The organism is Micromonospora craterilacus (genome assembly GCF_003236315.1).
Lineage (GTDB): Bacteria > Actinomycetota > Actinomycetes > Mycobacteriales > Micromonosporaceae > Micromonospora > Micromonospora craterilacus.
This window is the reverse complement of record NZ_POTY01000004.1, coordinates 1-57,671: the sequence shown is the minus strand read 5'-3', so window position 1 is coordinate 57,671 and position 57,671 is coordinate 1. Positions and strand designations below refer to the sequence as shown.

The following is a 57,671-nucleotide window of genomic DNA, read 5'->3' as shown; positions in this document are numbered from 1 at the left end:
TTGCCGGGACCCCGCCGGACGCGATCTTGAGCACGGCCGGCGGCGAACAGGCGTCAGCCACCGTTCCTGCTTCGGCGCGGGCCATCGCACCCACCGGGTCGGGCATCCGCGACCGTTGCCCCGCCAGTGTGGGCGGAACCCGGCACTGACGAGGCAACGGTCATCGGATTACCGGACTACTTGGCGATCGTGATCGTCGCCTTCCGGTAGTTGTTGCGGGTGTCGTTCTTCGACGGGTCGTAGTTCTGCTCGATGTTGCCCGCCGTGTCGACCGAGAACCAGTGGAACGTCGTCGTCTCGGTCACGTGGAACACCTGGCCCGGCTCCCGGAACTCGGTCGCCGCGTAGCGCGGCGAGTCGAACGTGGGCCGGCTACCGTCCGTCGTGTAGTAGATGGTGGCCGGCTCGCTCGACTCGAAGCGCACGTCGACCGGCCCGGAGTACTTCCCACCGCCCGGCACCAGCTGGGACGTCGGCTTCTTGTTGTCCTTGCCCCACTCCGCCGCGATTCGGAACATCTCCATGATCCCGTTGGCGTACTCCATCGTCTCGGCGTGGCCGCTGACGAGCTCGGGGTTGCCGACCCAGGCCGGCTGGAACGAGCCACCCTGCCAGTTGCCGGTGGCCGGGTTGTAGATCGACCCGCCGACCTCCCAGCCGAAGGCGTAGATCCCGTAGGTGTGGTACATGTCCTCGCGCACGTTGCCCGCCGAGGAGTAGAGGACGTCCGAGGAGCCGCCGACGTTCTCCGGCGTGACGACGGTCTCCCGGTGCGCCTTGACCTGCGACAGGATCCGGGCGGCCGACTGCCAGTAGAACAACTCGTCCCGCAGCGGCGGACGCGGCGTGGTGATCCGCCCGTTCGCGATGTAGGCGCCGGGCTGCCAGAACAGCTGGCCGCCGTTGGAGTGCACCGACATCATGAACTTGATGTTCCGGTACTTCTCGACCAGCCAGACGATGTTCTTCGACTCAGGCTCGGACAACTTCTCCGGCCCCTGGAAGGTGTCGCTGATGCAGCTGGTCGAGCCACCCGAGTAGCCGTCGTGGCCCGACCCGACCCGGTAGTTGCGGTTCAGGTCGACGCCCCAGGAGTTGCGCCGGGCCGGATCGGCGTTGTCGTCCGCGCAGTGGTTCGTCAGGTTCCGGCGCTGCGAGGCGAAGTTGTAGAAGCTGTAGTTCGCCCCGTCGGGGTTGTTGGACAGGACGAGGAAGATGTCGGTGTTGTCGACGATCTTCTTCGTCTCCTTGTCGGACTTGTAGTTGTGCACCAGACGCTCGGCCGTCTCCAGCGTGGTCGTCGCCGGCACCCACTCGCGGGCGTGGTCCTGCGCCTGGATCAGCACACCCGGGTTCCGGCCGTCGCGGTGCTTACCGATCCGCAGGACCGGGATCGTGGCCGGGCCGCGCGGCACCTCACCGTCCGGCGCGCCCACGCGCTTCTGGTCGAGGAAGTCGGTCAGCGCCACGGGCGCCGATGCCTGGACGACGCCGGTACCCGCGTTGGTGCGGTACGGGTGTGCGCGGTCGATCAGGCCGCCGGACTGCGTCTTGAGTGCCGCCGCGACCTGCGCCGCGGTGCTCGCGAGCGCGCCGGAGGCGTTCTTCGCGAGCAGGACCCGAACGGCGGTGCCGTTGACCTCGACCGCGAGCGGGAGGTCCGCCCCCGGCCGGTTCACGAACTCGACGGTGATGTCGTTGCCACCCTCGTGGCCCCACGCCGCCGAGCTGACCACGACCGCGGCCTGCCCGGTGCCGCCGATGGTGGCCTGCGCCTTACGCTGGTAGCCGTTCGTCTCGTACGGCAGGTAGACGATCTGGGCGATGCCCGGGTACTGGCGGGCGATCTCCTCGGCGCGGCTGTAGAGCTGCTGCGGGTGCTTGTAGCCGTCGACGAAGTCCCACTTGTAGGCCGGGTTCGCGGTCAGCGGCGGCGCGGCGTCCTCAAGCCAGTTGGAGACGAAGCCGGTGGCGACGCCGCCGGTCGAGCTGGTGACCCGGATCTGGTTCGGACGGGTGTCGAGCTTGAACAGGTTCCGGTGGAACATGTACTGCCCGGAGTCGACGAACCGGCTCATCGTCCGAGTGGAGCCGAACGAGGTACCCGCGCCCAGGTCGTTCTCGAGTTGCATCGTGACGATCGGGTTCGTCTGCTGCCCCGAGGTGGTCCGAGCCTCGACGTAGAGGAATCCCTGGCCCTTGGTGGTGAACCAGTCGGCGCGGGCGATCCGTACCGTCTGCTCGTGGCTGAACGACTGGGCAGCCTGCGCGCCGAGAGCTTCGATGCCGCCGTCGGCCTCGTCGCTCCAGGCGAAACTCTCGTCGTCGCCGAGGATCTCGACGCCCATCGCTTCGAGTTCGGCGACCTGCTCGGCGGTCACCACCGCCTCGCCTTCGATGCCGTTCGGCACGCGCTTGAGGCCGTGCTCGATGTCGAAGCCGGCGGCGACGACCTCGTCCAGCATGTCAGCGCCGGTCAGCTGGATGCGTACCAGCTCCGGGTTGTCTGCGTTCGACGGCCCGGCGTCGTGCGTGGACGCCGGCGTTGCGGGTTCCGCGCCCGCGGGCGCCATGAGGACGCCGCCCACCAGGACGACGGGTAGCGCGAGAAGCGCGATGCGCAGTTGTGTGCGTCGCACACTCCCCTCCTTCTGCTTGTGGCAAGTGGTTGAGTTGATGGCCGGCCATGGTTCGGGGGTTGAGCCGGTCCATCCAGGACGGTGGTGCTGAGTTCGCGCACGGTGAGCCTGGGCACGACGACGGTCGCCGCCGTGCGGCTGTGCCATTGCACATGTTATATACCGGCAAGGCGAATACGTGAACCACCTCGGAGCGTGGAAGGCGGCCTTCCTGCTGCCCCTGCCACCTACCCGTCCACGTTCGGGATCACGGCTGCGGTCTGTGCGACGAGGAAGCGTCTGACGAAGGCGTCAACATCGGGGCGGCGCAGATCCAGCTCGCCGTGCGCTCCGTCGGCCACCGCCACATGCACCGGATGGCCGGCGGCAAGCAGAGCTGCGGCAAGTACGAGCGTCTGTGTCGGCGGCACGGCGTCGTCGCTCATCCCGTGCATGAGCAGCACCGGTGTTCCGGTGCCGACGTGCGTCGTCACCGTGCAGTCAAGCGTGGCTGCGTCGCCGGGCGCCGGGACGTGCCCCAGGAGGCGCTGCCACGGGTTTCCTTCGACGCGAGCGCGGGGCCAGTCCGGTGCGAGCGGGTCAACCGGAGGTTCGAAGGCCAGCACCGCGTCGACATCGCCGGGACGATCGACCCCGCGCAAGCCGACGTGCAGGGCGAGATGGGCACCGGCCGACGCCCCCGCCACGATGAGCGGAGATCCCGGCAACCGAGCGGCGCGGGCCTCGGCGGGCAACGTCGTTCCGTCGCGAGGCAGCGACCAACGTGCCAGGACCCATCACGTCAAGCCGTTACTCGCGTGGGCCGGAACCGCAGGGCGACCACCCCCGACCGGAACTCATGGCGATCCACGAGCTCGAGCTGGATGCGCTCGCGCAGACCGGCGAGCAACGTCGGCCCGTGTCCGGCAAGGACCGGCTGCACAACGAACACGTACTCGTCGATCAGGCCCAGATCTGCCAACGCCAGGGGGAGCGTCACGCCACCCACGAACAGGCCCTCGCCTGGCTCCTGCTTGAGCCGCTGAACCGTTTGCCCCAAGTCGCCTCGCACCAGCTCGGCATTCCAATCGACCCCGCTCAGCGTGCTCGACACGACGTACTTCTTCGCCCGGTCGATGGTCTCGGCGAACGGGATCCTCCACTCATCCATCCAGTCAGGCCACGTGCCCGTGGCCGGCCGCCGCCACGCCGACTCCATCATCTCGTAGGTCACCCGGCCGAACAGCAGGGCGTCGGCTCGCTCCATCTCAGCAGTCCAGTAGCGCATCGACTCCTCGTCAGGGGGGAGCCCCGCCTCGTGATGGCAGCAGCCATCGAGTGTGACGTTGATCGAGTATCGAAGTGGTCTCATCTCGTTGCTCTCCCTTGGTTTTCACCGGTCCGTACTCAGACTACTGTCGGCGCCATTCTCACCTTGTCCCTAACCACGCCACGTGGTCACCACCGCCGGGCGGTCGGTGGCCGTCAGCGGGCAGGTCTCGTTAGCCACCCACAGGTTGAGCGTTCGCGCGGCTTGAACGTCATCTCCTGGCTGAGAGGCGACCTCTTCGGTGTGAAATGTCGGCAAGGCGGTCGTCGGGCATGATGCGAGGTCAAACGGCCTGCTGGCGCGCTTCTCAGCCCGGTTCGGCTGGCACGGTTGCTGTTCGCCACTGCTGTACTGCTGGCGTGGACCGGTCGGACTTCCTGGCCCATCCGAGGAAGCGGCGGTGCAGCACGCCGGCCGGTGTCCAGGGCATGTCCTCGGTGGCCTGGACGAGATAGCTGCCGAGGTAGAGGGTCAACGACACCGGAGCATCGGCATACTCCGCCCGCAGCTCCCGTTTCCGCGTCGGGCAGGGCCAGGGCAGGTCGCAGCCTCCGCAGCTCCAGATCGGCATGACCGGGCCGTGGGTGGTCACCGCACACCACCGAGGAACCGATCAGTGATCGTCCGGGCCTGCCGACTGGTCGCCCACTCCACCTGCCAGCACGGGTACGGCGCCAGCCGCGACCACCACGCGTGGCAGCCGACGCACATGCCGTCGACCCCACGGACGTGAACCGCAAGGATGGCCCGCTCCTGCCCGTCGTTCACTGCTCCCCCGCCCCCTCCCACGGCCAGTGGCCACGACTGATCGGAATCCGATGCCGGGCGCGACACGGCAACTCACCTCCACACCGGCAGACCCACCGCCACCGCCGCCAACACCACGCCGGCCGATGCCGACGCGCGAGGGTCAGCGCGACCGCCAGGACGTACTCGTCGTACGAGACCCGCCTCATCGACGCATCACCGCCCCCTGAGCCATGAACTGTCGTACCGGCCAAGGTGAAAGGAGCACCGCCGCCTCCTCGTGCCGCAGCTATCGGAGGCGTGGATGCCCGATCGCAGGGGAAGCGCCGGACATCCACGCCAGCGAGGACGGCCCACAGCGCCAACCGAGGGAATCGACCTCCTCGGCAACCTCCCATAGGTACCGTTGGGTAGTCAAGGGCTGACGTAGGTGGTCTACTCGTGTTGCCAACCGAGGGGAAACACCGTGCCACCGCGTTACCGCTACGAGCAGATCGCCGACGACCTCGCCGAACGCATCGCATCCGGCGAGTTCCCACCGGGCTCCAAGCTGCCCAGCCGGCGAGAGTTGATCGAGCACTACGGGGTCACCGAGCCAGTGATCGACCGCGCCATGCAGGTGCTACGGATCAAAGGCATGACCGAGACGCTGCCCGGCGTGGGCGTATTCGTCGCTGAGTAGATCCTACGGAAGCCAAGTGCCCGCGGGCAGGACCGTGACCCCTCGTTCGAAAGTTCTGGGCGCTCCAGCCGGCTCCGTCCACGCACGTCTCTGACGCCGGGCGTTGATCCGTCGCCGGCTGGCTTCGGCTCTCACCGTTCGGCCCTGTTGCTGTCACCATTGCTGTCGACAGCCACCTTTCGCCGCGACCCGGGCACGCCGCTCCATTCGCCACCCAACAAGCCCGTAGGCCAGGAGCGGAAACGCGATCAGGAGATAACCACAGCTCGCAGCGATGAGCCACGGCAGGATCCGGTCCCACTCTGTCCGGTCGGCGGCCGGGTCACCCCAGTGTGGTTGGGGCTCCAGGAGTGCGGGAACAGGAGCACAGCACCCGACCACGGCAGCTGAGACGAGCATCAAGGTGCCGGCGATGAGGGCGAGGCGCGGCCGAGACATGGTCCGCATCGTCGCAGGATCCGGCGTACAGGTCGACCCGTCCGTCGTCCACTAGGTCAGCTGCCACTATGTGGCGGCAGACCTGCGGTTTCTCCCGGCACTATTGGTCGCAGTTGGTCATCTTTGGTCGGCGTTTGACGGCCCTGTAACCGCCCGGACGGCCCAGCCGCTTCGGTGGGCCCGGCCTCCAGGGGCACCTTGGCAGCCCGCGCGCTGTCGCCCAGGCTCCATATGGCGCGCAAGCCCTAGCCTGGAGGCAGAAGGCTCCAGAGGAGGGCTACATGGCTGCCGCCACAGCGGAAATAGTTGCATCGGTTGGCGTAATCGCTTCTCTCGGTTTCTTGGCATTCCAGACCCGCCACCTAGTCAAGCAGACGAGAATTAGTAATGGCATATCTGCTCTGAGTGCAATGTATAACGGCATCGAGCGCCTGCATGCACTTCAGACCATGCTGATCGAAAGCCCTCACCTTCGCCCATACTTCTACTCAAATGAGCAGCCACCGGACGATAGAACCGAGGAGGGAATCCAGCTCCTCTTGGTGGCGGAAATGCTCGGCGACATACTGGACTACGGGCTTATGACCGTAGATTTCATGCCGCCTGTCCAGGAGTACGAAGGATGGCGGAATTACGCGAACTTCCTCTACGACCACAGCCCAATCCTCCGCAGAATCGCCTTCGAGCACCCCGAGTGGTGGGTTAGGCTGATTCGCCACTGGCAAGAAACCGGCAGGTTTGGACAGATTGTGGATAAACAAAATGCTGGCGGGGAAGAGGAGTCGGTCATCCCTGGTTCATCTTTGGCGACCTAGCGACGGCCCGCATGGACAAGCTCATAGCTGGATCGCTTGGCGCACTCGTCAGCATGGCGGCGGTGATCCTTGGCGCATGGCTACATGGCGTGCGCGAACGACGCCAGTGGCGTAGAGATCAAATGCTGCGAGCGGCCGTCGACTTCATCACGCCGACCCGCTATCTACTCAACCATTACCGCTGGCTGGGCGAGGAGGGAATGAACCAAGATGACCGGCACGAACGGCGCGGCCGCATGCAGAATGCCCGTACCGCAGTTCATCTTCTTTACAGCCCGCCTGTCGTACAACTAATGGAAGAACTTGTAAGCCGACTACATGAGACGACACCGGCGACGGCTAGCGAAGAGTTCGACCGAACCCAAGAGATGTTTCGGGATCTGGTCAAGCGACTCAGAGTCGAACTTGGGGGTAGGCTTAGTACCCCTTGACCCCCAGGCAACCAACATGGGGCGCTGACCTGCGGCTGCACCCTGGTTGACCCGTCGGAAGGGTCCTGCGGGTCCACGCTCGTCCGTGAGCGTCCGGCCCGATCGTCACCCAGTTAGTCGCTCAGATGCCGTGCACGGCTTTGCTTCCTCACCTCTGCCGCGCAACTAACTAACCACGCCACGTGGGCCCGTCGGCCGGTGCGGGTGGGTCTCGCTGCGGAAGCTGGTCGAGTTGGCATACACCGACTGGCGCATCGAAACCTGTATCAACCGGAAGATGATCGGTCTGGACGAGCCGCAGGTACGCCGCTGGCACTCCTGGTACCGGCACACCACTCCGGTCATGGTCGCCCTATGGTCGAGCGCTCCTGCGCAGGAGGAACCACCAGACGATGAAGGCAGCGACTCCCATCGGGGGTAACAACAGCTCGGGCGACCGGCCGAAAACAAGCGTCAGGATCAATACCGACGCGTGGAATCCGATGTAGGCCAGCACGAGCGTCCCAACAACTCTGCCTATTTCCGCGAACATGACATCTCCAGACATACGATTGACGCCACCCCACCGCTACCCGGGGTGGTCGATGGCCGGTCGCTCGCTCGGCCACGCACCACAACCTGGGGCAGACACCCGCTCCGCCCGTCTGGCGTCATAGCAATACCTCCACGTCTCGGCGCGCCGAGGACGATCTTGCATGATCCGTACGCGATCTGTCTGCCATCGACCCGCCATCCTGGGGGGTGGGCTGTTCCTGGAACTGACGCCGAGCGACTACCGTCAGCCCGTGCTCGATCCCGCAACTGTCTTCGACAGCTCCGGCCCACTGGAGGTTCCGCTCACCGATGAGGCTCTGCGCGCGGTGGAGGCGCAGCTCGGGCACAAGCTGCCCACCGCGTACGTCGACCTGGCCCGTCGACACAACGGCGGCTCGTTCGCCCGTGACGCCCACCCGGCACCCAGCCGAACCTCCTGGGCTGAGAACCACGTTGGCGTGTGCAACCTGGCGGCGATCGGCCGAACTGCTCGTTTCAGCCTTTGCGGCGAGTTCGGCGGTGCCTTCTGGGTAGCGGAATGGGGCTACCCCGACATCGGCATCTACATCGCCGACTGCCCATCGGCGGGCCACGACATGGTCGCCCTGGACTACCGCTCGCCTGGGGAGCCGGCCGTCGTGCACGTCGACCAGGAGTGGAACTACCGGATCACCGTCCTCGCCCCCGACTTCGAGAGCTTCGTGGCCGGCCTCGTCGACGAATCCGCGTATGACATGGGCGACTGATCGCCTGTGAGGCACGGAGTGGAAGCGCCGTTGTTGGTGGCAGCAGGACGGGCACCGGCTCAGCAGACGGTCGCGCTGCCCCGCTCGGCCGGAAACGTGGTCGCTGGTCGTGTGTGACGCCGAGCAGAATGACCGGATGTCCGCCGAAGCCGCGCACGCCGCGGAGGTCCTCGCCCAGCTGTCCGACCCCGAGCGCCTGCGGGCACTGGCCGAACTCGCCGGCCGGGGCAAGGACGGCGCCACCGTCGCCGAGCTGGCGGACGCCCTCGGCGTTCCAGTGCCGAGGGCCGGGAAGGCGCTCGCCCGGCTTAAGGCGATCGGCGTGGCCACCGGTACCGGTACCGGCGTCTACCGGGCCCGGCTCGACGCCCTACGCGAGGCCGCCGCGGACCTGGACCGTCAACAGCCCGTCAGCCGCCTGCTTGTGGTGTATCCGGAGCTGCGCAACTTCTTCTCGCATGGCCGGCTGACCACGTTCCCGCCGACCCTGTCGGAGCGGTGGGAGCTGCTGTCCGAGATGCTCACCCGCTTCCTCGACCTCGACGGCCCGTGCGACGAGGACGAGATCAACCGGCGGCTGTCCGCAGTCACCGACGACGTGGCCGGCGTCCGACGGATGCTGGTCGACACCGGCTGGCTGGAGCGCGACCGGGCCGGCACCACCTACGGCACGTCGCGCAGGTTGCCCGCTCGCGGGTCGTCCGTCTGACACCGGCCCCGCCTGCTTTACCCGGTCCACCGGAGGTCGGTGAGCGGGGCGGCCGGCCACGATACGACCTTGATTGCCGCGGCAAGGCATCGCGGTAGGTGCCGTTGAGGGCAGGCTAGGGTCGGGGCGGTGCGTACCCCTTCCGGACCAGCCACCCTGACCACGGCCGAACGCGCGATCGATGCCCGGTTCCGTGCGATTCTGGCCCGGTTGCCCCAGCGGGGACCGGCCGGCTGGCTGACCGAGTTCGCGGTCTTCGGGCTCAAACAGGCCTGGGCCTGCGTGTTCGGCGGGGCGATGCTGGCGATCATCCTCGCCGCGCATCTCTGGTACCCGCCGGACGCCGCGCTCACCCGCAACGACTTCCTGACGCTCGCCGCGGTCGCCATTCAGATCGCGATGGTGGCCGGACGCCTGGAAAGCCTGCGCGAACTGCGGGTGGTGATCCTGTTCCACCTCGTCGGCACGGCGATGGAGTTGTTCAAGACCCACATCGGCTCGTGGTCCTACCCGGGCGACGGCGTGCTGCGGCTCGGTGCGGTGCCTCTCTTCACCGGCTTCATGTACGCCGCGGTCGGCTCGTACCTGGTCCGGGTCAACCGGCTGTTCGACCTGCGTTTCGCCCGCTATCCGAAGCACTGGGCGACGGCGGCCGTGGCAGTGGCGATCTATGTCAACTTCTTCACCAACCACTACGTCTGGGACGTTCGATGGCTGCTCATCGCCGTCGTCGCGCTCGTGTTCGGGCGCTGCGTCATGCAGTTCCGCATATTCCGGCTCCGCTTGCGGATGCCGCTCCTGCTGGCCTTTCTCCTCGTCGCCTTCTTCATCTGGCTGGCGGAGAACATCGCCACCTGGTCGAACGCTTGGCTCTACCCCAGCCAGTTGGACGGTTGGCACCCGGTTTCGCTGTCGAAACTCGCGTCGTGGTTCCTCCTGATGATCATCTCTGTCGTGATGGTCACCTGGATCTCACCGCCGCAGCCGCCGACGGCCGACAGTCCCCGGGATGACGGCGCACCGTCCGGCTCGGGTGACAGCCGCAACGACACCGATGGGGCCGCCGGAAGGTGTCCGACGGCCCCCGGCGCTCGAAATCAGTGAACGACGACCGGCGTCCTCGGCTGGTCACCCGGCTGATCGCCGGGCTGATCGTCCAGCAGGTGCGACCGCTCCCGCCGGCGGGGCAGCAGCGCGGCCGGGATGAGCGTCAGCAGCACCAGCGCGAACGCCACCCAGAAGGTCTTGGCGAACGCGTCGGCGGCGAAGTCGAGCCCGCGCTCGATGAGCGACGGGTCGACCGGGAACTGTTGGAGCAGCTCCGGCCGCTGCTGCGCGGCGATGGCCAGCCCGGCCTCGCTGAGCGGCTTACCACTCGGATCGGTCACGCCGGGGATCGGCTGGGACGTGTTCAGCTCCTTGGTGAGGATCACCGACATCACCGCGGCACCGACGGAGCCGCCGATCTGCTGGAGGATGTTCACCAGCGTGGAGCCGCGGGCCACCTCGTGGCCGGTCAGCGTCCTCAACGCCGAAGTCATGATCGGCATCATCGTGCCGCCCATGCCGAGGCCCATCACGAACAGCGAGCCGCAGAGCAGCACGTACGAGGTGTTCGCGTCGACCTGGGTGAAGGTGAAGAACCCGGCGACAATCAGCAGCAGCGCGAACGGCACCGTTCGGCCGACCGGCACCTTGTCGGCCAGCATGCCGGCGATCGGCATGGTGAGCATCGCGCCGATGCCCTGCGGCGCGATCAGCAGGCCGGCGGCCAGCGTCGACTCGCCGCGCACCTGCAGGAAGTAGCTCGGGAAGAGCAGGCCGGCACCCATGAAGGCGATGATGAAGACGAACATCGTCACCGCCGCGATGGTCAGCCGGCGGTTGCGGAACAGCCGCAGGTCCAGCAGCGGGTGCTGCGGCCGGAAGGAGTAGAGGACGAACGCCACCACCAGCGCGGCGCCGATCAGCATGGGCAGCCACACCCCGGAGTCGGCGAAGGTGCCGGCCTCCGGTAGCGAGGAGACGCCGTACAGGAACAGGGCGAGCCCCGGCGAGAGCATCAGCATGCCGACGAAGTCGAACGACTCCGAGGGCTCGGGGTTGTCCTTCGGCAGCGCGAGCTGCGCGTAGACGAGCGCGATGACGCCGATCGGCAGGTTGATCAGGAAGATCCAGTGCCAGCTCGCCACGTCGATCAGCCAGCCGCCGAGGATCGGGCCGCCGATCGGGCCGAGCAGCATCGGGATGCCGAGGACGGCCATCAGCCGGCCGATCCGGTGCGGCCCGGCCGCCCGCGTCATGATCGTCATGCCGAGCGGCATGAGCATGCCGCCGCCGAGGCCCTGCAACACGCGGTACGCGATCAGCTGCCCGATGGTGTCGGCGGTGGCGCACAGGGCGGACCCGATCGTGAACAGCGCCAGGGCGATCATGTAGAGGCGTTTGGTGCCGAACCGGTCGGCGGCCCACCCGCTGAGCGGGATGACCGTGGCCAGCGCGAGCGTGTACGCGGTCATCGTCCACGCGACGCGGGCGTAGGACGCGTCGAACTCGTTCTGGAAGGTCGGCAGCGCGACGCTGACAACCGTCACGTCGAGGATCGACATGATCGCGCCGAGCACGACGACGCCCGCCACCTTGAGAACCGCGGCGTCGAGCTTGTCGGATGTCGCGACAGGCTGTGGTGTCGCGACAGGTTGCTGTGTCACGAAATCTCCTGAACTGAATTTGGCCGGGTGAACGGTGAGCGGTGGTGGCGGCACCGCGCCTGCCCAGGGCAGACGTGCCGGTCGGGGGTTAGCCCGCAGCGCACATTAGCCCCCGTAACCGACACTCCGCCGCCGGATTAGCCTCCAGCAGATGGACCCGTCGCGTGTTCCTCGTCACTGGCCCGCAACCGGAGTAGCCCGGCTCACCGGACGTCCGACAGCCGGACGTCCGGGGTAGCTACTTCGCCGGGCTGACCGCGTCGACGGCTTCCCCGCGGCCCAGCAGGTCAGCCATCTCGTCACGGCGACGCAGCGCGGCACGCCATCCCACGACCTCAGCGGTGATCCGCTCGCCGTTGCCGGCGGCCGCCACCACCGTCCATGGTCGGCGGAGCAGCACCCGCCCCAGGACCGCCAGGACCAGCAGCACGACCGCGACGACGAGGTCGACGAGGATCAGCAGCAACGGGAGCAACACCCACCAGAACAGGGCTGCGGCGGCGATGACCGCGATGAAGACGACCACCAGGACGAAGACCGCGTCGCCCAGGTCGAACCCGCCTCCCCCACCGCCGCTGGAACCCGACGTTGCCGCGTCACCCACCTGCACCGCCGGGTCGACGACGTCGCCGGAACCGCCGTCCCCGTTCCGCTTCTTCCGGCGCCAGCCGCCGAAACGTCGGGCGAGCGCTCGCCAGCGCGGCTCCCACGCCACGCGTACGGTCCATCGCGTGCCGTCCGGGGCGGCCACCGACACACTCCTCACGGCGACAAGCTATCCGCCCACCACAAGGCCCGGCGTCCGGGCGAGGCCGGCACCGCGCCGGCCGCGCGGATGCGCGGCCGGCGCGTTCGGGGCCTGGTTGTCGAGGAGATCAGGAGTTCGGGTCCACCGGGATGGCCCAGACGTCGGCGATCGATGGGTCGTAGCCCTCGCCGGTGTCCAGGAACCGCACCCGCACCTTGCCGTCCGCCGTCAGGTCCGGCCGGTCCACGACGAACTGGTACGTCACCGTGCCCGCGCCGCCGGCGGTGCGCCGGTACGCCCGGGCGTGCACCACCACCCCGTCGACCAGGACGTCGTAGTCCTTCAACTGCGCCTGGTCGTAGGTCTCGACCGCGCGCAGGATGAACGGCTTGCCGGCCTCGACGGTCAGGTCGAACTCGAACCAGCCACCGGGGTAGGTGACGTTGGTGTAGCGACGGGTGAGGCCGGCCTCCGTGCTGGTGCCCGAGTGGGTCGACGCGGCGAGGTTGTGCGCTCGTTCGGAGGTCGGCTCGCCGAGGTCGATGTGGTCATGGGCGACCGCCGGAGGGTTGGGGATGCGTACCGGCAGCCCGAGGGTCCGGCTTTCGGCGGCCGTGGTCCCGCTGGCGACGGTGAGGGTGGCCGGCCCCTCGGTCACCGACAGGGGCGCGGTGACCCTGGTCTCCAGAGTCGTCTCGGCGCCGGGAGCCAGGTGGTAGTCCGCCGTGGCCGGCTCGACCCGCCAGCCGTCCGGCCCGGTGGTGGTGAGCCGGCCGGTGACCGGCGCCGCTGCCCGGTTGCGCAGCACGGTGCGTACCGTCGCGGTGGCGCCGGGCGTGACGTCGGCGGGCTGCGCGGTGGCCGAGACGATCTCCACCGCCGGGGCGACGCCCAGCGGGCCGGCGACCGGCAGGGTCGCGCTGCCCGCCTGGTAGCGGTAGCTCACCTCGCCGCTCAGGTCGGCGGTGGTCGGCGACTGGCCGGCCGGGATCCGCACCCGGTAGCCGTGGCGTACGGTCGCGCCGGGCGCGACGCTGGTGTCCTGGCCGGCGACCGGGGTCACCGTCCAGCCGTCCGGCGCGCGCAGTGTCGAGGTCAGGCCGTTCAGTTTGCTGGCGCCGGTGTTCTGGACGATGACCGTGGCCGGCACCAGGTCGCCGGGCAGCCACTCCCCGACCGGCAGGTCGAGCCGGGCCACCACGCCGATCAGGGCCGACGAGGCGGCGGACAGTCGCTGGTCGACCTGGGTGAGCGGGGTGGCGAGGCGGCCGGCGATGCTGGCCGGCACCCGGCCCACCTTGACCTGCGTGTCGAGCCAGCGGTCCAGGCCGGCAGCGGTGGCCAGGGCCCGGTGCACGTCGGCGGCGGTGGCCCGCTGGTCGCCGCCGGCGTAGGTCCGCTGCGCGGTTGCCGTCTCCCGGTCCAGTTTGCCGAGCTGGGCGCGCAGGTGGGCGACCACCGACCGGTCCAGGTCGGCGGCGAGCTCGTCCACCAGCGTGGTCGTCGCCGCGACCGCGGCGAGTGCCCCGCCCAGGTCGCCGAGCACCCGGTCGACGGCGAAGGAGTAGGCACCGGAGCCGACCTCGAGGACCGCCACGTCGCCGTCCATCTTCACGAACCGCACCCCGTCGGCCTGCGCGGCGGGACGGCCGCTCTCGGTGAGCGCGTACCGGTTGGGTGCCGGGATGCGTACGGTGGCCGTGCTGTTGCCCGGCAGGCTCAGGTCCAGCCGCAGGTCGCCGTGGTCGTCGAGGCGCCAGGCGGTGCTGATGGTGCCGCGCACCGACCGGTACGTGGCCCGGGCCGAGGTCAGGTCGCCGCCCGGCTGGGGGGCGATGGTGAGGTGGCCGTAGCCCGGGTGGGCCGGGTCGGGTTGGATGCCGGCGATGGTGCGGTACATCCAGTCGCCCACGGCACCGTACGCGTAGTGGTTGAACGAGTTCATGCCCACGTCGCCGAAGCTGCCGTCCGGTTTGATCGAGTCCCACCGCTCCCAGATGGTGGTCGCGCCCTTGCCGATCTCGTATCCCCACGACGGGTAGGTGTCGTTGAGCAGCAGCCGGTAGGCCACGTCGAGGTGCCCGGTGTCGCTGAGCGCCGGCAGCAGGTCGGGGGTGCCGAGGAAGCCGGTGGACAGGTGCCAGTCGTGTCGCCGGACGTTGGCGACCAGTTTGTCGGCGGCCTTGGTGCGTAGCTCGTCGGGGAGCAGGCCCAGGCCGATGGCCAGCACGTACGCGGTCTGGCTGTCGCCCTGGACGGTGCCGTCGGCGGTGACGTACGAGTCGACGAAGGCCCGGGCGACGTCCTTCGACAGCGCCGCGTACCGGGCGGCGTCGGCGTCCTTGCCGATGGCGGCGGCCATCTCGCCGAGCAGCCGGAGACTGTACGCGTAGTAGGCGGTGGCGATGACCGGGCCGGGGGTCGGGTCGTTGAGGTTGAGCCAGTCCAGGTACGGGCCGGCGTTGGTGCGCCGGTTGCCCGAGCTCGTGCTCTGCAGCCAGGAGGCGAAGCGCACCATCGAGTCGTAGTGCTCCCGGATGATCCGGGTGTCGCCGTAGCGCTGCCAGAGCGTGTGGGGCACGGTGATGCCGGCCTCGGCCCAGCCGGTGGCCCCGTCGCCGCAGCAGGCCCGGGGTGCCACGTCGGGGTACGCGCCGTTGGCCGACTGCGCGTCGCGCAGGTCCTGGAGCCATTTGCTGAGGAAGGTGAGGCTGTCCATGTTGAACGTCGCGGTCGCGGCGAAGACGTTGATGTCGCCGGTCCAGCCGAGCCGCTCGTCGCGGGCGGGGGTGTCGGTGGGGATGGACAGGAAGTTGCCCCGCTGACCCCAGGTGATGTTGCTGTGCAGCTTGTTGACCATGGTGTTGGAGGTCTCGAACTCGCTGGTGAGTTCGCCGTCGGTGTGCATCACCAGGCCGGTCACGGTGCCGAGGTCCGGGGTGCCGGGGAAGTTGGTCAGCTCGACGTACCGGAAGCCGTGGAAGGTGAAGGTGGGTTCGTAGACCTCCCGGCCGCCGCCGGCCAGGGTGACGTGGTCGGTGGCCTGCGCGGTGCGCAGGTTGGCGGTGTAGGCGGTGCCGTCGGGGTTGAGCACCTCGGCGTGCCGGAGTCGTACGGTGGTGCCGGCCGGGCCGTCGACGGTGAGCCGGACCTTGCCGACCATGTTCTGGCCCAGGTCGAAGATCCAGGTGCCCGGGGTGGGCTGGGTGAGCGTCTTGGCGGGCAGCTCCTGGGTGACCCGGACGGGCGGGTCGACCTGGGCGACCAGCTTGGGGGTGGCGCCGGTGTCGTCGACGCTGGCGGTGGACCAGCCGGAGTCGTCGAACCCGGGCCGGTCCCAGCCGGCCGGGAGCTTGCGGGCGTCGTAGGTCTCGCCGTGGATCAGGTCGGTCTGCCGGAACGGGCCCGGGGTGGCCCGCCAGGAGCCGTCGGTGCGTACGGTCTCGGTCCGGCCGTCGGCGTAGTCGATCACCAGTTGGGCGCTCAGGTGCGGGCGGGAACCGTAGATGTCGGTGCCGAACCAGGCGATGCTGCCGGAGTACCAGCCATCGCCGAGCATCGCGCCGAGGGCGTTGTCCCCCGGCCGGAGCTGGCCGGTCACGTCGTACGTCTGGTACTGCACGCGGGTGTGGTAGTCGGTCCAGCCGGGTGCCAGTTCGTGGTCGCCGACGCGCTGCCCGTTGAGGGACAGTTCGTAGACGCCGAGCGCCGACGCGTACACCCGGGCCCGGGCGATCTGCCCGTCGACCTGGAATCCGCGGCGCAGCAACGGGTTGGCGTCCAGTGCGGTCAGCATCGCCTCGGTGCCGCCGCTGACCCGCAGCCCGGCCGCGCTCGCGGTGCCGCCGCCGAACGGGTTCTCGCCGTCGGTGAGCGAGGCGGCGAACAGCGTCTGGTCACCGCTGCTAACCGTGAGGTCGCTGAAGACGCCGGCCTCCACTCCGCTGGTGCGCAGGCCGATCCCGCCGGCCCGATGGGTGCCGTGGCGGGTGACGTCGACCTGGGTGCCGTCGACCCAGGTGGTGACCGTGTCGCCGGCCGCGGTGATGCGCAGGGTGTGCGGGGCGGTCAGCTTGTCGGCCGGTACGACCGCGCCGAGCGGCACCTCCTTGAGCAGCGTCCAGGTGCCGTTGACCCGCACGTGCGGGCGCAGCTTGGCGGCCCCGTTGGTGATGGAGAACTGCCACATGTAGGCGTTGCCCGCGCCGCGGGCCCGGAAGAAGATCCCGGCCGCGTCCCGCTCCAGGCGGATCCGCGTCTGGACGGTGTAGTCGGTCCACGACTCGGTGGGCGAGGGCAGTCCGATCCAGTCGGCCTGCCATCCCTGCGGCCCGTTGACCCCGGTCTCCCAGGAGGCGGGCGCGCTCCACCCGGACGTCCGGCCCGCGGTGTCCCAGACCCGCACCTGCCAGTGGTAGCGGGTACGGGGGCGCAGCGCCGGCCCGCCGTACTCGACGAAGGAACTGTCCCGCGAGGTGACCCGGCCGCTGTCCCAGACGTCGGCGGCGGCCAGGCCGTCGGGGTTGGTGGCCACCCGGATCTGGTACGCCTGCTGCACCACGGCGCGTACGTCGGCCCGGATCGTCCAGCCCAACCGTGGCCGCGCCACGTCCAGCCCGATCGGGTCGGTGGCCCGCTCGGTCGTCAGCGCCTCGACCGTCAACCGGTCGGGCGACGGTTCCGCGGCGCCCGCCCGGTCGGCCGTGACCGCCGGCGACGAGAAGCCGACGACCAGCGCGGTGACCGCCGCCAGCACGGTCCGGATCCCTCGTGTTCTCCTCATCAGCCTGATCCCGCTCTCTGCTGTGATGTGCCGTATCTCGCCGCGTGACCGGGCCCGACGTGCCGTCAGCCGATGCTTCGGAACGCCGGGACACCTGACTCTCCTCATTGGCCAGACAGGTGATCCACTCTGATGAATCGTTTCAGGGAAGTTACCGCGCGAAACCACGGAGATGAAGGCGTCGTGGTGGCCGGATCCGGCCAAGATTCCAGACAGGACAGCGGACGATCACCCCCGGGTGACCGCCCGCTGTCTGTTCAAAGCCCGCCCGTCAACCGCGGCGGTCGGAGGCGACGGTCGTCCGGCCCGGCTCGACCTGGTCGACCACGAGCCGCCCGTCGGCGATCCAGTCGCGCGGCGCGCGGCCCTCGGACCGTACGTGCAGCGCACGGGCGTCCGCGACACCGAGCTGAGCCAGATCCAGCTCGATGCGACCGGTCACGTTGGCCGGCAGGTCGACGACCAGCCGGAACCCGTCGCGGCGGTCGAGCGCCACCTCGATCGGCCCGCGGATCGTCGGCACCTTCGCCCGCAACCAGTCCAGCGGACCCGGCTGCGGGGCGATCAGCACCTCACGGGCGCCGGGCGCGAGCGGCCGGACCCCGGCGACGAACCGGGGCACGATGTTGGCCGGCGCCGACCCCCAGGCGTGCGAGAACGTGGTGTTCGACTTGATCGACGGGTCCCACGCCTCCATCACGATGGTGGCGCCGAGGTCGTCCATCATGTGCAGCCACGAGAACTGCTCGCGGCTGGTCAGCAGGCCATGGGCCGCGTGCCCCAACCCCGCCCGGTAGAGCGCCTCCAGCAGGAACTGCGCGCCGTAGACGCTGACCCGCATGCCCCGGGTGGCCAGCCAGTCACCCAGGGCCCGCACGTCGCCGTCCTCGGGCACGCCGAGCGCGAGCGGGAACGCGGTCGCGTGCTGGGCCTGGTGCGCGGTGCCCACCCCGTCGCGGTACGCCCCGGCGGACCGGTCGAGCAGCTGGTCGTTGACGGCCGCCCGAAGTCGGGCGGCCAGCTCCGTGTACCGCTGCGCGTCGGCGGCCCGGCCGAGCACCCCGGCGATGCGCGACAACGCCTCGAACGCCGCGTACTGCCAGGCGTTGATGACGGTGTTGACCCGGGTGAAGACGTACCCGTCGCGGTTGGTCGTCGGCCAGTCGACCAGGTCGGCGTTGCTCTGGCTGGAGCTGCCCGGATTCTTCTCCACCAGCCCGGAGGCGTTGAGCGACTCGTCGAGCTGACGCTCCACGAACAGGTCGTAGTCGGCCGCGAGGTTGGACGGGTCGCCGGTGGCGAGATAGTCCTCCCAAGCGGTGATCACCGTCTGCAACCGGTACTCGGCCGGCCAGGTGGGGCGGCGGACCAGGTACGACGTGGAGTACCGAGCCAGCGCGAAGGACCGCTGCGTGGCGTACTCGGAGAGCTGGTTGATGATCGCGTCGCCCTCGTACGGGCCCCGCTCCCGGGTGGGTGTGTCCTGGTAGACGTCCTGCCGGGTCGCCTCGATCGAGTAGCGGCACATCTGCCAGACCCGGTCCAGGTCGGGATCGGAGCTCTCGAACGCCGCGTCGTCGTCGGACCACGGCAGCTTGAGCACGGCCGCCTCGACGGCGTCGGTCAGGTCCAGCGCCGGGTCGGCGACCAGTTCGACCCACCGGAACGCCCGGTAACCCCAGTGTTCGAGCTGCTGCCGGCCGTCCCGCAGGGTCCACACCTCGCGGTAGGTCTGCCCGGCCCGCAGGTTGTAGCGGGCGCCGGTGGCGGTGCGCTCCTCCCCCAGCCGGATCTCCACCGTCTGGCCGGACGTGCCGAGCACCGACAGCCGGATGCCGCCGACCACCGCCTGGCCGAGGTCGAGCAGCCACCGGCCCGGTTCGAGCCGCTCGACCGCGGCGGGTCGCCGGTAGGTGTAGGCCATGTTCGACACCCAGGCCGGTTCCAGCCGGCGGCTGAGCGGCGCGGCGGCGGGTGCCTCCCAACCCCGGTCGTCGAAGCCGCGCGCGGTCCAGCCGACGGGCTCCTGCCGGGCGTCGAGATACTCCTGCGGCGCCTGGTAGAAGCCGCCGCCGGTGAAGCCCGCCGCCGGCCGCCACCGGCCCGCCCGCCGGGTGCGCCAGCCGTCGCCGGTCGCGACCACCTGGCGGGTCCCGTCGGCGAAGACGACGGCCAGTTCGGCGAGGAAGGCGCGCTCGCGTGGCGAGTAGCACAGCGCGGCGATCGCGTTGCGTCCCGGTACGAGCTGGGCGGTCACGTCGTGGGTCTGGTAGCGGGCTTCACCGGCCATCGCCCGGACCGGGCCGACGCCCGCGACGGTGTCGTTGACCCACAGCTTGTACACGTACTGCCGGGTCGGCTCGGGTGACTGCCCCGTCGCGTAGACGTACGCGGCGGCGATCGGCTTGTCGGGCAGCACGAACTCGGTACGCAGCAGCGCCCAGTCGTTGCTCTCGCCGAGCGTCGCCAGCAGCGACTGGCTGCGGTCGAGGACGAGGTCACCACCAGCGACCGTGCCGCCGACGAACACGCCGGGCCCCGCGGTGAAGTCCTCGTTCACCACCACCTTGCCGGTGGTGTCGGTGAAGGACACCGAGTGGAAGCGTTGCGACTCGGTGCTGCCGTTACGGAACCCGATGCCACCCGAGGCGTACGTGCTGTCCACGGTGGTGTCGACCAGCACGTCGCCGAGGTAGGTCCGGATGGTGGAGCCGGCGAGCTCGACCCGGAACCGGTGCGGCGTGCCCGTCGCCACCGGCAGCCCGATCGACCGCTCACTCAGCACGGTGTACGTGCCGTTGCGCTGGACGTGGGTCTTCAGCACGCCCGGCGAACCGGCGCGTAGCTGCCACAGGTAGTTGTTGCTGGCGTTCTGCGCCCGGAACCACAGGCTGGCGGCGACGGCGGTGATGGTGACCGACACGTCGAGGACCCCGTCCCGCAGCGCCACCTCGCCGTCGGGCGCCCAGATCGGCTCGGCGGTCCAGGTGTCGCCGGCCGCGGTGACCACGGCCTGCGGCTCGGACCAGGCCGAGACGAGACCCGGGGTGGCCCAGGTGCGGACCCGCCAGTGGTAGAGCGAGCCGGGCAGCAGTGGCGGACCGGCGTACTCGACGGCCGTCGAGTCGGCGCTACCCACCCGACCGCTGTCCCAGACGACTCCGCCGCTGGTGAGCAGTTCGTCGCGGGTGTGCGCGACCTGCACCTGGTAGGCGACCTGCCGGGCGGCCGGACGCAGCGCCGGCACGATCCAGCTCAGCCGCGGCCGGTCGGGCGTCACGCCGAGCGGCGCGTCCAGCAGGTTGGTCAGCAGTCCGGTGGGCACGGGGCGGGACGCCGGCGCCGCGCCGGCCGGGGCGGCACCGGCCGGCAGGCCGGTGCCGGCGGTCGCGGCGCCGAGCACGACGGCACCGCCCGCCTGAATGAGACGTCGCCGGGAAAGGCCGGCTCCGGTAATGAACTCGCGCACGAGCGACCCCCTGAGATGAATCGTTTCAGGGAGGTTACGACCGTCCACTCGATGCGTAAAGACTTCGCGCGTTGCCGGATCCGGCCACCTGGGGGCCGGGGCCAGACCCGCTACCTGCGCCGCGCGCAGGCGGCACCCGCGTCAGCCCAGCGCCGACAGGCGGTCGCCGAGGTCGGTGCGGCGGTAGTTGAGCCTCCGCCCCGACCGCAGTGCCACGATCAACCCCGCGTCACGCAGCGCCGTCAGGTGGTGCGACGCCGTCGCCGGGGCCAGGCCCAGTTGCGCGGCCACGTCCCCCGTGCTGGACGGCATGGTCAGCAGCATCAGGACCGCCGCCCGGGTGGCACCCAGCAGGGCCGCCAACGGCGCGGGTGGAGGTGCGGGAGCCGCGAACAGGAGGCCCAACGTCCGCGGCGGATACCACAAGGACCGGCCGGACGGGGACTCCATGATCCAGGCGTGCGCGCCCGTGAAGGCCGTCGGCAGCAGAGCCAACGGGTGGCCGTCCAGGGACCACGGCGGATGGTCGGTGTCCTTCAGGTAGTCGAGTTGCAGCGCGTCCGGATCCCAGCGCAGTCGAGGATGCAGATCGGCCAGCAGTGTCCGCGGGCCGGGAAAGGCCGCCATGGACGTCCGGTGGGCGATCTCGGCCTCGGCCGCCGCGCGCAGACGGGGCCACAGCGGGGCGAGCGCGACCTGGAAGTAGCGGCGGATCTGCGTGATGAGCGCGGGCAGCACGGCTGCCGGGTCCGCACAGGGGATGCCGGCCGCCCAGAGCTCCGCCGCCACCCGGTCCGGTGGGGTCGCGGCGATCGCGGAGAGTTCCGCCTCGAGTGTCGGACGGGCGGTCTGGGGCGGCGGGGTCAGGAAATCCGGAATCTGGCCGTTCGGGGTGGCCAGAACGCGCCAGAGGGTGGGCAGCACCGCCGGGGACACCCGCGGCGCCACCCGGGACCGCCAACGGGCGTGCTCCCAGGACGTCGAGCGCAGCGCGAGGGCGCTGGTCACCACCTCGGCCATCGGAGAGTGGGCGAAGCGCAGCCGGAGCAGGTCGTCAGGGGTCAACGAGAGGCGCTTCACGCTTCCATTCGAGCACGGTCGAACGGCTCGGCCCAAACGCGCGCAGCGCATAGCTTCGCCGGCATGCAATACACGAAACTGGGGCGGACGGGACTCACTGTCAGCCGGATATGTGTGGGAACGATGAACTTCGGGTGGCAGCTCGGGGAGGGCGACAGCCACGCCATCCTCGACCGGGCGGTCGGAGGCGGCATCAACTTCGTGGACACCGCCGACATGTACGGGGCCCGGGACTACGAGGGCACCAGCGAGACGTACATCGGTTCCTGGTTCGCCAAGTCGGGCCGACGGGACGAGGTGGTGCTCGCCACCAAGGTCTACCAGCCGATGGGGGACGGCCCGAACGATCGTGGGCTGTCGGCGCGGCGCATCGTCGCGGCGTGTGAAGCCTCACTGCGCCGGCTCGACACCGACCGCATCGACCTCTACCAGATGCATCACGTCGACCGCGCCACGCCCTGGGAGGAGATCTGGCAGGCGATGGACCTGCTCGTCGCGCAGGGCAAGGTGCTCTACGTCGGGAGCTCCAACTTCGCCGGCTGGCACCTGGTGGCCGCGCAGGCGGCCGCGGATCAGCGGCGCTCGCTCGGCCTGGTGTCGGAGCAGTGCAAGTACAGCCTGCTGACCCGACACGTCGAACTGGAGGTGGCACCGGCCGCGCAGGCGCTCGGGATCGGCCTGCTGCCCTGGTCACCGCTGGCCCAGGGGTTGCTGTCGGGAGCCCTGCGCAAGCACCGCGACGGCGCTGCCGGCCGGACGACCACGCACGCCGCAGCCCGGGTACACGAACATCGTCAGCTCCTGGAGTCGTACGAGGAGTTCTGCGCCGAACTGGACCTGCACCCGGCCACGGTGGCGCTCGCCTGGCTGTTGTCACGCCCCGGTGTGACCGCGCCGATCGTCGGACCGCGCACCCCGGACCAGCTCGACGTGGCGCTCGAGGCGCTGGAGACGAAGCTCGACGACGACGCCCTGGCCCGGCTGAACGAACTGTTCCCGCCGGTGGGCAACGGGGGCCCCGGACCCGAGGCGTGGGCCTGGTAGAGGCCGACGCATTGCTCAGGTCGTCACCGTAGGTCGGCCGGTCGATACCAGGGCGGGCCCGCCGGACAACCCCGGGTGAACAACACCTCACTCGGCTTCCACTCCCTTGATCTTGCTGTTAGCTTTTGCCAAGTATTTGCAAGAGCCATGGGATTGCATGTGGGGGTACGGTGACGGCCACCCTGCCGAAGGGTCAGGCAGACCTGCTCGGTGTCGCCGCGCAGCGACGCCGCACCGGGGTCTGGCTAGTCGCGCTGACGGTCGGACTGATCCTGACCGGGGTGGTCGCGGTCGGCTCCGGAGCGATCGCCATTCCCCCGCTGACCGTGGCCCGGATCATCGGGCACCAGCTCGTCGGCCTGCCGGGCGAGGTGACCTGGACACCGCCGCAGGAGGCGATCGTCTGGCAGGTCCGGCTGCCCCGGGTGCTGCTGGGCATGCTGGTCGGCGCCGGCCTGGCGGTGTGCGGGGTGGCCCTACAGGCCATGGTGCGCAACGTGCTGGCCGACCCGTACCTGCTGGGCATCAACTCGGGAGCCGCCAGCGGCGCCGCGGCGGCGATCCTGTTCGGGGCCGGCGCGGGATTCGGGCAGTACGCCCTGTCCACCAGCGCCTTCCTCGGCGCGCTCGCGGCGTCGCTGCTGGTCTTCCTGATCGCCCGCAGCGGCGGCCGGGTGACCTCGATCAGGCTGCTGTTGTCCGGGGTGGCCGTCGGCTACGCGCTGTATGCCACCACCAGCTTCCTGATCTTCGCCTCCGGGTCCGCCGAAGGTGCGCGGTCGGTGATGTTCTGGCTCCTCGGGTCCCTGGGGTTGGCCCGGTGGAACGCACTGCTGGTGGTGGCCGCGGTCGTGCTGGGCGGCACGATCATCTATCTGACCGTCGTCGGGCGGCGGCTCGACGTGCTGGCCATCGGTGACGAGACCGCGCAGACCCTGGGCGTGTCACCCGACCGGTTCCGGATGCGCCTGCTCGTGGTGGTCTCGCTCAGCGTCGGCGTGCTCGTCTCCGCCGCCGGCAGCATCGGGTTCGTCGGGCTCGTCGTGCCGCACCTGGCCCGGCGCATCGTCGGGGCGCCACACGTACGCGTGGTGCCGGTGGCCGCCCTGCTCGGCGCCATCCTCCTGGTCTGGGCCGACGTGGTCGCCCGGGTCCTGCTGGCCCCGCAGGAGATCCCGATCGGCATCATCACCGCCCTGCTCGGCGCGCCCTTCCTGCTCGTCCTGATCCGCCGACTGCACGGCGCCGGCGCATGAACCCCCCATTCCGTCGAGGAGAATCGATGAAGGCAACCCGTCTCGCCGTCACCGCCACCACCTCCGCCCTCGTGCTGCTCGTCGCCGCGTGCGGCGGCGCCGGTGACGAGCCGGCGGCGCCCGGCCGGGGCAACCCGGTCACCGTCACCAACTGCGGCGTGGACGTGACCTTCGACGCCGCGCCGCAGCGGGTCGTCCTGCTCAAGAGCGCGGCCGTGCCGTACCTGCACGCACTGGGCGTGCTGGACCGGGTCACCGCGCGGGCCGGGCAGTACCCCACGGAGTACTACGACGCCGCGACCCGCACCGAGCTGGACCGGATCCCGCTGCTGACCGACAAGACCGACACCAGTGGCCACCTGCAGATCTCCAAGGAGGTGGTGATCAGTCAGCAGCCGGACCTGGTGCTCGGCGAGGTCGACAACCTCTCCCGCGACACGCTCTCGGCGGTGCACATCCCGCTGCTCGAAGAGCCCGCGATGTGCCCCGACAGCACCGACGTGCCGACCTTCGACGACATCTACGCCCAGTTGCAGACGTACGGCAGGGTGTTCGGCCGCGAGGCCGAGGCCGCCACGGCGGTCACCGCGCTCAAGGAGCGGATGACCAGAATCCAGACCGAGGCAGGTCCGTCGTCCGGACGCACGGCGGCGGTGCTCTACCCGACCGTCGGCGGGGGCACCACGTACGCCTACGGCACGGCCAGCATGGCCCACCCGCAACTGACGGCCGCCGGCTTCCGCAACGTCTTCGGCGACGTACCGGAGCGGGTCTTCGAGGTCACCGTCGAGGAACTGCTCGGCCGCAACCCGGACGTACTGATCCTGCTGTACGGCGACGGCGACCCCAAGGCCGTCGAGCAGGGGCTGACCGGTCTTCCCGGCGCCGAGAAACTCAACGCCGTCCGCTCCGGCGACGTCATGACCCAGCTGTTCAACTTCACCGAGCCGCCGACTCCGCTGTCGATCGACGGTCTCGATCGGATCGTGCAGCGGTTCAAGGCCGGCGCGTGATCCAGGCGACGGGAGTCTCCTGGCGCTACGGCGCGAACCCCGTGATCGACGGGGTCAGCGTGACCGCGCGACCCGGCCGCGTCCTCGGGCTGATCGGCCCGAACGGCAGCGGCAAGACCACCCTGCTACGCCTCCTCTACGGGGCGCTGCGCAGCGGCACCGGACAGGTCCTGGTGAACGGCGACGAGCTGTCCGGCCTGCCGTCGCGGGAGGCCGCCCGCCGGCTGGCGGTGGTCGTGCAGGAGACCGGCGGCGAAACCGCCCTGACGGTGGCGGAACTGGTGCTGCTGGGCCGCGGGCCACATCTGTCGACGTTCCAGCGCGCGGGTCGGGCGGATCACGAGATCGCCGCCCGGTGCCTGGCCCGGGTCGGTGCCACCCACCTGGGAGCGCGGGCCTTCGGCCAGCTCTCCGGCGGTGAGCGCCAGCGCGTGCTGATCGCCCGCGCCCTCGCCCAGCAGGCCACCCACCTGCTGCTCGACGAGCCCACCAACCACCTCGACATCCGCTACCAGCACGAGATCCTCCACCTGGTACGCAACCTGGACACCTGCGCCGTCGTCGTGCTGCACGACCTCAATCTCGCCGCCCGCTACTGCGACGACCTGGTGCTACTGGGCCGGGGCGGGGTGGTCGCCGCCGGCACCACCGACGAGGTTCTGGACCCCACCGTTCTCGAACCCGTCTACGGCATCGGCATCCGACGACTGGACCTCGACGGCGCCATCCACCTGCTCTTCCAACCGATCGGCCACCCCGCCAACGAGAGGACCGCGGCATGACCACGCAGGACCGCATCAACGCGTACTGGACCGGCCGCGCGCCGGGCTACGACGAATACCAGCAGCGCTCCGACCGTCTCGCCGCCGACCAGCAGGCCTGGTCGGCGATCTGGGCCCAGGCCCTACCTCCCGCGCCCCTGAACGTGCTCGACGTCGGTACCGGCACCGGGCAGGTCGCCATTGTCCTCGCCGGACTCGGCCACCGCGTCACCGGCATCGACCTCGCCGACGGCATGCTGGACCGCGCCCGCCAGCACGCCGCCGCCATGGCCAATGGTCCGGCGATCCGGCGCGGCGACGCCGTGTGCCCGGACTTTCCGGCCGCCAGCTTCGACGCGGTGACCAGCCGATACCTGATGTGGACCCTGCGCGAACCGGAGACCGCGGTGGCGAACTGGGCACGCCTGCTGCGCCCGGGCGGCACGGTCGCGGTGGTCGACAGCACCTGGTTCCCGAACGGCCTGGACAACGCCTCGGAGAACTTCGTCGGCTTCTACGACGCTCAGGTGCAGTCCGCGCTGCCGCTGGCCACCGCGAAGTCCATCGACCACACCGTGGCGGTGCTGGCGCGAGCGGGCCTGGCGGAGGTCACCGTGACGCCCCTGACATCGATCTTCGAGCTGGACCGCCAGTACGGTGTGGCGCCGAATCACGAGCACCAGATGCAGTTCCTGGTCACCGGCCGGGTCTGAGAACGGCTGGCGTACGCGAACGACAGCACCGGAGGGTGTCCGGTTCGCCAGAATCAGGGCATGAGTGAGGATTCCGCAGCCGCTAGCGCACGGCAGCGCCCCGACGTCCACCAGCGCCGTCAGCGGACGCTGCAGCGGATCACCGCGTTCACCGACGGGGGCGTGGCGATCGCCCTGACCCTGCTCGTCCTCCCGCTCGTCGACTTCGCCGATCAGAGCACGGCTCGGCAATCGGTGGCGCAACTGTTCTCCCAACACCTCGGAGACATTCTCTCCTTCGTGGTGTCGTTCCTGGTCATCGCGTTGTTCTGGCGAACACACCGGCACCTCTACGAACAGATCGTCGATTACGACGAGTTCCTCCTCGTGCTCAACACGGCATGGCTGATGGCGGTGGTCTTCCTGCCGTTTCCCACCGCGCGGCTCTTCGTCGAGACGCGCCTGCGCACCGACTCCGCGGTTCTCTACCTCAGCAACATGCTGGTCATCAGTCTCCTTGCGCTCGCCCAGGTCTGGTGGGTCGACCGCCGTTCCGCGCTGCGGGCCTCCCCAAGTCCGGGGAGGGCACGGACGCTGGCGCCGCCGGTCACGCTGTCGGTGATCTTTGCCGTGGCAACGCTGACCGCGCTCGCCTCGGCGACCGCCGGGCTGCTGGTACTCATCTTCCTGCCGCTGGTGCAGATCCTCACCGCCCGACTCTCCAGGCCACCCGCGAAGTGAACGTCCTTTCGCTCCGTTGCGGGCAGGACCCCGAGGGAGGTCAGCTGATCTGTTCGATCAGCTTGGCGGCGGTGGACGCGCCGTCTGCGGCCCGTAGCTGACTGCCGATGGTGGCGGCGGCGGTGCGGTGGGGGCCGTCGGCGAGCATGCGCTCGATGGCGGCCCGCAGAACAGTTGGCGACGACGACCGTTTCACGACCGTGGCCGCGCCGGCGCGGGCGACGGCTTTGGCGACCAGCGGCTGGTCGGCCAGCGACGACATGGGGATCAGGACCATGGGCAGGTCATGTGCCAGGGCCTGCATGGTGGTGGCGTGGCCGGCGTGGCCGACGACCATGCGTACCCGGGGCAGGATCTGCGAGTGCGGCACGAACCGGTGCACCTCCACATTGGCGGGGGCCGGGAGCTGCCGCGGGTCGACGCCGTGCCCGGTGGTGAGGGTCACCCGGACGGGCAGGTCGGCGACGGCCTGGAGGAGTGCGGTGAGCACCTTCGACTGCCCGACGTAGTAGATCGAGCTGAGGCTGATCAGGATGTGCGGCTCGTCGGCGTCATGCGGAACCGGTGTGGGCGCACCGGGTGGCCAGACCGGACCGGTGAACGCGGCGTTCGCCGGCACCGACTCGGCCAGTTCCAGCTCGCGCAAGGTCACGATCAGGTTCAGGTCGGACCGGTCCCAGAGGCGGCTCGGCGCCAGCCCTTTCACCCGCCCGGCGAGGCCGACGGCACCACGGTCCAGCCCGTTTCGCAGGAAGGCGTACAGCGTATGGGTGAGGGTGACCTGCCGGACGCCCAGATCCTGGGCGGCTCTGATGGCGCCGAGCATCATGCAGTCCACCACGGCGACGTCGGCCGGTTCCCGGCGCAGGCTCGCGGTCACATCCGTGCCGGCGGCCCGGTCGGTGCACAGCCGCAGGTAGTTCCACGCCCACCGGGCGTTGCCGACCGGCGCGGTCGCGGACCACGGGCGCGTCTGCCGATAAGGCTCGAACGGCAGCCCGACAGCCGTCACGGCGTCGCGCTGTTGCGGGTGGCCCAGCACCCGGACGGTGTGTCCACGCCGGCGCAGCTCGGCGGCGATCCCGAGCGCCGGTGGCACGTTGCCGCCACCGTCCCAGGTGACGAACAGATATGAGGTCATCGTCCTTCTCCCAAGATCGACGCGATCAGCCGCAGCATTCGTTGCTCGGCCTGCTGCCGGGGCAGGCGGCGATCGCGGGTCAGCAGCTTCCAGGTGTAGAGGTCGGTGGCGATCATCAGCAGATCGATGATCGCCTCGTGCTGGTCGGCCGGCCGGATGGCCAGGTCGGGTGCGAAGACCTCGCGCACCCAGTTGTCGTGGAACTGGCGGCCGTGCTCGGTGACGGCGTCCGTCTTGGCGCTGCCGCCCTCCTGCGCCAGCAGGCGCAGCATGGTCTCGCCCCAGCGGTCGTAATGGTCGAACAGCGCCGACACGGCGGCGTTCACGTCGCCGGCCGGCGCCGCCCGTTCGGCGGCAACCTGCTGGCGGGCGTGCGCGACCGCCGCCTCGAACAGCCCCTCCCGGCTGCCGAAGTGGCGCAGCACGGTCTGCACGCTCACCCCGGCCGCCCCGGCGATGTCGGCGAGCACGATGTCGACGGACGCCTGCCGTAGGACCAGCGCCACCGTCTCGTCGAGGATGCGTCGTCGGGTGCCGGCGGTCGCTGTCGCCCGTGCGGTCTGCACGTAGGTGCGAGGGCTTTCCATGCGCACAGTGAAGTCCCCCGGCCGATTTCATGTCAATAGCATTTACACGAAATTGGCCCGGACGGCCGAAGTGGGCGGTCAGCCGATTCAAGATCCTTTCGATACCCTGTCGAATCCGACCGACTTCGTTCGACGTTCTGGCGAGAGCACCATCGACGACTTACGGAGGAGACCCACCATGCGCTCGCTGATCGTCACCGAGTTCATGTCCCTCGACGGCGTCATCGACTCCCCCGGCGGCGGGGACGAATACCCGCACGCCGGCTGGACCGTCAAGGACGTCCAACTGGACGAAGCCGCGTCCGAGATCAAGGGTCGCGAGCAGGAGGAAGCCGGCGCGATGCTGATCGGCCGGGTCAGCTACGACGCGTTCGCACCGGTCTGGCCGACGATGGCGGAGTTCGCGGAGTACAACGCGATGCCGAAGTATGTCGTGTCCTCCACCCTCCGCGACCCGCAGTGGCAAAACACCACCGTGCTGCGCTCGCTCGACGAGGTCGCCGAGCTCAAGCAGGGCGACGGCGGCGCGATCCTGGTGCACGGCAGCGCCACCCTCGCGCAGGGTCTCGCCGCCGCCGGCCTGGTCGACCGGTACCACCTGTTGATCTTTCCGATTCTCCTCGGCGGCGGGAAGCGGCTCTTTGCCACGGAGGACGCCGACAAGCAGAAACTGACGCTGGTCGAGCACACCACGTACGCCAACGGCGTCCAGCTGGCGGTCTACGACGTCGTCCGCTGAGGTCCGGCCCACCATCGCCGGCCGCTCGTCGCCCAGGTCAGGCCACCCGGTACCGCTGGGCGCGGTCCGCGCGGAACTCCACGCCGGTGCCGGGTCGGTCCATCGGCACCGGAACGGCGCCGCCCGTGGCCGGCTGCACACCGTCGAAGAGCATCGACTCGATCCGTACGTGGTCGTGGAACCATTCCAGGTGCCGCAGGTTGGGCGTGGCGGCGGCGACGGGGAGATGCTGGTGCGGGGCGCAGTGACCGGAGACCTGCAACCCGGTGGCGTCGGCCACCGCGGCGATCCGGAGGAACTCGCTGATTCCGCCGCAGCGGGTGACGTCGATCTGGAGGCAGTCGACGTGCGGGGCCATCCGGTGGAAGTAGACCAGGTCGAAGCCGTACTCCCCCGCTGCCACGTCGGGCAGCACTCGGTCGCGGACCAGGCCGAGCCCGTCCAGGTCGTCGGAGCTGACCGGTTCCTCGTACCAGCGCACGTTCAGCTCGGCCGCGGCGTGGGCGACCCTGATCGCCTGCTTGCGCTGGTAGGCGCCGTTGGCGTCGACGTACAGCTCGGCGTCGTCGCCGATGGTGCGCCGGGCGGCGGCCATCCGCGCCAGGTCCCGCGTCACCTCGGTGCCGCAGGACTCACCGATCTTGATTTTGACCCGGGGGATGCCCTGCTCGTGCACCCAGCCGGCGAGTTGCCGATGCTGGCGCTCGTCGTCGTAGGTGGTGAATCCGCCGCTGCCGTAGACCGGCACGTGCCGGCGGGCGGTGCCGAGCAGTCGGGCCAGTGGCAGGTCGTGCCGGCGAGCCTTGAGGTCCCAGAGCGCGCAGTCGGCGGCGGAGAGGGCGAGCCCGGCGATGCCGGGGCGGCCGGCGTTGCGTACCTGTCGTTGCATCGCCGTCCAGACGGCCGGCACGTCGTCCGGGTCCAGGTCGCCGACGACCGGGGCGAGCAGGTCGGGGACCACCGCCGCGGCCGCCGCCGGGCCGTAGGTCCAGCCGATCCCGGTGCGGCCGTCCGCCTCGGCCCGGACCAGCACCAGGGTCGTGGCCGTCCAGGCCAGCGTGCCGTCCCCCTCGGGGCCGTCGGTCGGTATCCGGTACGCCTCGGCGGTCAGCCGTAGGCCGGTCACCGGGTCATCCGGCGGGCGAGCGCCACCACCGGGGCGAGGGCGGCGAGCCCCACCAGGGCGGCGGCGATCCACCTGGCCGCCGGTGACGGCGGTCCGGGGCGGTCCGCGAACACCGCCTCGGGACGCGGCGGCACCGGGGCGCCCGTCAGCCCGGCCCGGAGCAGTTCGGCGAGGTGGATCGCCGACCGGCCGCCGGCGGCGCTCTGCTCGACCTGGGTACGGCAGCTGAACCCGTCGGCGAGGATGACGTCGGTGTCGGCGGCGTCCCGGACGGCGGGCAGCAGCACCCGTTCGGCACAGGCCGTGGAGACCTCGTAGTGCCCCTGCTCGAAGCCGAAGTTGCCGGCCAGGCCGCAGCATCCGGAGTCGAGGAAGTCGGCCCGTACCCCGGCCGCCGCGAGCACCGCCTGGTCGGCGGCGGTGCCGAGGATGGCGTGCTGATGGCAGTGGGTCTGGATCAGTGCGTGCGCCGGGATCCGCGGCGGCTGCCAGCCCGGGCTGTGGTCGTGCAGCAGCTCGGCGAGGGTGACGGTCTGCTCGCGCAGCCGGGTGACGTCGTCGTCGCCGGGGAACAGGTCGTGGGCGTCGCTGCGGAAGACCGCGGTGCAGGACGGCTCCAGCCCCACCACCCGGGTGCCGGCCCGCAGGTGCGGGCGGAGCACCTGCACCGTGCGTTGCAGGACCCGTTTCGCGATGCCGAGCTGTCCGGTGGAGATCCAGGTCAGGCCGCAGCAGACGGGCTGGTCCGGCACCCGTACCCGCCATCCGGCGGCCTCCAGCACCTCCACGGCGGCCCGGCCGATCCCCGGGTGGAGGTGGTTGGTGAAGGTGTCCGGCCAGAGCAGCACCTCGCCGCGGGAGCCGTCGCCCTGGGGGGTCCGGCGGGCGAACCAGCGTTGGAACGACTCCGGGGCGAACAGCGGAATGTCGCGGTGCTGGTCGATGCCGCCGACCGCCTTCGCGATCCGGCCCAGCCCGGGTGCCTGCGCCAGCGCGTTCACCACCCGGGGCGCGATCGCGGCGGCGGCGGCCGCCGCCGGCAGCCAGCCCATCGAGTAGTGCGACCGGGGGCGGAGCCGGCCGGCGTAGTGGTGCGACAGGAACTCCGCCTTGTAGGTGGCCATGTCCACGTTGACCGGGCAGTCCGCCTTGCAGCCCTTGCAGGCCAGGCAGAGGTCCAGCGCGTCGCGCACCGCCTCGGAGCGCCAGCCGTCGCCGATGGTGCCGCCCCGGGCGGTGCCGTCGAGCATCTCGAACAGCAGCCGGGCCCGGCCCCGGGTGGAGTGCTCCTCCTCCCGGGTGACCATGTACGACGGGCACATCACCCCGCCGTGCGGTCGCCGGCAGTTGCCGACGCCGACGCAGCGCCGCACCGCCCGACCGAAGCTGCCGGAGTCCTCGGGGTAGTGGAAGTTCGTCTGCCAACCGCCGTGGTTGTAGTCGACGCCCAGTCGGAGGTGACTGTCCAGCGGGTAGGGCGCGACCAGCTTGCCGGGATTCATCCGGTTGTCCGCGTCGAAGATGGCTTTGAACTGCCCGAACGCGCGGATCAGCCGGTCGCCGAACATCTTCGGCAGCAGTTCGCCCCGGGACTGCCCGTCGCCGTGCTCACCGGAGAAGGAGCCGCCGTACGAGACGACCAGGTCGGCGGCGCGCTCGACGAACGAGCGGTACTGCCGAACGCCGTCGGCGCTGGTCAGCCGGAACGGGATCCGGGTGTGTACGCACCCCTGCCCGAAGTGCCCGTACAGCGACGCCTGTTCGAAGCCGTACTCCCGGAACAGCGCGTCGAGATCCCGCAGGTAGTCGCCGAGCCGTTCCGGCGCGACCGCCGAGTCCTCCCAGCCCTCCCAGGTGTCGGCCTCGCCGGGCACCCGGGCCGTGGCACCGAGGCCGGACTCGCGGACCCCCCACATCTGCTGCTCGTGGGCCTCGTCGTCGAAGCGGTGCACGGTCGGCCCGCCGTCGCGCCGCAACGCGTCCAGCATCCGCGCGACGGCCGCCTCCGCCTGCTCCGGCGTGTCGCCGCCCAGCTGGACCATCAGCCAGCCGCCACCCTGCGGCAGCAGGTGCAGGGCGGCGGGGTGCAGCTGCTTGCGCTTCTCGAAGTTGATCAGTTTGTCGTCGAGACCCTCGAGCGCGATCGGACGGTGCGGCAGGACGCGCGGCACGTCGTCGGCCGCGGCGGCGATGTCCGGGTAGCCGAGGAACACCATCGCCTTGGCCGGCACCACCGGGACCAGCTTCAGCCGGGCCCGCAGCACGGTGACCAACGTGCTCTCGGATCCGACCAGCGCCTGCGCCAGGTGGAAGTTCCGCTCCGGCAGCAGGCTGTCCAGGTTGTAGCCGGACACCCGCCGCGGGATGTCCGGGTAGCGGGTGCGGATGTCGCTCAGGTACTCGTCGCGCAGGGCCCGCAGCTGGCGGTAGATCTCGGCCGGTCGGCCGCCCCGGCGCTGGATTTCGGCGTACTGCTCGTCGCTGGTCTCGCCGACCCACATCCGGGTGCCGTCGTAGAGCAACACCTCCATCTCGGCGAGGTTGTCGACCGTCTTGCCGGTGCTCTGCGCCGTCGACCCGCAGGAGTTGTTGCCGATCATCCCACCGATGGTGCAGTGGTCATGGGTGGACGGCAGCGGACCGAACTCCAGCCGGTACGGGGCCAGCAGCTCGTTGAGCGTGTCCAGCACGATGCCCGGCTCCACCAGGCAGGTCTTCGCCTCGGCGTCCACCTCGATCAGCCGGTTGCAGTACTTCGACCAGTCGATCACGACGGCGGTGTTCGTGCACTCGCCGGCCAGGCTGGTGCCGCCGCCCCGGGACAGCATCGGCACGCCGAGCTGGCGACACACCTCGATGGTGGCGACGGCGGCGTCGACGGTACGCGGCACCACCACGCCGAGCGGGACCTGCCGGTAGTTGGAGCCGTCCGTCGAGTACGCTGCGCGTGAACCGGCGTCGAACCGGACCTCGCCGTCGACCACCGGCCGCAGCCGGGCGGCCAGGGCGGTCAGGTCCACGGCGGTGGCGGGTGCGGGCGCCCGGGTCACCGGGTCGGGCAGCGCGACGGGGCGAGCGGGAGCCCGGGTCACGAGCGCAGCTCGTTGATCTTGTCGCGGGCCACGGTGGCAAGCGTGGCGGCCTTGTGCGGCTGGCCGCGCAGAAACGCCTCGGTGAAGTGTTTGGCCTGGTCGTAACCGACCTTGCCGGGCATCGGCGGCTCGTTCGGGTTGACGTCGCAGTCCACCAGCGCCGGGCCGGGGTGGGCGAGGGCCTCACGAATCGCCCCGGGCAGTGACTTCGGGTCGCTGATCTTCGCGCCGTACCCGCCGCAGGCCCGCGCCCAGGCGGCGAAGTCGGCCTCCGGCTGCCGGTGCCGCACCGCGTACTCCGGATAGCCGAGGACGATCTGCTCCCAGAGGATCTGCCCGTACGAGTTGTTGTTGTTGACGATCACCTTGACCGGCAGGTCGTGCCGCACGGCGGTGAGGAACTCCGCCATCAGCATGGCGAACCCGCCGTCACCGACGAAGGCGATGACCTGCCGGCCCGGGTACGCGTGCTGCATGGCGACCGCGTACGGCAGTCCGGGCGCCATGGTGGCCAGGTTGCCGGAGAGGTAGAACTCCCGGTTGCCGCGGATGGTCCAGTGCCGGGCCGCCCAGGTGGCGACGGTGCCGGAGTCGCAGGTCAGGATGGCGTCCGAGGTGGCCGCCTCGTCCACGCAGCTCATCAGGTACTGCGGGGCGATCGGGTCGCGGCTCGGATCCTGCAGGGCGGTCATGTCCGCACGCCAGGCGTCCCGCTCGCGCTGGTACTTGGTCAGGAAGGACCGGTCGGTGCGGGTCTGCAGCATCGGCAGCAGTTGCTGCAACGCGAGCCGGGCGTCGGCGGTGACCGCCGCGTCCACCGGCAGCCGCATGCCGATCAGGCTGGCGTCGATGTCGATCTGGACCACCCGCGCCTGCCCCGGCGCGGGCAGGTACTTCCCGTACGGGAAGGAGGTGCCGACCATCAGCAGGGTGTCGCACTCCTCCATCAGCTCTTCGCTCGGCTTGGTGCCGAGCAGGCCGAGGCCGCCGGTGGTGAGCGGGTGGTCGTCCGGCACCACCAGCTTGCCGGAGAGGGTCTTGACGATCGGGCTGGCCAGGGCGTCGGCCACCGCGATCACCTCGTCCCGGGCCCGGCGGGCGCCGATCCCGACCAGCATGGCGACCTTCCGGCCGGCGTTGAGCACCTCCGCGGCGCGGGCCAGGTCGGCTTGCGCCGCCGGCACCGGCGGCTGCGACAGCACCGCACTGCTGGTCGGCGGCGCTCCCGGGCTGACGCTCCGGTACGGGTCCTCGCCGGCGGGGGCGACCTGCACGTCGTTGGGGAAGGACAGGTGGGCCACCGTCCGCTTCGCCAGGGCGTGGCGGATGGCGATGTCGACCACCCCGGGCAACTGCCGCGGGTTGGTCACCATCAGGTTGTACGCCTCCGCGACGTCCTGGTAGAGCAGCGGGGTGTGCACCTCCTGCTGGTAGTGCGCGCCGAGCACCGACGTCTCCTGCATGCCGGTGATGGCCAGCACGGGCACGTGGTCGAGCTTGGCGTCGTACAGCCCGTTGAGCAGGTGAATGGCGCCGGGCCCGGAGGTGGCGGCGCAGACCCCCAGCCGCCCGGTCGCCTTGGCGTACCCGGTGGCCATGAAGGCCGCCGCCTCCTCGTGGTGCACCAGCACGAAGCGAAGCTTCTCCCGCTGCCGGCGGAAGCCCTCCATCAAGCCGTTGATGCCGTCGCCGGGCAGGCCGAACACGGTGTCGACCCCCCACTCCACCAGTCTCCGAGCCAGGCTCTCGCCCACGATCTCCTGCACGTCGTCCTCCTCGCGTACCCGGAGCTGCGTCCGTCGTCGTCCGTGTCGCGCTGCTCCAGGTCAGCGGCGCCGGGCCGGACACCGCAGGCGAGGACGGACGGGTCCGCCGGCTACCCGGCAACGCGGGCGGCAAACCAACCGCCCGGGAGGTTCCTCGCCCGCGCCGGCAGCCCGGTGCGGACCCGCCCGGGGGCCGGCGGGTCCACCCGGGTCAACGCCAGTAGCGGGCCACCAGGTAACCGAGGAGCATGCCCGCGGCCAGGCTGACCACCGCCCGGCCGGACAGCGCGGCGCGGAGTCTGCCGAGCCCCGTACCGGGGTCGACGACCGTGCCGGCGGCATTGCCCACCGCGCCCACCATCACGTCACCGAATCTGTCCAGCTTCACGATTGCCACCGCCCTCGTCCCGGATGCCGCCAGGCCGGTACCCGCCCGCTGGGCATCGAAACGGCGTGGCCGGCGGCGGCATGGGCCTTCGCCGGCGGCCGATTCCTCGCCAGCTGGTCGCCGGGGGTTAGGCTTCGGCGCATGACGTGGCGGTGGCACGGCCGGGCCGCGAACGCGGCCCTGGTGCTCGTGGTCGGCCTGGTCGCCCTCGTCGGTCTCGTGGTGCAGTCGGGTGGCATCGACACCTCCGCTGACTGGGCTGCGCTGCTGGTCGTGCTCGTCTCCTCCGGTGCGCTGTTCCTGCGCCGCCGCCATCCCGTGCTGGTGGGCGCCGTGGCGCTGGCCGCCGTCGGCACCTACGGAGCGTTGCTGCACCGGCCGGGGCCGATCATGCTGGTGTTCGTCGTGGCGCTCTACACCGTCGTCGACGAGGGACATCTCGCCATCGCGGTCGGGCTCGGTCTCGCCTCGGTGGTCGCCTTCGCCGTCGCGGACAGCTACAACAGAACTGAGCACACCGCGAACGGGGCGACCCTGTTGCACGCCGGCTGGCTCGTCGCCGTCATCGTCGGTGTGACCCGCAATCGCCGGGCCTACCTCGCCGAGGCGCAGGCCCGGGTGCTCGCCGCGGAGCAACGCGCGGAGGAGGAGGCCCGGCGCCGGGCCACCGAGGAGCGGCTGCGCATCGCCCGCGAGCTGCACGATGTGCTCGGCCACCACCTCTCGCTGATCAACGTGCAGGCCAGTGCCGCGCTGCACCGCCCGGATCCCACCCGCTCCGAGCAGGCGCTGGTCGCGATCAAGCAGACGAGCAAGGAGACGTTGCGTGAGTTGCGCACGACGCTGGGCGTCCTGCGGCAGGAGGGCGAGGCGCCGACCGCTCCCCCGCCCGGCCTGAGCCGTCTCGGCGAGCTGGTCACGATGGCCGGGCGGTCCGGGTTGGAGATCCACACCGAGCTGACCGAAACCCGGCCGATGCCGCCGGAGGTCGACCTGGCGGCGTACCGGATCCTGCAGGAGGCGCTGACCAACGTGACTCGGCACGCCGGCGCGACCCGCGCGGTGATCCGGGTCCGGCCCGACCTCGACGACGTGCTGGTGGAGGTCGAAGACGACGGCACCGGCGCACCCGGCCCGCCCGGTAACGGGATCCTCGGCATGGGCGAGCGGGCCCGGGCGCTGGGCGGTTCGCTGACCACGGGCGCCGGCCCGGACGGTGGCTTCCGGGTATGTGCCCGCCTACCGCTGCGGCTCGGCCCGGTACCGGCGGGAGCGTCAGCGTGATCCGGTTGCTGCTCGCCGACGACCAGACCCTGGTCCGCGCCGGGTTCCGGTCCATCCTGGACGGTGAGGACGGCATCGAGGTGGTCGGTGAGGCCGCGGACGGTGCCGAGGCGGTGCGGCTCGCTCGGCAGCTGCGGCCGGACGTCGTCCTGATGGACATCCGGATGCCTGGACTGGACGGCCTGGCCGCCACTCGGGAGATCGCCACCAGTTCCGACGTCCGCGTGATCATCCTGACCACGTTCGACCTGGACGACTACGTCTACGGCGCGCTGCGAGCGGGCGCGAGCGGCTTTCTGGTCAAGGACACCGAGCCGGCGGAGCTGATCCACGCGGTGCGGGTGGTGGCTCGCGGTGACGCGCTGATCGCGCCGTCGATCACCCGCCGGCTGATCTCCGAGTTCTCCGCCCGGGTCGCGCATCCCGATCCCGGGCCGCGGCTCAGCGCGCTCACCGAGCGGGAGCGTGAGGTGATGGGGCTGGTCGCCGCCGGCCTGTCCAACGACGAGATCGCCGCGCGGCTGGTGCTGAGCCCGGCCACCGCGAAGACGCACGTCAGCCGGATCATGACCAAGACCCAGGTCCGGGACCGGGCCCAGTTGGTGATCCTCGCCTACGAGTCCGGCCTGACCGTTCCCGGTTGGCTCGCCCGCTCCTGACCGCGACCCGCGGGGTACGCCGTCAGGAGCGGGGCGGTAGTCAGATGGTGGGTCGGGAACGAGCCAGAGCCAGCCCACCGAGGACGACGGCGATCAGCCCCACCGCCAGGGCCACGTAGGCCCCGCCTCGCCCGTTGCCGGTGCCGATACCGCTGTCGGAGGTGGCCACGACCAGCCCGCCGAGGGCCATGCCGATCAGCCCCGCCAGCAGGGCCATGGTGGCTCCGCGCCGTCCGGAGCCGGTGCCGACCCGACTGGCGGGGCGGGCCAGTGCCAGCCCGCCGATGACCACGCCGGCCAGCCCCAGGACGGCGGCGAGGCTGGCCCCGAGTCGCCCGGCGCTCATGGTGTAGACACTGGCGGCGATCGGCTCGGCCGAGAGGTACGTGGCTGCCGGTGCTCCCCCGAGCAGGGCGGGGGCAAGCAGGTGACGGACGTACATGAGGATCCCTTCGCTCGCAGGACGAGTACCTGCGGCAGCGTATGTAGCGGTGTGGTCACGGGTCGTCATGCCGGAGTTGCCGATGGGCCTACCACCCGGGTTGCGCGCGTTCGGTGCGTCGTACCACCGTGGTTGTCTCTGCCGGCGACGACCTCGCCCGAGGCGGCGACAGCCAAAAGGTTTTGTAGGGTTCCCACAAGCGGGGCTGCGTAGGGTTCGGTGCTTACGGCATGGCGCTGCTCGCCCGTAGGCAGAAGGGTGATCACTGCCGAGGGCTGTCGTCCCGCGGCGCGTTCCTCGTAGGTCTACCGGAGGGGTCGATCGGGTGTTCAGCCGTATCGCCATCGTCAACCGTGGAGAAGCCGCGATGCGGCTCATCCACGCGGTCCGAGAGCTGGCTGCGGAGACCGGCACCAGGATCGAGACCGTCGCCCTGTACACCGACGTGGACCGTACCGCCACATTCGTGCGCGAGGCGGACATCGCCTACGAGCTCGGTGCCGCGTCCACGCGTCCGTACCTGAACATGGCGGTGCTGGAGCGCGCGCTGGTGGAGACCGGGGCCGACGCCGCGTGGGTCGGTTGGGGTTTCGTCGCCGAGGACCCGGCGTTCGCGGAGTTGTGCGAGAAGATCGGCGTCACCTTCGTCGGGCCGAGCCCGGAGGCGATGCGCCAGCTCGGCGACAAGATCGGCGCGAAGCTGATCGCCGAGGAGGTCGGCGTACCGGTCGCGCCGTGGAGCCGCGGCGCGGTCGACACCCTGGACGCCGCGCTGGCGGCGGCGACCGAGATCGGCTACCCGCTGATGCTCAAGGCGACCGCGGGCGGCGGCGGACGCGGCATCCGCGTGATCACCAACGAGTCCGAGCTGGCCGACGCGTTCGAGCGCACCAGCCAGGAGGCGGCGCGGGCGTTCGGCAGCGGCGTCGTGTTCCTGGAGCGCCTGGTCACCGGCGCCCGGCATGTCGAGGTCCAGGTGATCGCCGACGGTCAGGGCACCGCGTGGGCGCTCGGGGTCCGCGACTGTTCGGTGCAGCGGCGCAACCAGAAGGTGATCGAGGAATCGGCGTCGCCGGTGCTCAGCCCGGTGCAGGCCGCCGAGCTCAAGGCGTCGGCCGAGCGGCTGGCCGTCGCGGTCGGTTACCGGGGTGCGGCAACCGTCGAGTTCCTCTACCACCCGGGCGACCGACTGTTCGCGTTCCTCGAGGTCAACACCCGGCTGCAGGTCGAGCACCCGATCACCGAGTCCACCACCGGTTTCGACCTGGTCAAGGCGCAGCTGCATGTGGCCTCGGGCGGCCGGCTCGACGGTGAGCCGCCGGTGGAGCGCGGGCACGCCATCGAGGCCCGCTTGAACGCCGAGGACCCCGACCGCGACTTCGCGCCGTCCCCGGGCCGGATCGCCCGGCTGGACCTGCCCGCCGGGCCGGGCATCCGGGTGGACACCGGCGTCAGCGAGGGTGACACCATCCCCGCCGACTTCGACTCGATGATCGCGAAGATCATCGCCTACGGTCGGGACCGCGACGAGGCGCTCGGCCGGCTGCGTCGGGCGATGGCCGACACCACGGTGATCATCGAGGGTGGCGCGACGAACAAGAGCTTCGTGCTCGACCTGCTCGACCAGCCCGAGGTGATCGACGCCAGCGCGGACACCGGCTGGATCGACCGGGTCCGCGGCGAGGGCCGGCTCGTCGCGCACCGGCACTCCGCCGTCGCGCTGGCCGCCGCCGCCATCGAGGCGTACGAGGAGGAGGAACGCGTCGAGCGGCAGCGGCTGCTGGCGACGGCGTCCGGCGGGCGCCCGCAGGTGCAGCACGCCAGCGGCCGACCGCTGGACCTCAAGCTGCGTGGGGTCGGCTACCGGCTGCGGGTGGCACGGATCGGCGCGCACCGGTTCCGCGTCGGCATCGAGGCCGGCGACGCCGTCCGCACCGCCGACGTCGAACTCGATCGCTTCGACCGGCACACCGGGCAGATCGTCGTCAACGGCGCCCGGTACCACCTGCTCACCGGGACGCACGGGCCGATCCACCTGGTCGAGGTGGACGGCGTGACGCACCGGGTCAGCCGGGACGAGGGCGGTGTCCTCCGCTCACCGATGCCCGCGCTGGTCGTCGCCACGCCGCTGGAGGTCGGCGCCGAGGTCGAGGCGGGCGCGCCGGTGCTGGTGCTGGAAGCCATGAAGATGGAGACGGTGCTGCGGGCGCCGTTCAAGGCGCGGCTGAAGGAATGCGCCGTCTCGGTGGGCAGCCAGGTGGAAGCCGGCGCACCGCTGCTGCGGCTGGAGCCGCTGGCCGACGACGCCGACGAGACCGCCGACGGCCCGGCCGCCCCAACCGTCGAGCTGGACCTGCCCGCCGCGCCCGAGGAGATCCCGGCGCGCCAGCGCACCCGCCGCGGCCAGGAGGACCTGCGCGGCCTGCTGCTCGGCTTCGACGTCGACCCGCACGACGACCGCCGGGTGCTCGACGACTACCTCGCCGCCCGGCGGGCGGTCACCGAGCAGGGTCACCGGCCGCTGGCCGAGGAACTCGACCTCCTCAACGTGTTCGCCAACCTCGCCGAACTGAGCCGCAACCGGCCCACCGGCGAGGACGGCGGCGGCGACGCCCACGTGCACAGCGCCCGCGAGTACTTCCACACCTACCTACAGAGCCTCGACGTCGAGCGGGCCGGGCTGCCGGACGCGTTCCAGGCCCGGCTCGCCCGGGCGCTCGGGCATTACGGGGTGAACGACCTGGAGCGCTCCCCCGAGCTGGAAGCCGCCGTGTTCCGGATCTTCCTCGCCCAGCAACGCGCGTCCGCCGACGCCACCGTCGTCGCGGCGCTGCTGCGCGGCTGGCTGCGGGAGCCTCCGCCGGACGAGACCCTGCGCGAGCCGGCCGGTCTCGCCCTGGAGCGGCTGGTGGCCGCCACCCAGGTCCGCTTCCCGGTGGTCGCCGACCTCGCCCGCGGCGTGGTGTTCGCCTGGTTCGCCCAGCCGCTGCTGCGCCGCAACCGCGCCCGGGTCTACGCCGAGGTCCGCAAGCACCTGCGCCACCTGGACGCGCAGCCGGACTCGCCGGACCGCGCCGAGCGCGTCGCCGAGATGGTACGCAGCACCGAGCCGCTGGTCCGGCTGCTCGGTCAGCGTTTGGTCCGCGACCACCTCGACAACGCGGTCATGCTGGAGGTGCTGACCCGGCGGTACTACGGCAACAAGGCGCTCGCCGGCGTCCGTACCCACGCGGTCGGGGGCGGCACGTTCGTGGTCGCCGAGCGGGCGGACTCGAGCGTGGTCTCCGCCGCGGTGCGCTTCGACGCGCTGGGCGGCGCGCTGCGCGGGCTCGCCGAGTTGGTCGGCGGCGAGCAGGCCGTCGACGCCGACATCTACCTCGTCTGGGAGAACCAGCCGGAGGACCACGACGCCACGGCGGCGGCGCTGCTGGAGGTGATCAACGCGCACCCGCTGCCCCCGCAGGTCCGCCGGCTCACCACCACCGTCGCCGGTCGCGGCGGAGCGGTGATGCACCACCACTTCACGTTCCGCCCGTCGGGCACGGGGATGACCGAGGAGCGGCTGATCCGCGGCCTGCACCCGTACATCGCGCAGCGGATGCAGTTGGAGCGGCTGCACAAGTTCGACCTGACCCGGCTGCCGTCGTCGGACGAGGAGGTCTACCTCTTCCAGTGCGTGGCGCGGGAGAACCCTTCCGACGGGCGCCTCGTCGCGTTCGCGCAGGTGCGCGACCTGACCGAGCTGCGTGAGCACGACGGCCGGCTGGTCGCGCTGCCGACGACCGAGGACACCGTCGCCGCCTGCCTCGACTCGATCCGCCGCGCGCAGTCGCAGCGACCGTCGAAGACCCGCTTCAACACCAACCGGATCGTGATCTACGTCTGGCCGCCGAGCGACCTCACCCGCGAGGAGATGGAGACGATCGCCGGGCGGGTACGCCCGACGACCGCCGGCGCCGGGCTGGAGGAGATCCTGTTCATCGCGCGCCAGCGCGACCGTAAGACCGGCGAGCTGACCAAGATCGCCGTACGGATCTCGTTCGGCGCCACCGGCGGCGCCGAGCTGACCGTCGGCGAGCCGCCGGTCGAGCCGGTCGAGCCGCTCGACGACTACCGGCTGAAGGTGCTGCGGGCCAGCAGTCGCAACACGGTGTACCCGTACGAGCTGACCGGTCTGCTCGGCGACTTCGTCGAGCACGACCTCGACGACGACCACACGCTGGTGCCGGTCGACCGACCGAAGGGGCGCAACAGCGCGGCGATCGTCGCCGGCGTGGTCACCACACCGACCTCGCGGCACCCGCAGGGTGTCACCCGGGTGGTGCTGCTCGGCGACCCCACCAAGTCGTTGGGTGCGCTGTCGGAGCCGGAGTGCCGCCGGGTGGTCGCCGCGCTGGACCTGGCCGAGCGGATGCGGGTGCCACTGGAGTGGTACGCGCTGTCCGCCGGCGCCCGGATCTCCATGAAGTCGGGCACCGAGAACATGGACTGGGTGGCGGCGGCGCTCAAGCGGATCGTCGAGTTCACCCAGGACGGCGGTGAGATCAACATCGTGGTCGCGGGCATCAACGTCGGCGCGCAGCCGTACTGGAACGCCGAGGCGACGATGCTCATGCACACCAAGGGCGTCCTGGTGATGACGCCGGACTCGGCGATGGTGCTCACTGGCAAGCAGTCGCTCGACTTCTCCGGTGGAGTGTCCGCCGAGGACAACTTCGGCATCGGCGGCTACGACCGGGTGATGGGCCCGAACGGGCAGGCGCAGTACTGGGCGCCGAACCTGGCCGCCGCCCGGGACGTGCTGATGTCGCACTACGAGCACACGTACGTCGCACCGGGCGAGGAGACGCCGCGGCGGGCGACCAGCACCGACCCCACCGACCGCGACATCTCCGACTTCCCGCACGTGGTGGCCGGCAGTGACTTCACCACCGTCGGCGAGATCTTCTCCGTCGCGGCCAACCCGGACCGCAAGAAGCCGTTCGACATCCGTACGGTGATGCGGGCGCTCTCCGACCAGGACCACCCGGTGCTGGAACGCTGGGCGGGCATGGCCGACGCGGAGACCGCGGTGGTGCAGGACGCGCACCTCGGCGGCATGCCGGTGTGCCTGCTCGGCATCGAGTCGCGGACGGTACCGCGGCGCGGCTTCCCGCCCACCGACGGCCCGGACACCTACACCGCGGGCACGCTGTTCCCGCGGTCGTCGAAGAAGGCGGCGCGGGCGATCAACGCGGCCAGCGGCAACCGTCCGCTGGTGGTATTGGCGAACCTGTCGGGCTTCGACGGCTCGCCCGAGTCGATGCGGAAGCTGCAACTGGAGTACGGCGCCGAGATCGGCCGGGCGATCGTGAACTTCCGCGGACCCATCGTGTTCTGCGTGATCTCGCGGTACCACGGTGGCGCGTTCGTGGTGTTCTCGAAGGCGCTGAACCCGAACATGACCGTGCTGGCGCTGGAAGGCTCGTTCGCTTCGGTGCTCGGTGGCGCTCCGGCCGCTGCCGTGGTGTTCTCCGGCGAGGTCGCCGCCCGCACCGCGGCCGATCCCCGGGTACGGGACCTGGAGGCCCGCGCGGCGTCCGCCTCCGGCGCCGACCGCGCCGCGCTGACCGCGGAGGTCGACGAGCTCCGCTCGTCGGTCCGCGCGGAGAAGCTCGGCGAGGTGGCCACGGAGTTCGACCGGGTGCACAACATCCAGCGCGCGGTCGAGGTCGGCTCCGTCGACGCCGTCATCCGTGCCGCCGAACTCCGTCCGCGCGTCATCGAAGCCATCGAGTCACGACTGCGTTGACCGGCGCCGGGGTGTGACCATCACCCGGCGACATAGCCGCGAGGGCGGCGGTGTCGCCGGGTGACAGCCCGTCGGATGGCCCACGACTGTAACGCTTTTCGATGCCGGAACGCCTTATTGATCGATGGGGACAAGATCCCGATCGGGCCTGTGGGCGTTTCCTGGTGCGCCGGAGGCCGTCGTGCCATGACGACCAGACGGGGGATTTATGGTCAACCACAACCTGCGTGCCGCAACCCTGCGCACGCTGGCGGGGGCCCTCGCGACCGCTGTAGTCGCGTCACTGCTCACCGCTTTGCCCGGCACTGCCACCGCCGCCCCGGATCGCGCCGATGTCGTCCTGGGCCTCACCGCCGAGCCGGGCGAGGTGGGCCCGGATGGTGGCCGGGTCCGCCTCGGCGTTTCGGTGCGCAACGCCGGGAGCGCCGAGGCCACCGACAGCACCATCAAGCTCACGCTGCCGCCCGGGTCCACCCTCAGCTTCGGCGACTACCTCGGCGGCTGGACCTGTGACGCCGCCAAGCTGAAATGCACGTACGGCACTCTCCCTGCGGGCACCGACGCCAGCTTCGTCCTGAGCCTCATCCTGCCGCCTGGGACGGGCGGCCAGAAGGGGACGGTGACGGCGACGGCCACCACGCAGAGCCGCGAATCATCGACCACGAACAACACGGCCTCGGCGGACATCGAGTACGTCGCCATGCCAGACCTCGCCTTCTCGTTCGAGTACAGCAGCGGCGAGATCTCCTACCTGGGCGGCAACGGCGCACGCGGCTTTGTCCAGGCCCGGGCGACCAACATCGGCACCACCCCGGCGCCCGACGCCCGCTTCACCATCCAGCTGCCGCCGGATGCCTTCGTCGGCGCGTGGACGCCGGACCCGGGTTGGAACTGCGACCTCTCCACCTCCACCTGGGTCTGCGACAACGACCGGGAGATCCCACCGGGCGGGGCCGCCTACCTGAACCTCTACCCCTACTTCCCGGCCGGAACTGTGGGCGACACCAGGACCGTGACCGCCTCGGTGTCGACCTCGGCCACCGAGCGGTCGCTGACGAACAACAGCGGCACCACCACCTTCACCTATGTCGTGCCGCCCGTCGGCGACGTGGAGCTTTTCGGGGCCAACGTGGTGGGACGCGTCGACGTACGCGCCGGCGACGAGTTCGACCTGTCTGTCCACCTCGGCGTCCGAGGCGGCAGCCCCTCGGAGAACGTGGCCGTTCGGGTACCGCTCCCGCCCACGGTCGAGCCGACCTCCCTCGACCCCGGTGACGCCAACTGGACCTGCCGACTCGACGACGCGGCGGACGGCCGCTTCGTCGAGTGCACCCGCGCCTTCTGGGACATCGCCACGGGCAACGCCGGCCTGCTTCTGAAGCTCAAGGTGAACCCCGGCACCCCCGACGGTCCGCTGACCTTCACCGCGACCGCGTCCGCGTCCTCGCCAGAGTCGTCGCTAGAGAACAACACCGCCACCGGCAGCGTTAACTATGTCGCCGAGGGCGTCATCACCGGTCACGTCTGGCTCGACCTTGACCGGGACGGCCAGCGCGACGCCGACGAGCCGATGGCCCTGAACAAGGTCGCCTCCTACCGGGCCGTGCCGGAAACCGGCCAGCTGCCGCCGGGCTGGGGAATCATCAACACCAACTCGGTGACGGGGACCTACCGGGGACGACTGAAGCCGGGCCGGTACACCGTTGAGGTCCGCCTCCCGCAGGGCAGCAGCACCCAGTTCACCACTCCCGACCAAGGCGACGACGCCACCGACTCGGACATCATCACGATGGTCGGCGGCTACTACCCCTACGGACTCAGCGCACTGATCGAGATCCACGACGGCGCGGAGACCTTCGTCGACGTCGGCATCCTGCCGGAGTCCTGACGGCTCCCCGCCCTCAGCCGGCCCGCGCCGCCTGGGCCGCAGCGGCAACCGCCGCTGACCTCACCTGACGGTCGTCGGACCGTCCGCACCGGGTGTGCCGGGGCGGACGGTCCCCAGCCCCCGCCACTCGCGACGGGTCGCCCGGGTCGTCTCCATGACGGTTCTCCTCCGGGTCCAGTGGAGTCAGGTTCGTGGGCGGCAGCAGAGCTTTCGGATCCCAGAGTCACCCGTCAGGACCCAGGACGAGCGCCGCGAGCTGGATCTGCAGCGCGAGCCGTGTGCGCGGCGACTCGAAATCGATGTGGACGACCTCAGTCAGGCGGCGCATCCGGTACCGGAGCGTATTGGGGTGCACATGCAACTGCTGGGCGGCCTTCTTCAGATCACCCTGGTGCTCAAGCCATGCGGCGAGAGTGGCGACGTAGTCAGTGCCGTGCTTCCGATCATGGGCGACGAGGTCGGGAAGCGGTCCGCCGACCAGCAGGTCGTCCCGCGGCATCGCGTTGACCACGCGGTGTACGACGACCTCGGCCCAGACGTCCGCGAACCGCAGCAGTGGCCCAGGCTGTCGAGCCGAGCGGTGCAGCGCGAGCAGTTCCGCCGCCTCGGCGCGTGATCGCGGCAGGTCCGTCAGGTCCCTGGCGACGCGGCCGGACGCGGCTCGCAGCGACGGGTCATGCATGGCGACGTCGTGAATGAGGCTGTCCATCCAGCGCCGGGAGCCGGGCGAGTCGCCCTCGTGGGTCACCACGGCGAACAGGACGTCCCCGACGTCCGCGATCAGCGGCTGGCGCCAGCCGTGACGGCGGGTGATTGACTCCCAGAGGGCCACGTTGTGCACCATCTCCCCCGTCCCGCCGTGGGCACCGAGCGCGACGACCTGCCACGGACCCTTGGGCAGGCCCAGTTCCTCCCGTCCCTTCCCGGTGGGGGCCCGCAAGGCCGCCCTCAGGCGGTCAGCCGAGACCCGGCGTGCGACATCGGCCTGCACGCGGAGGCGGAGCAGGTGGAGCGCCAGCACGGAGGCGGTCCCCTGGAGATCGCGTAGGCGCTCGTGTGGCACCAGACCCTCGACGACGGCCCAGATCGAGCCGAGCAGCTCACCTCCGGCGCGGATCGGGATCACGAGTCGCGGCAACGTCCCGTCCGGTCCCTGCGGCACGTAGATCGGCTCACTGCCCGTGGCAAGCTTGCGGAAGACGCCGCGGGAACGGAAGTGCGCGACCACATCGCCGGGGGCGCGTCGTCCGACAATGGTCGAGACGCGCGCCGGGTCGGTGCGGTCTTGCCTCGACGAGTAGGCGAGCACCCGGGACTGGGCATCTTCGATCGTCACCGGTGCGTCGACGATGGCGGCGGTCGCGTCGGCAAGGGCGAACAGTTCGTCGTAGACCCGGGCTTCCCCGGTCTCGGGTGAGCCGGGCGCGGCAGCTCTGTCGATCACCCCGCGGAGCAGCCAGACAAGCTGGGCCCACGAGCCGTGGCTCTGCAGCTCGACCAGGGCCAGGTTGCGTTCGGCGGCGGATGACATCACCTCAGGGAGCGCGGCCAGCGGAGGCTTGAGAACGAGGCCGGCCGCCGCCGCCTCCGAACAGCGTTCGATGACAGCGAGCGCCTGGTCGGGTGTGGTGATGCCCGCGCCGAGGACGAGGTCGCCCGTCTGGCCGGTCGTCGCATCGCCGAGGTCAGCGAGGGCCACATCGCGGACCTCCGCCGCAGCGGCGGGGACGACGATCTTGAGCAACGCGGCACCGACCGCGTCGGCCACGCCAGCCACGGTGATCACCTTCAGATTGTGCCTCGGCATTGTTCGTTTCGCCCAATCGGACGAGCGAACATTGGCCTGCCAGAACAATGACGTCCCGATCGGGCGGGGACAAGATTGCCGCAATCCCAGTTGTTCTTGAAGGAGAGAGCGAATGCCTGCCATGAAGGCGGTGCCTGCCCCTGCGCACGTTGCCATCATCGGTGCGGGGATGGTCGGACTGGCCACCGCCTGGTTCCTACAGGAGCGGGGCGTACGGGTCACCGTGCTCGACCGCACGGGTGTGGCCGCCGGCGCGTCGTGGGGCAACGCGGGCTGGCTCACCCCCGGCATCACCACTCCCCTGCCGGAGCCCGCGGTGCTCCGCTACGGGCTGCGCGCCGTCCTGAGCCCGTCCTCGCCGGTCTACGTGCCGCCACGCGCGGACGCTCGGCTGCTGCGATTCTTGGCGGGCTTCGCGCGGCACAGCACCGCCTCGAAATGGCGGACCGCGATGCAGGCCTACATTCCGATGAACCGGCGGGCGTTCGAGGCGTTCGACGCATTGGCGGCCGCCGGGGTCGCTTCGATGACGAACGAGGCGAAGTCGTTCGTCGCGGCGTACCGGACCGAGGCCGAACGGTCGGTCCTTCTGGACGAGCTGGGCCACATCCACGCCGCGGGCCAACAGATCGAGTTCGACGTCCTCACCGGGGCCGAGGCGCGTGAGGTGGAACCCTCGCTGTCCGACCACATCGGCGCGGCCATCCGCCTGCACGGTCAGCGGTTCATCGACCCCGGGCACTATGTGCACGCGCTCGCCGATTCCGTTCGCGCGCGCGGGGCAGCGCTCGTCACCGGAGCGGACGTCGTGAACGTCCGCGACGAGGGAGCCGGGGTCCGAGTGATCACCTCCGCCGGCACGGACGATCGCTATGACGCGGCCGTGCTGGCAACCGGCACGTGGCTCGGCGAGCTGGCTCGGCGCTTCGGCGTCCGCACCGTCGTGCAGGCCGGCCGCGGGTACAGCTTCAGCGTCGCGATCGAGCACGTCCCGGCCGGTCCGGTGTACTTCCCAGCGCAGCGGGTCGCGTGCACGCCCCTCGGAGACCGGCTGCGTGTCGCCGGGATGATGGAGTTCCGTCGCGCCGAGGCTCCGCTGGACCGTCGCCGGATCCTGGCTATCGCCGAGGCCGCCCGGCCGCTGCTGCGGGGCGCCGACCTGGACGCCCGCGCCGACGAGTGGGTCGGGGCGCGGCCCTGTACCCCCGACGGGCTGCCGTTGATCGGCCGTACCAGGTCACCGCGGGTCTTCGCGGCTGGCGGCCACGGCATGTGGGGCATCACGCTTGGCCCGCTCACCGGCAAGCTGCTCGCCGAGCAGATCACCACCAGCCAGCAGCCTGCGGAACTCCAGCCCTTCGACCCGCTGCGCTGACGCGCCACCGCGTCGTGTCCGCAGTGCGTGCGGTCGCCGGGGCACCGCCAGGGCCGAGCGTGCGCCCTTGCCGACCCGGCGGCAGCCCGGCCAGCACCGACCGCCACCACAACGGCCGACATCCCGCATGACCGGCACCAACGGGCGGAGCGCATCAGCGCTCCGCCCGTTCTCTCATCCCCCGCACAGGAAGGACGCTCAACCGTGTACGTCGTGAGCAGGCAGAACGAGCTGGGCATGCTGCGGATCATCCTGGAGAAGCAGTACGAGCGGCACAGCACCCAGCTGGCGCTGCTGGCCCGGCAGGCCCACCAGATGCCCCATGACCGGGCAGATCTTGAGGCCGCTTCCGCCATGGCCGCCGCGTCGCGGCTGGCCCTGGCCGACATCGCCCGGGCATTGCACTACCTTGAACAGGGCCGCTACGGGACCTGCGAGGTGTGTCGCTGCGACATCCCGATCGAACAGCTGGCGCATCGGCCATCGGCCCGGTTCTGCACCACTTGCCAACCCGAACCAACGGCTGCCGGCCTGGGCGCCGCAGCAGGGGCCGCAGTGGCGGGAAGAATGATCCGCATGATGTCGTGGTACTGCTCGCCGACGGCCCGGGGCTGGGTCGGCCCGTCCGCGCTGAGTGACGCTCACGCGTTCCACCGGTCGCTGCCCGGGTATGCGCCCACGCCGCTGGTTCCTGTCCCCGAACTCGCGACCGAACTCGGCGTCGGCCGGGTGCTGGTGAAGGACGAGTCGTCGCGGCTGGGGCTGCCGGCGTTCAAAGTGCTTGGTGCCTCCTGGGCCTGCCGCCAGGTGCTTGCGCAGCGTCCCGACGCCACGCTGGTGACCGCGACCGACGGCAACCACGGCCGTGCGGTCGCCCGCATGGCGGCGCATTTCGGTGTCGAGGCGACCGTGTTCGTGCCTGAGGTGATGCTCCCGCAGACCGCGGCCCGCATCACCGGGGAGGGCGCGAAGGTCGTGTGGGTGGACGGCGACTACGACGCTGCGGTCCGGCGGGCCGCCGAGTACGCCGACGAGCAGCCCGACCGGGCCCTGGTCCAGGACACCGCCTGGGACGGGTACGAGCAGGTGCCCGCCTGGATCGTGGATGGCTACCAGACGCTGCTGGAGGAGGTCGACGCCCAGCTCAAGGAACCGCCGGACCTGGTGGCGGTCCCGGTCGGGGTCGGGTCGTTGGCGGAGGCGGTCGTGCGGCACTACCGACGCCCAGACGCCGCCCGCCCAAGCATCCTCTCGGTCGAACCCGCCACGGCCGCATGCGTGCTGGCGAGCCTGATCGCAGACCGGCCGGTGACGGTGTCCACCGCGGCGACGGTGATGGCCGGCCTCAACTGCCCCACCATCTCCGGCTCCGCCTGGCCGGTGCTGCGGGCGGGCTGCGACGCAGCCGTGGCCGTCAGCGATGACGAGGCGCTCCGCGCCGTCGACGACCTCGGTCGGCTTGGCGTCTCCTCCGGCCCGAGCGGCGCGGCCACCCTGGCCGGCGTCCGGGCCGCTCTCGCCGACCCGCAGCGGCGCGCCGCCCTCCACCTCGACCACGACGCCGTCGTCGTCCTGCTCAGCACGGAAGGACACACCCCGTGACCGACGCCCACGGCCTCGTCCAGAAGGCGGTGGGTGCCTCCCCTTGTGGGGGTGGCGGCGCACTCCCTCGCCTTGCGCGTCCCCGGCTACGACGCCAGGTCAGGCGGCAGCCGCTGCCGAGAGGAGTCGGGCGAGTTCGATCGGCTTGCTGACCATGGGCCAATGACCCGAATCGATGTCGACGAAGTCGAGGTGTTTGGCCTTGGCGAGCTCGGGCACTTCGCCGGCCTCGATCCACTCCCGGGCCTGGGCGGGTGTGAACTCCGGGCACACGAGCACGACCGGGACGTCGAACCGTCGCTCGTCGGCCAGCCGCACCACGCCCTTGGCCACGCCCTCGGGGACAGGGATCGCCGCCGCCTCGATGCGCTGTCTGGCCGTCTCATCGAGGTCGGCCGAGTCCGGCCCTTCGAACGGGCTCCAGCCGGGGAAGGGCATCACGCCGTCCTTGAGCTCGAAGAAACCGGCGTAGGACGCCCCGTCGGCGGACGGGAAGCCGCCGATCATGGCGACCTTGGCGACCTGCTCCGGTCGCGCGTCGGCGGCCAGCCAGGCCAGGGTGCAGGCGGCGGAGTGCCCCACCACCATGGGCCTTTCGGACGCTGAGTCGACGGCGGCGAGCACCTCTGCGACCTGGTCGTCGAGGGTGGCTGAGGCGGATCCGTCGCCCTGACCTGGAAGGGTGAGCGGCACCGGGCGATGGCCGAGGGCCTTGAGTGCGGAGGCGACGTCGTCCCATACAGAGCCGCTGAGCCACAGGCCAGCGACGAGCACGATGTCCATGGTTCGTCTCCTTCTCGGGCACGGTCAGGCCACACGAACGAAGACGGGTGAACCGCCCTTGGCGAGCCTTTCACACTCGACCGGGGTGCGCTGCACACCACCTCCGGCGGCGTCGCCTGCGGCGGCTGTGGCCGTCCGGCCGGCGAGAAGTCGGGTCAGGACGGGGCGACGGCCGGGAAGCCGCCGGTCAGTGCGGTGATCGCGCGGCGAATCCGGGTGTCCGCTGTCGGGTTGGCTCCATAGGAGAGAGCGACGTGGTGCAGCACGCCGACCACCACCAGGGCCAACGCGGGCGGTGTCGGCGCCTGCGGGCACCCGTTATTGGCGCTTGACCCTTCGCAGCCCTTGCGTAGGCGTCCACCACTCGACGACGAGCATCGTGGCTTCGGGGTCGAGGTGGGTGTGCACGACCTCGGCGATGTCGGCGTGGAATCGGTCGGCGTCTGGTCCTTCGGTGATTGATCCGGCAGCCCTCGCCCGACCCGAGATCTTCGCCTCGCCCGGCCACTGTGCCTCGGCGCCCTCGACCGGGTCGACTGTGGCACTGTGCAGGGCGAACCGTGGATCCCGACGCAGATCCGCGCCCTTGCGCGCGTTCGGCATCGAGCCGAAAGCGAGTTCACCGTCCTGGAAGACCGCCTCGATCCCCGATATGCGCGGCGATCCGTCGGCTCGCACGGTGGCGATGGTCTTGTGTCGGTGAGCGTCGAACAGTGCGCGTACGCGCTGCGCGAACTCCGGCTCTGCCCGTTCGACGTCCCGCCATGCCGTCATCGGACAATGATCGCACCGTCCGGAGCCGAGCCGGCAGGATCGAACGATCATCTGGTGGTGTGAGCGCCTCCGTTGACGTGCATGGTCTGTCCGGTGATGTGGCGTGCGCCGGCGGAGGCCAGGAAGTAGGTGGTTTCGGCGATGTCGCTGGGCTGCCCCACTCGTTTGTTGTGAGTGGCGTTGATCAGGGCCGTTCGCCGTTGCTCGCTGAGCTGTCCGTGGAAGAAGCCGGTTCCGGCGATGTAGCCGGGAGCGATCAGGTTCGCCGTGACGTCCTTGGTGCCCACCGTCGATGACAGCCCCGCGGTCCATGCGGCCAGGGCCGCCTTTGCCGCACCGTAGGAGGTGGAGGCGTACTCGGCGCCGATGGACCCGATGTTGATGATGGAGCCGCCCGGCCGCAGTTTGTCGAGCACTGCCGTCGTGGTGAGCACCGCGCTGAGCAGGTTGCCGTCCAGGTTCGCCCGCCAGGCGGCGAGCACCTGTTCCAGCGGTGTGCCCTTGCCGTCGGGCTGGTGGAGATCCGTGTTGCCGCCCGCCATGTTGACCAGGACGTCGAGGTCCGCGCCCAGGTCGTCGGCCAGCTGCGCCACCTGCTGCGGATCGGTCGCATCACACGGGACCGGTCGGGCACCGATCTCGGTTGCCGTGTTGGTGAGGCGGTCGGCGTCGCGTCCGGTAATGATCACAGTGTCGCCCCCGGATCGGAACCGGGCGGCCACGGCCTTGCCGATGCCGTTCCCGCCGCCGGTGACAAGCACGATACGACGCACAGGTACCCCTCCCCTGATATGTTTAGCGCTAAACGTACACGGGAGGGCGTCTGATGGGCAACGACCTCGACGGCGAGGACTACCCGGCGGGAACGCCCTCGCGGTGGCCGGCAGCCGATATCGCCGCATCCTGGCGGCGTGAACTGCCCGAGGTGCGCACCGAGTCCATCGAGATCATCACGCCGATCTGGCGGATCGCGAAGGTCCTCGCCGACGAGCGACGACGCACCCTGGCCAAACTTGGAATCGACCCCTCCACCCTCGATCTGCTCAGCGTGATCCGGCGTTCGGGGCCGCCATACGAGCTCACCACCCGCGAGATCACCCGCCGGACACTGATCACTGCCGGCGCGGTCTCCCAACGCGTTGCCCGCGCCGAGCAGGCCGGTCTGGTTGAACGATCACCATCGTCCGCGTCGCGCCGAGCGGTCTCCGTCCGACTGACCGAAACCGGCCACGGTCTCGTCGAAAGCACGGTGCGCCAGCTTCTCGATCACGAAGCCGATCTCATCGGTTCGCTCACCGCCGCCGAGCACACGAGCCTTGTCGGCCTGCTCGCCAAACTCGAACGGGCTCTCGTCCCGTCATCACCGCAGAATCCGACGGAAGGCGAGCGGGCGTCGAGGCACCACTGAGGTCGCCCAGGGCGACGGCGGCATACCCGCCGTCGGGTCACCGGGTCGGGTGAGTGCGCCCGTCACGTACCGGCGGCACGCACTTACGGCCGCCTGGCGGAGCGCGTTAGACCAGGGTGACCGCTCGCCCGAGCGGGGTTGCGAGCATGCCCTGAAGGGGGTTGAGCACCGTGCCGACCGATCGCCCCAGCTCCCGTATCGAGGGCGCCGAGGCGGTCGCGGACGCCATCCTGTACGAGGGCTACCTGCTCTATCCCTACCGGCGCTCCTCGGGCAAGAACCGGGTCCGCTGGCAGTTCGGTGTGCTGGTGCCGCCGGCGTGGGGCGAGGCGAACGGGCTGGTCGACAGCGGCGTGGCCGGCTCGGCGGAGTCGCCGTGGCAGCAGACCGAGTGCCTGGTGGAGGCGCCGGATACCGCGACGGTCCACGTCCGGTTGCGGTTCCTGCAGTTGCAACGGAAGGTGGCCGAGAACCGGACGGCCGACGGCGGGTACCGGCCGGTGGACCGGATCGAGGCCGGTGGCCGCACCGAGCTCAGTTTCGACGAGGCGGTGCCGCAGGAGTACGACGTCGAGGCGTCGATCGGCGACCTGCGGCAGGGGTGCCGCATCGACGTCCGGGTGCCGGGCGGGGAGGACGTCGAGCCGCTGGTCGACGCTCGGGGTGAGCCGGTCGGGCGGGTGGTGCGCCGGCGCTGGCCGTTGTCCGCGTCGGTCACCGTCTCGGCCGCCCCGACCGAGGCGCCGTTCCGCCTGCTGCGGCTGCGGATCCGGGTGGAGAACACGGACCCGACCACCCCACCGGACAGTCCGCGGGACGAGGCGTTGCGCTGCTGCCTGCTGGCGGCGCACACCGTGGTCGGTGTCAGCCGGGGGCGGTTCCTGTCCCTGCTCGACCCGCCAGAGTGGGCGGCGAGCGCGGCGCGGGAGTGCCGCAACGTGCACACGTTCCCGGTGCTGGCCGGCGAGCCGGGCACCGTCGACGTGCTGCTCTCGTCACCCATCATCCTCTACGACCACCCGCAGATCGCGCCGGAAAGCCCCGGCGACCTACACGACGCGACCGAGATCGACGAGATCCTCTCGCTGCGTACGCTCACACTCTCCGACGCGGAGAAGCGGGAGGCGCGGGCCACCGATCCCCGGGCGGCCGCGATCGTCGACCGGGTCGACAACATGCCGCCCGAGGTGCTCGAACGGCTACACGGCGCCATCCGGTCCCTGGCGCCGGTACGCCGGAACACCGAGGCCGACACCGGACCGGACCGGCCGTGGTGGGAGCCGGGCGCCGACGCGGGAATCACGCCGGAGACCGGGACCGTGCTGGTCGCGGGGACTTTGCTGGCGCGGGGCAGCCGGGTCCGGTTACGGCCCCGCCGGCGCGGCACGGACGCGCACGACATGTTCCTGGACGGCCGTACCGCCCGGGTGGAGCAGGTGCTGCTCGACGTGGACGGGTCCCGGTTCCTGGCCGTGACGGTGGACGACGACCCGGGCGCGGAGCTGCACCAGTGGTACGGACGGCTGCGCCACTTCCGGCCCGAAGAGGTCGAGCCGTTGACCGGAGAGGTGGCGGCACCGTGACCGGCCCCGGCAGCGTGAGCAGCGTGAGCAGCGTGAGCAGCGTGAGCAGCGCAGGCAGCGGGCGGATCCTGGTCGCCGGGATCGGCAACATCTTCCTCGGCGACGACGCGTTCGGCGTCGAGGTGGTCCGGCGCCTGCGGGATGTCGTCCTCCCACCGGGGGTGGACGTGTCCGATTACGGGATCCGGGGAATGCATCTGGCCTACGATCTGCTGGACGGCCGGCACGACGTGCTGGTCCTGGTGGACGCGTTACCGATGGACGAGCCGCCCGGGACGTTGGCCGTGCTCCGGGTGGACCTCGACGACCCGGGCTGGACGCTGCGGCCGGCCGACGTGCTGGAGGCGCCGGCCGCCGACGCGCACGGCATGGATCCCGAGTCGGTGCTGCGCCTGCTGCGCGGCCTGGGTGGGAGCGTCGACCGGGTGCTCGTGGTGGGTTGCCAGCCCGCCCTCCTCGACGAGTGCATGAAGCTGTCGGCTCCGGTGGCCGCCGCGGTCGACGAGGCGGTCCGGACGGTGGTCGGGATCGTCCGCGAGGAAGCCGCCCGGTTGGCCCGCGGCGCGGGAGCGGCACCGGGCACGCCCGCAGGTGGCAACGAACGGGGGGTGAGCACGCATGCATGAGACAGGTCTGTCCCAGGCGATCGTGGACGCGGCGGTACGCCGGGCGGCCGGGCGCCGGGTCACCGGGCTGCGGGTCCGGATCGGTGGCCATCCGGTCGATCCGGGCGTCGTCACGCAGGGCATCCAGCTGGCCGCGGCCGGCACGGTCGCCGCGGACGCCGCCGTCGACCTGGTGCTCGAACCGATGACGGTGGCCTGCCACGACTGCGGTCGCCGCGGGCCGGTCGACGACCACCTCGCGATGGTGGCCTGCCCGCAGTGCGGTGGCGTCGACATCGAGGTCACCGGCACCGACGACGTGGTCCTGGAGTCGATCACCGTGGACGTCGTCGAGCCGCCCGCGCTGGTGCCGGCGGCGGCCAGCCACGACCCGGGGAGCGCGGACGCATGAGCGAGCGCCAGCGAGTGAATCGGCAACGCAGCGCGGAAAATGCTCAGGTCGACGCCGAGCGGAGCGAGGTGGCGGCATGAGCGAGCGCCAGCGAGTGAATCGGCAACGCAGCGCGGAAAATGCTCAGGTCGACGCCGAGCGGAGCGAGGTGGCGGCATGAGCGAGCGCCAGCGAGTGAATCGGCAACGCAGCGCAGAAAATGCTCAGGTCGACGCCGAGCGGAGCGAGGTGGCAGCATGAGCCAGGGCGTGCGGAAACCCGCCGCGGTGCTGCCGCAGGAGAACGGGTACGACGAGGTCACCATCCTCTGGATCTCCGAGGGCATGAGTTGTGACGGCGACTCCGTGTCGATGACCGCCTCCGCTCAGCCGGCCATCGAGGACGTCGTCCTCGGGCTCGTTCCCGGCCTGCCAAAGGTCAACCTGCACAACAAGGTGTTGTCGCCGACGGCTGGCGGCGAGGAGTTCCTGGCGCCGTACCGGAAGGCCGCCCGTGGGGAGATGACCGAGCCGTTCATCCTGGTGATCGAGGGATCGATCCCGAACGAGAACATCAACGGCGACGGGTACTGGACCTCGTTCGGCAACGACGAGAAGACCGGCGAACCGCTGACCGTGAACTGGTGGATCGACCAGCTGGCGCCGAAGGCGTGGGCGGTCGTCGCGGCCGGCACCTGCGCGACGTACGGCGGCATCCACGCCATGGCGGGCAACCCGACCGGGTGCATGGGCCTGGCCGACTACCTCGGGTGGGACTACCGCTCCCAGGGCGGCCTGCCGATCGTCAACGTGCCCGGCTGCCCGATCCAGCCGGAGAACTTCATGGAGACGCTGACCTGGGTGCTCTACCACGCCGCGGGCTCCGCACCACCGCCGCCGCTGGACCAGATGCTGCGGCCGCAGTGGCTGTTCGGCAAGACCGTGCACGAGGGCTGCGACCGGGCCGCCTACTACGAGCAGGCCGACTTCGCCAAGGACTACAACTCGCCCAAGTGCCAGGTGAAGATCGGCTGCTGGGGGCCGGTCATCAACTGCAACGTCCCGAAACGCGGCTGGATGGGCGGGGTGGGCG

Annotated in this window: 45 protein-coding genes and 2 pseudogenes; 25 read left to right on the top strand and 22 right to left on the bottom strand. The window is 70.7% G+C overall.

Annotated features, from left to right (window positions below):
* Nucleotides 1–176 precede the first annotated feature (176 nt).
* The 5 genes and pseudogenes from C1I95_RS01565 to C1I95_RS37020 all read right to left on the bottom strand — a co-directional run.
* Nucleotides 177–2,639 (bottom strand): M14 family zinc carboxypeptidase, encoded by a 2,463-nt coding sequence (locus tag C1I95_RS01565; protein WP_146605611.1) that lies wholly within the window; start codon nt 2,637–2,639, stop codon nt 177–179.
* 227 nt (nt 2,640–2,866) lie between these two features.
* Entirely contained in the window at nt 2,867–3,373 is a 507-nt protein-coding gene (locus C1I95_RS01560) for an alpha/beta hydrolase family protein (RefSeq protein ID WP_233513215.1), read from the bottom strand.
* Between the two features lie 47 nt (nt 3,374–3,420).
* A complete protein-coding gene (locus tag C1I95_RS01555; protein ID WP_111211928.1) occupies nt 3,421–3,990 on the bottom strand; it encodes a dihydrofolate reductase family protein in 570 nt (189 codons plus the stop codon).
* Between the two features lie 265 nt (nt 3,991–4,255).
* Entirely contained in the window at nt 4,256–4,540 is a 285-nt protein-coding gene (locus C1I95_RS01550; RefSeq protein ID WP_111211927.1) for a hypothetical protein, read from the bottom strand.
* Nucleotides 4,537–4,899 (bottom strand): annotated as a pseudogene (locus tag C1I95_RS37020) (hypothetical protein); the annotation flags it as partial. The gene C1I95_RS01550 and the pseudogene C1I95_RS37020, both read right to left, overlap by 4 nt.
* Before the next feature lie 226 nt (nt 4,900–5,125).
* Here C1I95_RS37020 and C1I95_RS01540 point away from each other — a divergent pair.
* The 7 genes and pseudogenes from C1I95_RS01540 (at nt 5,126) to C1I95_RS01515 (ending at nt 10,154) form a co-directional block, all read left to right on the top strand.
* Entirely contained in the window at nt 5,126–5,377 is a 252-nt protein-coding gene (locus C1I95_RS01540; protein ID WP_111211926.1) for a winged helix-turn-helix domain-containing protein, read from the top strand.
* A 719-nt stretch (nt 5,378–6,096) separates the two neighbouring features.
* Nucleotides 6,097–6,630: a hypothetical protein gene (locus C1I95_RS01535; RefSeq protein ID WP_146605610.1), complete on the top strand. Its 534-nt coding sequence runs from the start codon at nt 6,097–6,099 to the stop codon at nt 6,628–6,630.
* 11 nt (nt 6,631–6,641) lie between these two features.
* Nucleotides 6,642–7,061 (top strand): hypothetical protein, encoded by a 420-nt coding sequence (locus C1I95_RS34710; protein WP_146605609.1) that lies wholly within the window; start codon nt 6,642–6,644, stop codon nt 7,059–7,061.
* Nucleotides 7,062–7,269: 208 nt separating this feature from the next.
* Nucleotides 7,270–7,413 (top strand): annotated as a pseudogene (locus C1I95_RS37260) (IS701 family transposase); the annotation flags it as partial.
* 433 nt (nt 7,414–7,846) lie between these two features.
* A complete protein-coding gene (locus tag C1I95_RS01525) occupies nt 7,847–8,341 on the top strand; it encodes an SMI1/KNR4 family protein (RefSeq protein ID WP_233513213.1) in 495 nt (164 codons plus the stop codon).
* Nucleotides 8,342–8,477: 136 nt separating this feature from the next.
* On the top strand, nt 8,478–9,050 hold the full coding sequence (locus tag C1I95_RS01520) for a DUF2087 domain-containing protein (protein ID WP_111211956.1): 573 nt from the start codon (nt 8,478–8,480) through the stop codon (nt 9,048–9,050).
* A gap of 129 nt (nt 9,051–9,179) precedes the next feature.
* The gene (locus C1I95_RS01515; protein WP_111211922.1) at nt 9,180–10,154 is read left to right on the top strand and encodes a DUF817 domain-containing protein; all 975 of its coding nucleotides are present in this window, start codon (nt 9,180–9,182) and stop codon (nt 10,152–10,154) included.
* Here the strand turns inward: C1I95_RS01515 and C1I95_RS01510 are convergent.
* The 5 genes from C1I95_RS01510 to C1I95_RS01485 form a co-directional block, all read right to left on the bottom strand.
* Complete coding sequence (locus tag C1I95_RS01510) at nt 10,148–11,761, bottom strand: DHA2 family efflux MFS transporter permease subunit (protein ID WP_111211921.1); 1,614 nt, start codon at nt 11,759–11,761, stop codon at nt 10,148–10,150. The genes C1I95_RS01515 and C1I95_RS01510 overlap by 7 nt on opposite strands.
* A gap of 238 nt (nt 11,762–11,999) precedes the next feature.
* On the bottom strand, nt 12,000–12,527 hold the full coding sequence (locus tag C1I95_RS01505) for a hypothetical protein (RefSeq protein ID WP_146605608.1): 528 nt from the start codon (nt 12,525–12,527) through the stop codon (nt 12,000–12,002).
* A gap of 109 nt (nt 12,528–12,636) precedes the next feature.
* The gene (locus C1I95_RS01500) at nt 12,637–17,292 is read right to left on the bottom strand and encodes a family 78 glycoside hydrolase catalytic domain (protein WP_111211919.1); all 4,656 of its coding nucleotides are present in this window, start codon (nt 17,290–17,292) and stop codon (nt 12,637–12,639) included.
* Nucleotides 17,293–17,563: 271 nt separating this feature from the next.
* Nucleotides 17,564–20,761 (bottom strand): family 78 glycoside hydrolase catalytic domain, encoded by a 3,198-nt coding sequence (locus C1I95_RS01495; RefSeq protein ID WP_158566242.1) that lies wholly within the window; start codon nt 20,759–20,761, stop codon nt 17,564–17,566.
* Nucleotides 20,762–20,902: 141 nt separating this feature from the next.
* The gene (locus tag C1I95_RS01485) at nt 20,903–21,841 is read right to left on the bottom strand and encodes an ArsR/SmtB family transcription factor (RefSeq protein WP_158566240.1); all 939 of its coding nucleotides are present in this window, start codon (nt 21,839–21,841) and stop codon (nt 20,903–20,905) included.
* A gap of 63 nt (nt 21,842–21,904) precedes the next feature.
* On the opposite strand from C1I95_RS01485, the gene C1I95_RS01480 reads away from it, so the two are divergent.
* From C1I95_RS01480 to C1I95_RS01455, 6 genes are all read left to right on the top strand, one after another.
* Nucleotides 21,905–22,885 carry an aldo/keto reductase gene (locus C1I95_RS01480; RefSeq protein ID WP_111211916.1) on the top strand — a complete coding sequence of 327 codons (981 nt, stop codon included), beginning with the start codon at nt 21,905–21,907 and terminating at the stop codon, nt 22,883–22,885.
* Nucleotides 22,886–23,055: 170 nt separating this feature from the next.
* Nucleotides 23,056–24,141, top strand: coding sequence for a FecCD family ABC transporter permease (locus C1I95_RS01475; protein WP_233513206.1), 1,086 nt, complete (start codon nt 23,056–23,058; stop codon nt 24,139–24,141).
* Nucleotides 24,142–24,167: 26 nt separating this feature from the next.
* Complete coding sequence (locus tag C1I95_RS01470) at nt 24,168–25,154, top strand: ABC transporter substrate-binding protein (protein WP_111211915.1); 987 nt, start codon at nt 24,168–24,170, stop codon at nt 25,152–25,154.
* Nucleotides 25,151–25,936: an ABC transporter ATP-binding protein gene (locus tag C1I95_RS01465; RefSeq protein ID WP_111211914.1), complete on the top strand. Its 786-nt coding sequence runs from the start codon at nt 25,151–25,153 to the stop codon at nt 25,934–25,936. Before C1I95_RS01470 ends, C1I95_RS01465 begins: the two co-directional genes overlap by 4 nt.
* A complete protein-coding gene (locus tag C1I95_RS01460; protein ID WP_111211913.1) occupies nt 25,933–26,628 on the top strand; it encodes a class I SAM-dependent methyltransferase in 696 nt (231 codons plus the stop codon). Before C1I95_RS01465 ends, C1I95_RS01460 begins: the two co-directional genes overlap by 4 nt.
* A gap of 60 nt (nt 26,629–26,688) precedes the next feature.
* A complete protein-coding gene (locus C1I95_RS01455) occupies nt 26,689–27,348 on the top strand; it encodes a TMEM175 family protein (RefSeq protein WP_111211912.1) in 660 nt (219 codons plus the stop codon).
* Nucleotides 27,349–27,388: 40 nt separating this feature from the next.
* Here the strand turns inward: C1I95_RS01455 and C1I95_RS01450 are convergent, their stop codons facing one another.
* Together C1I95_RS01450 and C1I95_RS01445 are read right to left on the bottom strand one after the other, a co-directional pair.
* Nucleotides 27,389–28,489, bottom strand: coding sequence for a glycosyltransferase (locus C1I95_RS01450; protein WP_111211911.1), 1,101 nt, complete (start codon nt 28,487–28,489; stop codon nt 27,389–27,391).
* Entirely contained in the window at nt 28,486–29,076 is a 591-nt protein-coding gene (locus tag C1I95_RS01445; RefSeq protein WP_111211910.1) for a TetR/AcrR family transcriptional regulator, read from the bottom strand. Before C1I95_RS01445 ends, C1I95_RS01450 begins: the two co-directional genes overlap by 4 nt.
* A 178-nt stretch (nt 29,077–29,254) precedes the next feature.
* Here C1I95_RS01445 and C1I95_RS01440 point away from each other — a divergent pair, with 178 nt between their 5' ends.
* Nucleotides 29,255–29,815 (top strand): dihydrofolate reductase family protein, encoded by a 561-nt coding sequence (locus tag C1I95_RS01440; protein ID WP_111211909.1) that lies wholly within the window; start codon nt 29,255–29,257, stop codon nt 29,813–29,815.
* A 37-nt stretch (nt 29,816–29,852) separates the two neighbouring features.
* Here C1I95_RS01440 and C1I95_RS01435 read toward each other — a convergent pair whose 3' ends face one another.
* From C1I95_RS01435 to C1I95_RS35075, 4 genes are all read right to left on the bottom strand, one after another.
* Nucleotides 29,853–30,941: an enolase C-terminal domain-like protein gene (locus C1I95_RS01435; protein ID WP_111211908.1), complete on the bottom strand. Its 1,089-nt coding sequence runs from the start codon at nt 30,939–30,941 to the stop codon at nt 29,853–29,855.
* Nucleotides 30,938–34,033, bottom strand: coding sequence for an FAD-binding and (Fe-S)-binding domain-containing protein (locus tag C1I95_RS01430; protein WP_111211907.1), 3,096 nt, complete (start codon nt 34,031–34,033; stop codon nt 30,938–30,940). The genes C1I95_RS01435 and C1I95_RS01430 overlap by 4 nt, the downstream gene beginning before the upstream one ends.
* On the bottom strand, nt 34,030–35,799 hold the full coding sequence (locus C1I95_RS01425) for a thiamine pyrophosphate-dependent enzyme (RefSeq protein ID WP_111211906.1): 1,770 nt from the start codon (nt 35,797–35,799) through the stop codon (nt 34,030–34,032). The genes C1I95_RS01430 and C1I95_RS01425 overlap by 4 nt, the downstream gene beginning before the upstream one ends.
* Before the next feature lie 211 nt (nt 35,800–36,010).
* On the bottom strand, nt 36,011–36,187 hold the full coding sequence (locus tag C1I95_RS35075; RefSeq protein WP_158566238.1) for a hypothetical protein: 177 nt from the start codon (nt 36,185–36,187) through the stop codon (nt 36,011–36,013).
* 141 nt (nt 36,188–36,328) lie between these two features.
* On the opposite strand from C1I95_RS35075, the gene C1I95_RS01415 reads away from it, so the two are divergent.
* Nucleotides 36,329–37,471 (top strand): sensor histidine kinase, encoded by a 1,143-nt coding sequence (locus C1I95_RS01415; RefSeq protein ID WP_111211904.1) that lies wholly within the window; start codon nt 36,329–36,331, stop codon nt 37,469–37,471.
* The gene (locus C1I95_RS01410) at nt 37,468–38,130 is read left to right on the top strand and encodes a response regulator (RefSeq protein ID WP_111211903.1); all 663 of its coding nucleotides are present in this window, start codon (nt 37,468–37,470) and stop codon (nt 38,128–38,130) included. The genes C1I95_RS01415 and C1I95_RS01410 overlap by 4 nt, the downstream gene beginning before the upstream one ends.
* Nucleotides 38,131–38,170: 40 nt before the next feature.
* On the opposite strand, the gene C1I95_RS01405 is transcribed toward C1I95_RS01410, so the two are convergent.
* On the bottom strand, nt 38,171–38,572 hold the full coding sequence (locus C1I95_RS01405; RefSeq protein ID WP_111211902.1) for a DUF6223 family protein: 402 nt from the start codon (nt 38,570–38,572) through the stop codon (nt 38,171–38,173).
* Nucleotides 38,573–38,897: 325 nt separating this feature from the next.
* Between C1I95_RS01405 and C1I95_RS01400 the strand changes: the two genes are divergently transcribed.
* Nucleotides 38,898–44,363: an ATP-binding protein gene (locus tag C1I95_RS01400; protein WP_111211901.1), complete on the top strand. Its 5,466-nt coding sequence runs from the start codon at nt 38,898–38,900 to the stop codon at nt 44,361–44,363.
* 208 nt (nt 44,364–44,571) lie between these two features.
* Nucleotides 44,572–46,251, top strand: a complete 1,680-nt coding sequence (locus C1I95_RS01395) for an SdrD B-like domain-containing protein (protein WP_111211900.1) — start codon at nt 44,572–44,574, stop codon at nt 46,249–46,251.
* Nucleotides 46,252–46,474: 223 nt separating this feature from the next.
* Here C1I95_RS01395 and C1I95_RS01390 read toward each other — a convergent pair whose 3' ends face one another.
* Nucleotides 46,475–48,019: a PucR family transcriptional regulator gene (locus C1I95_RS01390; RefSeq protein WP_199523548.1), complete on the bottom strand. Its 1,545-nt coding sequence runs from the start codon at nt 48,017–48,019 to the stop codon at nt 46,475–46,477.
* A 151-nt stretch (nt 48,020–48,170) separates the two neighbouring features.
* Between C1I95_RS01390 and C1I95_RS01385 the strand changes: the two genes are divergently transcribed.
* Both C1I95_RS01385 and C1I95_RS01380 read left to right on the top strand, forming a co-directional pair.
* Complete coding sequence (locus C1I95_RS01385; RefSeq protein ID WP_199523547.1) at nt 48,171–49,433, top strand: NAD(P)/FAD-dependent oxidoreductase; 1,263 nt, start codon at nt 48,171–48,173, stop codon at nt 49,431–49,433.
* A 213-nt stretch (nt 49,434–49,646) separates the two neighbouring features.
* Complete coding sequence (locus C1I95_RS01380) at nt 49,647–51,035, top strand: pyridoxal-phosphate dependent enzyme (protein WP_199523546.1); 1,389 nt, start codon at nt 49,647–49,649, stop codon at nt 51,033–51,035.
* 99 nt (nt 51,036–51,134) lie between these two features.
* Here C1I95_RS01380 and C1I95_RS01375 read toward each other — a convergent pair whose 3' ends face one another.
* The 4 genes from C1I95_RS01375 to C1I95_RS01365 all read right to left on the bottom strand — a co-directional run bounded on the left by C1I95_RS01375 (nt 51,135) and on the right by C1I95_RS01365 (nt 53,365).
* The gene (locus tag C1I95_RS01375) at nt 51,135–51,818 is read right to left on the bottom strand and encodes an alpha/beta fold hydrolase (RefSeq protein ID WP_111211898.1); all 684 of its coding nucleotides are present in this window, start codon (nt 51,816–51,818) and stop codon (nt 51,135–51,137) included.
* A 155-nt stretch (nt 51,819–51,973) separates the two neighbouring features.
* Nucleotides 51,974–52,105, bottom strand: a complete 132-nt coding sequence (locus C1I95_RS36865) for a hypothetical protein (protein ID WP_267900684.1) — start codon at nt 52,103–52,105, stop codon at nt 51,974–51,976.
* A gap of 31 nt (nt 52,106–52,136) precedes the next feature.
* Nucleotides 52,137–52,592 (bottom strand): pyridoxamine 5'-phosphate oxidase family protein, encoded by a 456-nt coding sequence (locus C1I95_RS01370; protein ID WP_111211897.1) that lies wholly within the window; start codon nt 52,590–52,592, stop codon nt 52,137–52,139.
* Nucleotides 52,593–52,639: 47 nt separating this feature from the next.
* On the bottom strand, nt 52,640–53,365 hold the full coding sequence (locus C1I95_RS01365; protein WP_111211896.1) for an SDR family NAD(P)-dependent oxidoreductase: 726 nt from the start codon (nt 53,363–53,365) through the stop codon (nt 52,640–52,642).
* Nucleotides 53,366–53,418: 53 nt separating this feature from the next.
* Here C1I95_RS01365 and C1I95_RS01360 point away from each other — a divergent pair, with 53 nt between their 5' ends.
* The 5 genes from C1I95_RS01360 to C1I95_RS01340 form a co-directional block, all read left to right on the top strand.
* The gene (locus C1I95_RS01360) at nt 53,419–54,000 is read left to right on the top strand and encodes a MarR family winged helix-turn-helix transcriptional regulator (RefSeq protein ID WP_111211895.1); all 582 of its coding nucleotides are present in this window, start codon (nt 53,419–53,421) and stop codon (nt 53,998–54,000) included.
* A 170-nt stretch (nt 54,001–54,170) separates the two neighbouring features.
* Entirely contained in the window at nt 54,171–55,583 is a 1,413-nt protein-coding gene (locus tag C1I95_RS01355) for a hypothetical protein (protein WP_111211894.1), read from the top strand.
* A 41-nt stretch (nt 55,584–55,624) separates the two neighbouring features.
* Entirely contained in the window at nt 55,625–56,209 is a 585-nt protein-coding gene (locus C1I95_RS01350; protein ID WP_111211952.1) for a hydrogenase maturation protease, read from the top strand.
* The gene (locus C1I95_RS01345) at nt 56,202–56,600 is read left to right on the top strand and encodes a hydrogenase/urease maturation nickel metallochaperone HypA (protein ID WP_111211893.1); all 399 of its coding nucleotides are present in this window, start codon (nt 56,202–56,204) and stop codon (nt 56,598–56,600) included. The genes C1I95_RS01350 and C1I95_RS01345 overlap by 8 nt, the downstream gene beginning before the upstream one ends.
* Before the next feature lie 236 nt (nt 56,601–56,836).
* Nucleotides 56,837–57,671, top strand: an 835-nt coding sequence (locus C1I95_RS01340; protein ID WP_111211892.1) for an NADH-quinone oxidoreductase subunit B family protein, incomplete at its 3' end; no start/stop codon positions are given.

Coding starts and splice junctions, on each gene's coding strand:
- C1I95_RS01555 (WP_111211928.1), bottom strand. CDS start 3,990: ATGAGACCACTTCGATACTCGATCAACGTCACACTCGATGGCTGCTGC.
- C1I95_RS01535 (WP_146605610.1), top strand. CDS start 6,097: ATGGCTGCCGCCACAGCGGAAATAGTTGCATCGGTTGGCGTAATCGCT.
- C1I95_RS34710 (WP_146605609.1), top strand. CDS start 6,642: ATGGACAAGCTCATAGCTGGATCGCTTGGCGCACTCGTCAGCATGGCG.
- C1I95_RS01520 (WP_111211956.1), top strand. CDS start 8,478: ATGTCCGCCGAAGCCGCGCACGCCGCGGAGGTCCTCGCCCAGCTGTCC.
- C1I95_RS01500 (WP_111211919.1), bottom strand. CDS start 17,292: ATGAGGAGAACACGAGGGATCCGGACCGTGCTGGCGGCGGTCACCGCG.
- C1I95_RS01480 (WP_111211916.1), top strand. CDS start 21,905: ATGCAATACACGAAACTGGGGCGGACGGGACTCACTGTCAGCCGGATA.
- C1I95_RS01470 (WP_111211915.1), top strand. CDS start 24,168: ATGAAGGCAACCCGTCTCGCCGTCACCGCCACCACCTCCGCCCTCGTG.
- C1I95_RS01460 (WP_111211913.1), top strand. CDS start 25,933: ATGACCACGCAGGACCGCATCAACGCGTACTGGACCGGCCGCGCGCCG.
- C1I95_RS01455 (WP_111211912.1), top strand. CDS start 26,689: ATGAGTGAGGATTCCGCAGCCGCTAGCGCACGGCAGCGCCCCGACGTC.
- C1I95_RS01450 (WP_111211911.1), bottom strand. CDS start 28,489: ATGACCTCATATCTGTTCGTCACCTGGGACGGTGGCGGCAACGTGCCA.
- C1I95_RS01445 (WP_111211910.1), bottom strand. CDS start 29,076: ATGGAAAGCCCTCGCACCTACGTGCAGACCGCACGGGCGACAGCGACC.
- C1I95_RS01440 (WP_111211909.1), top strand. CDS start 29,255: ATGCGCTCGCTGATCGTCACCGAGTTCATGTCCCTCGACGGCGTCATC.
- C1I95_RS01415 (WP_111211904.1), top strand. CDS start 36,329: ATGACGTGGCGGTGGCACGGCCGGGCCGCGAACGCGGCCCTGGTGCTC.
- C1I95_RS01405 (WP_111211902.1), bottom strand. CDS start 38,572: ATGTACGTCCGTCACCTGCTTGCCCCCGCCCTGCTCGGGGGAGCACCG.
- C1I95_RS01395 (WP_111211900.1), top strand. CDS start 44,572: ATGGTCAACCACAACCTGCGTGCCGCAACCCTGCGCACGCTGGCGGGG.
- C1I95_RS01385 (WP_199523547.1), top strand. CDS start 48,171: ATGCCTGCCATGAAGGCGGTGCCTGCCCCTGCGCACGTTGCCATCATC.
- C1I95_RS01375 (WP_111211898.1), bottom strand. CDS start 51,818: ATGGACATCGTGCTCGTCGCTGGCCTGTGGCTCAGCGGCTCTGTATGG.
- C1I95_RS01370 (WP_111211897.1), bottom strand. CDS start 52,592: ATGACGGCATGGCGGGACGTCGAACGGGCAGAGCCGGAGTTCGCGCAG.
- C1I95_RS01360 (WP_111211895.1), top strand. CDS start 53,419: ATGGGCAACGACCTCGACGGCGAGGACTACCCGGCGGGAACGCCCTCG.
- C1I95_RS01345 (WP_111211893.1), top strand. CDS start 56,202: ATGCATGAGACAGGTCTGTCCCAGGCGATCGTGGACGCGGCGGTACGC.